We start from the raw sequence: 54,563 nt of genomic DNA, 5'->3' as shown, positions 1-54,563 counted from the left end.
GCTCTCCGACGTCGTCGACCCGACCGACCGCAGCATCTCGTTCCTGCTCGGCGACGGCGCGGGCGCCGTGGTCATCGGGCCGAGCGAGACGCCCGGCATCTCCGCCACCGTCTGGGGGTCGGACGGCTCCAAGTCCGACCTGGTCGGCATGAACCACACGCTCGTCGACTTCCGCGATGGGAATGCCCCCTGGCCGACCTTGCGGCAGGAGGGCCCGCGGGTGTTCCGCTGGGCCGTCTGGGACATGGCGAAGGTCGCGCGCGAAGCGCTCGAGAAGGCCGGCATCGAGGCATCCGATCTCGCCGCCTTCATCCCCCACCAGGCGAACATGCGCATCATCGAGGAGTTCGCCAAGCAGCTGAAGCTGCCCGAGTCCACCGTCATCGCCCGCGACATCGAGACCACCGGCAACACCTCGGCGGCCTCGATCCCCCTGGCCACCCACCGGCTGCTCGAAGAGCACCCCGAGCTCAGCGGTGGTCTGGCGCTGCAGATCGGCTTCGGCGCCGGGCTCGTCTTCGGCGCGCAGGTGGTGGTGCTCCCCTGAGCGGGGGCACCGGTTCCCTAGACTGTTCACCGGTTCGAAACCACTCCGAGAAAGAGGAAACAACATGGCTCTCACCAACGACGAGGTCCTCGCGGGCCTCGCTGAACTGGTCACCGACGAGACCGGCATCGACGCATCCGAGGTCGCGATGGAGAAGTCGTTCACCGACGACCTCGACATCGACTCGATCTCGATGATGACGATCGTCGTCAACGCCGAGGAGAAGTTCGGCGTCACCATCCCCGACGACGAGGTCAAGAATCTCAAGACCGTCGCCGACGCCGTGAACTTCATCGTCGCCGGCCAGGAGTAAGAACCCGCGGATGCCACCCCCGCGGACCGCGGGGCGTGGCATCCTCCTTCCCTGAACCCACTCTCCTCACGAAGGACCATCCATGACCAAGCGCATCGTCGTCACCGGCATCGGCGCCACGTCCGCTCTGGGCGGCACGGCACCGGAGAACTGGACGAACCTGCTCGCCGGCAAGCCGGGGGCGCGCACGCTGACCCACGAGTGGATCTCGAAGTACGAGATCCCGGTGACGTTCGCCGCAGAGGCCACCGTCCGCCCCGAGGAGGTGCTGCCCCGCCACGAGGCGAAGCGGCTCGACCCCTCGACGCAGTTCGCCCTGATCGCCGCACGCGAGGCGTGGGAGGACGCCGGAGCACCCGAGGTCGCCCCGGAGCGCCTCGGTGTCGACTGGGCCACCGGAATCGGCGGCGTGTGGACGCTGCTGGATGCCTGGGACACACTGCGCGAGCGCGGTCCGCGCCGGGTCATGCCGTTGACGGTGCCGATGCTGATGCCGAACGCCGGCGCCGGCAACCTGTCGCTGCACTTCAAGGCCAAGGCGTTCGCCCGCACGGTGGTGAGCGCCTGCGCCTCCAGCACCGAGTCGATCGCCAACGCCTACGAGCACCTGCAGGACGGGCTCGCCGACGTCGTCATCGCCGGTGGCGCCGAGTCGGCGATCCACCCGATCACCATGGCATCCTTCGCCTCGGCGCAGGCCCTCTCGCGACGAAACGACGACCCGGCCGGCGCATCCCGCCCCGGTGCCATCGACCGCGACGGCTTCGTCATGGGCGAGGGCGGTGCCGCGATGGTTCTCGAGACCGAAGAGCACGCCAAGGCACGCGGGGCGAAGATCTACGCGTACCTCGTCGGCGGCGGGGTGACCGCCGACTCGTACCACATCACCGGCAACGACCCCGAGGGCGCCGGCGCAGCACGGGCCGTCGAGCAGGCGCTCGCACAGGCGGGGGCATCGCCCGATGAGGTGTCGCACATCAACGCGCACGCCACCTCCACTCCGGTCGGCGATCCCAACGAGTACGAGGCGCTCAAGCGCGTCTTCGGCGCTCGCATCGACGATATCCCGGTGTCGGCGACAAAGGCGTCGACGGGCCACCTGCTCGGTGGAACGGGCGCGCTCGAGGCGGTTTACACCGTGCTCGCTCTGCGCGACCGCGTCGCGCCGCCGACGATCAACATGACCGAGCCCGATCCCGCTGTGCCGTTCCGCCTGTCGGGAGAGCCTCAGCCCCTGGGCGACGGCGACCTGCTGGCCATCAGCAACTCGTTCGGCTTCGGCGGCCACAACGCCGTGGTGGCGTTCCGCAGCGCCTGAGTGAGAGTCGCGACGGGGGCTTCCGGATCAGATCCGGAGGCCCTCCGTCTCTGTCGATCCACCCGTCGAAGACGCCGTCGCGAGCGCACGCGACGCACGGCGGCGTGCGAAAGCCGCGAGGAACCAGCCGATGAGCGGGCCGACGCCGAACGCGAACAGCACCGTTCCGACGCCGACCGGACCGCCGAGCAGGAACCCGATGACGAGCACGCTTCCCTCGAGGGCTGTGCGCACCAGCCAGACCGGCTTGCCGGTTCGTGCGACGAGTCCCGTCATCAGTCCGTCCCGCGGTCCCGGGCCGAAGTCGGCCGAGATGTAGAGACCGGTGGCGAAGGCCAGCAGGACGAGCCCCGCGAAGAACATCGGAGCGCCGATCCACGGCGTACCGGCTGCGGGAACGAGGGCGAGCGTGACATCGGCGCTGGGGCCGACGATCACCGCGTTGAGCAGGGTTCCGAGGCCCACGCGCTGACGCAGCGGGATCCACAGCAGCAGAACGACGGCGGCGACGAGGCAGGTGACCAGCCCGAAGCCGAGTCCCGTGGTCGCCACCAGTCCGACAGCGAGCACATCCCATGGCGCGACGCCGATCCCGGCGCGCACCATCAGCGCCATGCCGGCACCGAACAGGAACAGTCCGATCAGCAGCTGCACGAAGCGCCCGAGGAAGTCCCTCGGACCCGTCGCGGAGATCGGAAGGAAGACGGATCGAAGTCGCATGCCCCCATCGTGGACGCGTCGTCGGCGGTGAAACGGAGGCCACTTCAGGGAAAGTGGTCTTATGATGTCAGTCCACTCTGCGGCATCCTGGACTCATGGCCTCACGACTCGTCGAGCAGCTCGGTGCGGAGAACGTCTCCGGAGCGAGCGCAATCGCGCTGTCCGAGCAGATCCGCGCCGTGATCCTCGACGGACGGATGACCGTCGGCGAACGGCTGCCGAGCGAGCGCGCGCTGGCGTTCGAGCTGCGCCGCTCCCGATCCACAGTGACCCGGGCCTACGATCTGCTCGAAGCCGACGGATACGTCAGTCGACTTCACGGCGGCGGCACTCGAGTCGCGCTGCCCAACGCATACGTCCCGCCCACGGCATCCGACGACGTCTCCGCGATCGACCTGTCGATCGCCTCGATGGACTCCACTCCCGGCCTGTACGACGCGACAGTGCGCTCACTGCCGCGCCTGGCCGCCCTGCGCGGCACCAGCGGATACTCGCTGCAGGGCCTGCCGGAGCTGAGGGATGCGGTCGCACAGCGCTTCATCCAGCGCAGCCTGCCCACCTCCCCCGACGAGATCATCATCACCTCCGGCGCGCTCAACGCCCTGAATCTGATCCTCACCACCATCGGCAGGCGGGGCGAGCGAGCCCTGGTGGAGCAGCCGACCTTTCCGCACGCGATGGATTCGCTGCACCTGCACGGCTACCGGATCGTGCCCACTCCCGTGGACGTCGACGGCTGGGACGCCGTCCACCTCATGGACGTGCTGCTGAAGGTCCGCCCGCATGTCGCGTATCTGATCCCGGACTTCCACAACCCCACCGGCGCCACCCTGCCCGAGCACGTGCGCGACCGGATCGCCGCGACGGCGCGCAACGCGGGAACGCACCTGATCATCGATGAGACCACCGCCGAGCTCGACATCGATCGCGGCTGGACACCGACGCCCCTGAGCGCCTTCGGCCCGCACGTCATCACGATCGGGTCGATGTCGAAGATCGCGTGGGGCGGAATGAGGCTCGGCTGGATTCGGGCGGAACGAGATCTGATCCGTCGGCTGCTCGCGGTGCGGCCGTCATTCGAACTGGGCACAGCCCTGCTGGAACAGTGCATCGCCGTCGAGCTGCTCGCCGACATGCCTGCGCTGACCTCGCACGTGCGGGCCCGGTTGCACGCCGGGCGGGAAGCCGTCTCAGCCGGGCTTGACGGGCTGCCGGGTCTGCATATGCCGCCGACTCCTGGAGGGCTCTCGGCGTGGGTCGATCTCGGTGCGCCGCTGTCCACCCGACTCGCGCTCGCCGCCAGGGATCACGGACTGATCGTGCCGCCGGGCCCTCGGTTCACGGTGGGCGGTGTCCTCGAGCGCCGGCTGCGGCTTCCGATCACGCTCACCCCCGAGCGCACCGCGGAGGCCATGTCGCGCCTGCGGAGCGCCTGGGACGATCTCAGGACCGGGGCCTCGGTTCCCGACCGTGCGCTGAAGCAGGCTGCGGTGATCTGAGTCGAGACGACTGACGGCCCCTGCTTCCCCGCAGGGGCCGTCGGTCGTTTTGCGGAGGATTCGCTTTCTCGGTCTCCGGGAGATGCTCACCGGCTTCCGTTACTCACGCCTCCCCCGCAAGTCTCATCCGGCCTGACCAACCCAACAGCGCAGCGGCTAACCAACTTTGTGGAGCCACACGACGCGGGCATCGTCGCTCGCGTGCCGGAACGGCTCGAGCTCCTCATCCCAGGCCGAGCCGAGCGCGACGTCGAGCTCGCGCTGCAGTTCGGCCGCGCTACCGGCCGCGATCTCCATGGCGTAGCGGATGCGGTCCTCGCCGATCACGATGTTGCCGGCGGAGTCGGTCTGCGCGTAGTGGATGCCGAGATCCGGCGTGTGCAGCCAGCGGCCGCCCTCGGATCCGGGCGTCGGGTCCTCGGAGACCTCGAAGCGCAGATGCTCCCAGCCGCGGATCGCAGTAGCCAGAGCGGCACCGGTGCCGACCGGGCCGTCCCAGTAGAACTCCGCGCGGCGCGTGCCCTGCTGCACGGGCTGGTCGCTCCAGTCGAAGCTGACGGCACGACCGATAGCGCGTCCTACCGCCCATTCGAGGTGCGGGCAGAGCGCGCGAGGAGCGGAGTGGATGTACACCACTCCGCGTGCGTATCCCGTCGCCATGATCTCTCCGTTTCATCAGGTACGTCTTCCCCTACGACCTGATCCGGAGCTTCGGCGAACTATGTGGTTGTACGGCGATTATCGCCCAGTTCCGCGGGAATCACAAGCGTGTGATTCCCGCGGAACTGGGCGGCTCAGCTGTGCGGTGTCACGACGGCGCGCCCGGAGAGCTTGCCGTCGTGCAGGTCGTGGTACGCCTGCAGCGCCTCGTCCATCGTGTACCGCGACACGCTCGGCGTGATCTGCCCGTTGCGGTACAGCGCCGCGACCTCGTGCAGCTCCTCGATGGTGCCCCAGTACGTGTTGGTCAGCTCGGCCTCGTACGGGTTGGAGAAGAAATCCCATTGGGTGGGACCGCCGGCGACGCCGACGACCGTGATGCGGCCCTGACGACGCACGACCTGCGGCAAATCGCACTGCTCTCATGGCGTCCTCCTCGGTGAACAGCGTCGTCGCGCGTGCACCGCGCTCCGAACGAGGCTGTACTCACTCCGAGCCTAGTGATCGACTGCACCCGGCGGGCCGGAGAATCGGCCGGGAAACAAGACGACGGCCCCGATCCGAGGATCGGGGCCGTCGCAGCGATGGTCGAGTGGGACTCAGGCCTCGCTCATGGCGAGCTTCGCCTGCTGGCCCTTCGCGGCGTAGTAGGCGGCGCGCGCGGCATCCTTGCGGGCCTGCTCGGCGTAGCCGGCCTCGAGCACGTCCTGCGGCACCTCGACCTGCTCGTGCTGGTCGGTGCCGTTGTACTTCTCGATGTAGGCGTCGAGCTCAGGACCCGACTCCCACGAGGTGATCAGGCAGTAGCGCGGCTCGGTGCCGTTGTGCGTGGTGGCGTGCCACAGACGCTGGGTGTCGACGATGAGCTGCGCACCCGCGGGAAGCGCGATGCGGTACTCGATGCTCGGGTCGGTGCGGTTCTCCCGCAGCACGAAGTAGCTGTCCTTGTCGTCGGTGAGGTTGAAGAAGCCGCGCACGACCCACCCGGTGCCGTCGGGGTTGAGGCGGTTGTTGTCATCCTGGTGCAGGTTGTACAGGCACTCGCCGTACGGGGTGGGCTGCAGCTCGATGACCCGGCAGCGACCGACGTTGGCACCCGGCTCCTTGGCGCGCGCGGTGAGCGTCGGGGCGATGGCGGTCTGCGAGTCGATCCAGACGCCGTCCTTGTCGGTGCGCGGCGGCTTGTGGTTCCAGAAGCCGTTGCATTCGATCTCACCCTTCGCCGAGGCGAGCGGCGAGAAGCGGGTGTCACCCGAGGACTTCCAGTCGACGTACTCGATGTCGAGCCATTCCTTGGGGTCCATTTCCCCGCCATAGCTGTCGAGGATGACGAAACCCTTGTCCTCAAGGGCTGCGGACTTGATGTATCCCATGATCCGAGTCATGTCCTTTCGTAGCGGGCCAGCACGTTTTAACAGGCCCTACTTAGGTAAGCCTACCTCCGCGTCCTGAACACTCCCCCGTCACCCACCGGAGAAAATCGGGCCGCGGCTAGACTCGTCCCGGCGGAACCCGTCTTCCCGCCGCACGGAGGAATCACGCAGTGATGGCAATGGCGACCAACGTCGAAGCGACCGCAACCGGCACCATCGAATGGCTCGCCGATCCGATGACGAACATCGTCGTCCCGGTGTATCAGCGTCAGTACCGCTGGGACATCGGCGGCTGCGAGAAGCTGCTCTCCGATGTGCGCGCGGTCGCCGGTGAAGACGCCGCGCATCGCCACTTCATCGGCTCGATCCTCTCCGGACAGGACGCGGATGGCGGCGATCTGATCCTGATTGACGGCCAGCAGCGCATCACGACGATCATGCTGCTCATCGCGGCGCTGCACCACGCCGTGCGCGAGAGCGACCCGGCGATGGCATCCGAGCTCGAGCGCGTGCTGGTGCGCGCCGACGACCCCACCCGCACCAAGCTCCGCCCGCACCACGCGTGGGCGGACCTGTACGAGTCGGTGGTGCTGGATCGTCGCGACGAGGCCGACCGCGAGTCGCGCTTCGACGACAACTACGCGTTCTTCCGCAGCCAGGTGCACGCCGACGAGGCGGCCTCGATCTGGCGCGGTCTGCAGAAGCTCGAGCACGTGTCGATCACCCTGGGCGCCGCGGCGAACGCCCAGCAGATCTTCGAGAGTCTGAACTCCACCGGTCAGCCGCTGCGCGATCACGAGCTGATCCACAACTACATCCTGATGGGGCTCTCGCACGCCGAGCAGCTGAGCGTCGAGGAGCAGTTCTGGCTGCCGATCGAGCGCGCCACCGGTGAGAGCATCGGCGCGTTCTGGCGCCACTACCTGGTCATGACGCTCGGACGCGAGATCGACGTCTCGGGCGAGCACGGCGTGTACGCCGCGTTCCGCGGCTCGTTCCCGCGGCTGGATGCCGACAAGCTGCGCGTCGATGCGGACGTCTGGCGCGAGTACGCCGAGATCTACGGCATCCTCCTCGACCCCGCCGGAGAGTCGGATGCCGGGATTCGGCGTCAGCTGGAGTACGCGAACACCTTCGGCCGCGCGACCTACCCTCTGGTGATGAGCGCCTACGGCGACTACCGGCGAGGCGTCGTCGGCCGAGATGAGCTGATCGAGGTGCTGGAATGGGCGCAGGCGCTGTTCCTACGCCGCGCCGTCGTCGGTCTGCCGACCGACCGCCTGATCGCCCGGCTGTGTCGGGCACGCCAGACGGGTCGCGATGAGCTGATGCGCGCGATCGCCAGGATCACCCCGTCGGACGAGCGCGTCAGTGCTGTGCTCAAGTACGTCGAGCTCCCCCATGCGGCCTACGTGCTCGGCCGCATCGAGCAGGTCGACGACACGTCGGCCTTCGACGTCGAGAACATCGTGCCGATGGTGCCCGCCACGGGCTGGAGCGGCGACGGCGTGCGTCCGTGGAAGGAGTACAGCGAGGATGAGCAGAACAGTCACCGCGCGCTCGCTCCCACCCTCGGAAACCTGACGCTGCTCGAACCCGCGTTGACCGAGCGGGTGTTCGGCGCATCCTTCCCCGTCAAGCGCGACGACGCGTACGCGCGCAGTGCGATCGACGCGACCCGGGCGATCGCCGACGTCGAGGTGTGGAACACGGCGGCGATCTCGGAGCGCGCCGCGCGACTGACGTCGGAGTTCGTCCGCATCTGGGCACGACCGGCGCTGCCGGAGATCGATGACGACGGCCTGACACCCGTACTCGACGCGGTGCGTCGCCGCGGCTGGCCCGCCGGTTGGGAACGCGAGTTCGACTACTGCGAGTACCGCGGCGAGCACTGGGAGATCAAGGACGTCAAGGCGCTGTTCAATCGCATCTTCCGTCGCGCGTGGACCGACGACCGTGCCGCTGCGCTCTCGTACAGCGCGAAGCACGGTGGACCGATCTACGACGAGATGGCCTGGAAGGGTCACTGGGACGCGCTGGATGCGTCGCACTTCCTCTACATGGGCTGGGACTCGAACTACATGATGACCGCACTTCAAGGGGTGCTGGAGGAATCCGGCATAGCCGCCGAGGTGTTCGTGAAGTACTCCTACATCGGGAACGTGATGTGATGACGATGGATCTCAGGACGACGACCCGCCAGCTGCAGGACCTCACCGTGGTCGAGCATCGCCTGACGGTGCCGCTGGTGTGGTCGGATGCCGCCGATGACCGCACGATCGAGGTCTTCGCCACGGTCGTGGCGCGCCCCGGCGGAGAGGATCTGCCCCACCTGGTGTTCCTGCAGGGCGGGCCAGGGCACGAGGCGCCGCGCGCGTTTCATGCGCCCACCTCACCTCTGTGGCTCGACGCCGCTCTCGAGCACTACCGCGTCGTCATGCTCGACCAGCGCGGCACCGGGCACTCGACGCCGGTCGGCGACGACCTGCTGGAGCGGGGAGCTGAAGCTGCGGCCGAGTATCTGACGCACCTGCGCGCCGACTCGATCGTGCGCGACGCCGAGGCGCTGCGGACGGCGCTGGGCATCGAGCGCTGGAGTCTGCTCGGTCAGTCCTTCGGTGGGTTCACGACGCTGGCCTATCTCTCGACCGACGCCGGCTCGCTGGATCGTGTGTTCATCACCGGCGGTCTCAGCACCGTCGATCGGCACCCCGATGAGGTGTACGCGCTCTGCTACGACAAGATGCAGGACGCGTCCGAGCGCTACTACCGGCGCTTCCCCGAGCACCGCGAGCGCATGCGACGTCTGGTCGACCTCGCGGCCGCGGGCGAGATCACCCTGCCCGACGGCGAGGTTGTCTCGGTCTCCCGGCTGCGCTCGATCGGGTCGGCGCTCGGCACGAACGACGGGTGGCAGACCCTGTGGTCGCTGCTCGAGCTCGATCCGGCGTCGAACGCCTTCCGCTACGACCTCGCGGCCGCCATGCCCTACGGCGGCCGCAATCCGCTGTACTTCGTGTTCCATGAATCCAGCTACGCCTCTGGCCACGCGACCCGCTGGTCCGCTGAGCGCATGACGCCGAAGGCGTTCGCCGACGACCCCACGCTGTTCACCGGCGAGCACATCCACAGCTCATGGACCGAGACGGTGCCGGCCTTCCGGCCCTGGCGCGAGGTCGCGATGCTGCTCGCCGAGCACGAGTGGCCGAAGATCTATGACTCCGAGGCGATCACTGCGTCGGGTATCACGGGCGCCGCCGCCGTCTATGTCAACGACGTATACGTGCCGTACGAGTTCTCGATGGAGACAGCGCGGCTGCTGCCCGGCGTGCTGCCCTGGGTCACCAGCGAGCACGAGCACAACGGGCTGCGTGCCGGCCCCGTGCTGGAGCGCCTGATCGACGTCGCCGACGGTCGCGCGGTGCGCTGAACGATCATTCTCCTGGTTCGTCGCGCTCGCCGTCGTCGTCGGGCACCTCGATCGCCTGCTCGGCGACATCCGCCGGGTCTGCCTCGACCCCGTCCGCCATCGGCTCGGTGGTGCTGCGCTCCGGATCCTGAGGTTCCGCGACCAGTTCGCGCTCCTGCTCCAGAGCATCGGCCTCTGGCACCTCCACCGTGCGATCGTGCTGTGGGCTGCTCATCAGTTCCTCCTCGTACGTGGGATCCGGTACCTCGAGACTGCCCGATGACGGCGCCCCGGTGAAAGGGGGTTGCCGATGCGGGCGCGTCCTGTCAGCGACGCGAGCGCCGCACCCGACGCGCCCTGCGCTCGTCGGCCGCATCGTTCGCGGCGGCCCGCTCCATGCGCTCGGTGTCGCGCAGCTCCACCTGCAGGTCGCGCTCCGCCGGGATACCCTTGCGCAGCTCGCGGACCCGCTCGAGCTCGGCGTCGAACAGCGCGCCGATCAGCAGCGCCATGTTGCCGATCCACAGCCACAGCAGAAAGATCATGATCCCGGCGAACGACCCGTAGATGCGGTCGTAGTCCGCGAGATCGCTCACGTAGAAGCCGAAGCCGGCGGATGCTGCGGCGAAGATGCCCACGGCGACGACGGCGCCCACACTGACGAGACGGAAGTGCGGATGTGCGATGTTGGGAGCGAAGTAGTACAGGATGGCGACCACCAGGATCACCAGCAGCACGAGCACCGGCCAGCGGGCGATGCGCCAGATCTGCAGCGTGAGGTCACCGGCTCCGATCGCACGGCCGAGCGACTGCGCGAGTGGCCAGCTGAGGGCCGCCACGATCGACGCGATCGACGCGAGTGCGAAGACGGCCAGCGTGACCAGCAGGTGCACAGGCTTCGCTTTCCACAGCATGCGCCCCTCGGCTACACCGTAGATGCGGTTGATCGCGCGGCCGAGTGCGGTGACGTAACGCGCGACCGACCACAGTGCGACGGCCAGCGAGGCGATCAGCACCCAGCCTGATCCGGCGAGGGATGCGACCTGCTCGATCGGATCGGTGATGCCGTCGAGCACGTCGGGCGCGACCACCTCCTTCGCGACGTCGAGCACAGCGCGCACGCCGTCGCGCTTGTCGCCGATCAGGCCGATCAATGAGAAGGCGGCGATGAGGGTGGGGATGATGCTCAGCACCGCGTAGAAGGTCTGCCCCGCGGCGGCATCCGGCGCTGAGACGCGGAAGAACCCGCGGGCGACCCGACGCACGATCAGCACGGTCGCCTCGCGGCGTCCGGCTCCGCCTGGCGGTCGTGCTGTCTCACCGGCGCTGTTCGTCCCCATGCTCTTAGTGTGACGCGTCGGTGCACGTTCCGGCGCAGCCTTGCCTTCGTCGAGACCGGGATGCTACGGAGGATGTGGTGGGGCGGGCGGGACTTGAACCCGCGATCGTTGGGTTATGAGCCCCTTCCAAAGCCACGTCACGGCGCCCCTCCCCCGGAATTACGCGGCAGGATCGACGCTAATCGGCACGATTGACGGCCCATGACGGTGCAAATGTGGGCAAAATGTGGGCACGCACGCAGCAGGTGACGACGCTAAGTTGAGGTACATGATCCTGATCCTCATCCTCATACTCCTCATCGCCTCACTGGTCGTGAACGTTCTCGGCATCGTCTACACGAGTCGAGACGGCGTGGGAGTAGACCGAGGGGGCAGGCCGTATTTCCAGATCCCTGATAACACGTGGCAACGCATACGTGGAGTGACGTGCCTAGGACTTGGACTAGTGCTGAATACTGCGGCGGGGGTCGTGAGCGTCCTTTCGAGTGTTGCGGCCCCTGGCGCGTAGTCAAAGCGTCGGCGACTCGGCGTACCGTGACGACATGCCATCCCACCCGCTCGACCCGCTCACGATGCTGTCCGTGGAGCTCGCGGCGACGATGAGCCGGCACCGGTATACCCAAGACCCTGGTCCGGTGATCGCCGAGCTGCAGCAGCTTGCAGGCCCGCACACCGACCTGCTCGCGGCCGAGGCGGGAAGGTGGGCAGGGTTCAACGAGACCGACCCGCACACCGCCGGCCTTGTCGCCGCGCTGATGGAGATCGGCGCACCGGATGCTGTCGAGGTCGGCCGGCACCGGTTCCGGGCCCCGTCGCATTCGACGCTGTCAGGCGCACGGTAACCCCTGGCATAAGAGGGTGAGCGCAGCTGACTCGGAAAGCCGTGAAGACCCCCACCTCCGGAGGAGAGTGGGGGTCTTCTGATGGTGTTACTCAGCTAGACGATCAGGTCGAGGTCGAGTGTGCCCGGTCCACCGTCGGTGAAGTGCCACAGCCCGGCCCCGCGCACGGCTGAGTCCGCTTCGGCGTAGACGTCGACGGTTCCGCCCTGGTAGGCGTTGCCGCCGAACACCCAGGATTCGACCCCCTGCCCTGCGGAGATCAGCGACCCGCGTGTCTCGTTCAGGCCGGTCTGGGAGTCGCGGACGGTGATACCCGCGTTGATCGACTGTGTGTCTGTGTGCACGTCGCAGACGACACCGCCCATCGTGTCCTGATAGGTGCCGCCAACTCGGATGATCTTGGCCCCGGTGTGGCCTGTCGAGGCGTTGCAGGACAGGTCGGTGGACTGGCCGAGGCCGTTGTGCCCCATGTCACAGTCCAGCTCGATGACGCGCGGCGACTCCATTTCGACGAACGCGATGTTCGATCGGGCGTAGTTCGCGCCATCCTTGTTCGAAAACTTCACCGCGCACTCCTGAAGGAACACATCACGCGCCCCGGCAGCCACAAGGTTGTCGCTGCGACCACTCGTGGGTCCCGTGGCATGGAACATGCCGACCCGGTGGGCGTAGAAATCCACGGTCCCACCGTCACGTCGATCCAGCGTCATATTTCGGTTGCCGCCGTAAAAGTCCACGCCCTCCACGTATACGGACACCGCTGACGACACCGAAGCGATCGTGAACCCTGACGTGTTGAGCAGCGCCAGCACCGTCTGCTCGTGCCTGCAAGCCGACCTCGGTCATGCACCCAACCGTGCTCCGCTGCGATCCGGTTGAGCACCGCGGGTTCAATACGCAACATCTCGCTCCTTGTCTGGTTCCCGATACATCCGTGCAGGGCTCACCATACATCCAGCGTCTGTTGCGCGCAACATCTTCCGCGTTGCCTTTTCGTTGCGTGCACGCAACACTAGTTCTCATGACCACGAATGACGCTGAGCGCTGGGGGCTGTGGCTCAGCCAGCAACTCAAGCAGCGAGACTGGCGACAAGCAGACCTGGTGCGCGAGTCGCAAGGGTTGATCAAGCGGGACCGGGTCAGCAAGTGGGTCAATGGCATTGAGCGACCGACCTACCGTTTGACGGTGGTCGTCGCGAACTCCTTGTCACTCCCACCTGAAGAGGTCCTCGAAGCGGCCGGCTACTCAACGCCGACCGATGAGACCGACGATGACTCCGACGAATCCGCGCTCTACGCTCGCCATCTCGCCGCTCAAGACACAGCAACCACACTGCCGATCGATGAACTTTCGCTTCGCAACATTCCATCCCAGGCGCTCTTGTCGGAGCTCGCCCGCCGACTGGCTGAGCGCGAGAGCAGCGGACAGGAGCAGTCCGCCTGATGGCTGGCACGATCACGGCGTACGAGACCGCCGCAGGGAAGCGGTACCGGGTCCGGTATCGCAAGCCTGACAAGGCCCAGACCGATAAGCGCGGGTTCAAGACGAAGAAGGAAGCGCAGCTGTTCCTGGCGTCGGTGACCGTCAGCAAGGCGACCGGCGAGTACATCGACCCCGCACTGGGTCGCACGACCGTCCTCGATCTTTCCGCCGGATGGCTCGCCGGCAAGAAGACGTCGCTCAAGCCATCGACGTACAGTGCGATCGACTCGAGCTGGGGCAAGCACGTCAAACCGGTGTGGGGCTTGAGGCCGGTTGCCGAGATCCAGCCGGCCGAGATTCAGGAGTGGGTCACAGGACTCGCAGAGTCCCGATCCGCGACAACGGTGAAGCGTGCGCTCGGCATCCTCTCAGGGATCCTCGACGTCGCCGTCGACAACCGGCGCCTGCCACGCAACCCTGCCGCGAAGACGAAGACACCACGGAAGACACCGAAGCCCCGGGTCTACCTCACCCACGAGCAGCTGCACGCCCTCGCAGCCGCCAGCACCCACCCCGAGCTCGTACTCTTCCTCGGATACACCGGCCTCCGGTGGGGCGAAGCCACCGGCCTGAAGGTAAAGCACGTCGACCTGTTCCGCCGGCGAGCCACCATCGCCGAGAATGCCGTGTTCGTCCGGACCGAGTTCCACATCGGCACGCCGAAGACGCACGAGGCGCGCTCGGTACCGTTCCCGAAGTTTCTGCGGCCGGCGATGCTCGCTGCGACCAAAGGCAAGGGACCGGATCAGATTCTCTTCGGCGACGGCAAGAACTACCTGCGAGCGCCGAAGACCGCGACCGGATGGTTCCGGTCAGCCATCATGAGGATCCGCTCTGCAGAAGCGGATGCGGCGGCTGAGGCGAGAGCCCGAGGTGAGCAGCACCCCGGGGTGACGTTCCCGATGCTGACCCCTCACGATTTGCGCCACACTGCCGCGTCGCTCGCGATCAGCTCGGGCGCGAACGTCAAGGCCGTACAGCGGATGCTCGGGCATGCGTCCGCAGCGATGACGCTCGACACCTACGCCGACCTCTTCGACGATGATCTCGACGACGTCGCGAAGCGCCTGCACAAGCGCGCTGTCGCTGCCGACGTCGCGAAGGTCTGGGCCACCGCCTGACACGACGAAGGAAGTCCCGCACCCCAGCGTGATTTGTGGGGTGCGGGACTTCTCTCGGTCGCTACAGTGGCGCGACGATCCATCAGCTCGCTGAAACGAGCGAGCCTTGCATCTGCTTGTGGTTGCTGGAGCCGTCTGAGGAGAACTGGATCAGGAACCCGCCGATCGTCGGCTGGATCGTGCGGAGGATGTCGATGTCGTCACTGTGGACGTGGAACTCGTCCACGAGACGTTGGAACGGGATCTTGGTTTCGAGTCCGAGGATCTCGATGCCAACAACGACACGCATGTCATCGACGTCGACGATGATCCCTCCGCCCAATTCATGCGAGTGGGCGATGCTGCGATTCGTCATCGAGATGTACGCGGCATCAGCATCGTTATCGATCGTCACCTCGAATGGTGCTTTGCGGTTCGTCATGTCTCATCCCTCCATACGACTGTCGTGATCGCGAGTGGCTCAGTCGGCGGCATCACACCTGACACGTAGATCGCAAGCTTCCGGCTCCCTACATTCCCGAGGATACACACCGAACCTGGCTCCGCGGGATATTGCATGATGATATCCATGAGTGCCGACACTATGTCGTCGTCGGTTATTCCACGTTGCGCCATCCGCTGGCGGGCGTGGAACTTCAGCTTGTACCTCACTGCGCTTCAGCCAGCTCAATCTCGAACGCAAGACGTCGCGCGTGCTCGCCGTTCAGATAGATATCGAAGGTACACAGTCCATTGGTTGCGACCGGCATCTGCAATGTAGCCGCGAACAGTAGCCCGACCTTACCCCGGTAAGGGCGAACGTCAGGAGTCTGCTCGAGCACACTCTCGAAGTTGACTCGGACGGAGTCACCGGGCGAGAGGACCTCTATGCGCACCGAGACCGGATCCTCACCCTCGTCGACGCGGACTCGCCCGACGATCGAGGTCAACCACAGAATCGGGAACGCCGGCACCGTGGCATGGGTGTAGCTCGCTCCAAGCGCTGAGATCTTCCCGCCCTCAATCTGTGCGTAGTCAGCCAGGTATGCGTAGTCCAGTTCGGCCATGACCAGAGCTTATGGCACAGCGATCGGCCCCTCACCCGTCACGAGTGCGGGGTGAGGGGCCTCTCGTCGGATTCAGATGTGGGCAAAACGTGGGCAGGTGGCGGTTATCCAAAGGTCGGGATGGGCCGCGTGGCCAGTGTTTTCTAGGTGGGGCGGGCGGGACTTGAACCCGCGATCGTTGGGTTATGAGCCCACTGCCTTCACCAGCTTGGCCACCGCCCCGAGAACATCCAGCCTAGCGGTGCCGGCGGTCAGTCCTGTGCGATCGCACCCGCGTGGGTCGCGCTGTGCGCCAGATAGATCTCCGCGTTGCGGCGCAGACCGTCGCGCTCCTCCTCGGTCAGCGGGCGGCGCACCTTCGCGGGCACGCCCGCCACCAGCGAGCCGTCCGGCACCTCGGTGCCGCCGAGCACGACGGCTCCCCCGGCGATCAGGCATCCGCTGCCGATCACGGCACCGCTGAGCACCACTGCGCCCATGCCGACCAGCGAGTCGTCACCGATCGTGCAGCCGTGCACGACCGCGTTGTGCCCGACCGACACGTTCTGGCCGATGATGACGGGATGCCCGCTGTCGACGTGCACCGAGACGTTGTCCTGCAGATTGCTGCCCTCGCCCACGATGATGGCGTCCGAGTCGGCCCTCAACACGGCGTTGTACCAGGCACTCGCTTTCGCACCGAGTGTGACGTCGCCGATGATGCGCGCGCCGTCGGCGACGAACGCGTCCGAGGCGATCGTGGGCGTCTTGCCGGGGAGGGAGAGGATGGATGCTGTCGCGGCGATGCTCATGTAGGTGAGACTACCCTCAGAACCGCGGAATTCCGCGGCAGAACGGGCCGGTAAGCGTTGCCTAGGCTTGCTTGCGGAATGCTCCAGGCTGAGTAGCGTTGTCTTCAGTGGACACCGGAAACCCACTCAGGAGGATCACGATGACCGATTCGAAGACCATCCGCGCCACCGCCGTCGACCCCACTGTCGCCGCGGCCGCAGCGCAGTTCCTCTCGCCGATCGTGCACAGCATGCAGGCGCTCGTGGTCAACGGCAAGCAGGCCCACTGGCACGTGCGCGGAGCGAACTTCATCGGCGTGCACGAGTTCCTCGACACCGTCGTGGCTCACGCCATGGACTTCGCCGACACCGCCGCGGAGCGCATCGTCGCCCTGGGCCTGCCGATCGACGCACGCGTGAGCACCGTCGCGGCGAAGTCCGCCACCACGCAGGTGCCGGCCGGTTTCGCGGCATCCGACGACCTCGTCCGCGCCGTCGTCGCCGACATCGACGCCGCACTGATCGAGATCAAGGCCGCTGTGGAGGGCCTCGACGAGGTCGACCTCACCAGCCAGGACGTCGCCATCGAGATCCAGCGCGGCCTCGAGAAGGACCGCTGGTTCCTGATCTCGCACATCGCGGCCTGACAACCGCCGTCTCCGAACGCCCGCCTCGCTCAGGACCCGGAACTCCCGGTTCCTGAGCGAGCGCAACGAGACGAAGGGCCGCGTTCAGGCCACGTGTGTGAGGCGCCCACCGAGCAGGGTCGCCGCCACGGGCATCCGACGCAGCTGCTCGCCCTCCGCGGTCAGCGGATCGGCGCCGCAGAGCACCAGGTCGGCGACGCCGCCGATCTCGAGATCGGTGGATCCATCACGGCTGCTGGCGCGCAGCGCCGCGTCGACCGGCACACGTTCCTCGGGATGCCATGCGGCGCGGTCGTCACCGGTGCGGTGCACGGCCGCCGCGATCGTCTGCCACGGGTCGAGCGGCGCCACCGGGGCATCCGATCCGAACCGCACCGGGATGCCGGCCGCGAGCAGCGACGCCACGGGGTGGCTGATCGCCTGCTGATGCTGCCAGAGCGCGCCGACCAGGTCACGGTCGTCGACGGCGTGCCCTGGCTGCACGCTCGCGACCACCCCCAGCCGCGCGAAGCGCGCCAGATCGGCATGCCGCACCAGCTGGGCGTGCTCGATCGTGCCGCGCGCCTGGGTGTACGTGAAGGCGTCGAGAGCGGATGCCACCGCGCGATCGCCGATCGCATGCACAGCCACCTCGATGCCGGCGCCCGTCGCCGTGGTGAGGAAGTCACGCAGCTCGTCGGGTTCGATGGTGAAGACGCCGAAGTTCGCCGGGTCATCGCCGTACGCGTGCGAGCACGCCGCCGTGCGGGTGCCGAGCGAGCCGTCGGTGATCAGCTTGAGCGCACCGACCTGCACCAGCCCGCCCGTGCCGGACAGCACCTCCCCCGTGCGCAGGCCTTCTTCGACCGCCCGCCCGAGGTTCGCGGCGTAGAACGCGAACTCCACCCGGTGCGCGTCGAATCCGGCATCCGCCCGCCGCTGCCACGCAGCCGCGTTCCACGCCATCTCGAAGTCGACGATGCCGGTGATCCCCCGCGCCGCGGCCCGTTCGCCGGCACGGCGCACGGCGGCATCCGCCATCGCGTCGTCGGCGGTGTTCAACCGCCGCGAGATCTCGAACGCATCCTCCTCGCGCAGCATCCCATCGGGCGTCGGCGCGAAGCCCTCACGACGGAACGCCGCCGAGTTCAGCCAGACGCTGTGCACATCCATGTTGATCAGGTAGGTCGCGCGCCCGCCGCAGGTCTCGTCCAGAAGCCGCAGCGACGCCTCATCGGGCCACAGCGCGTCGCGCATGCCGGCGCCGACGACGCGGCCGTCCGGCATCGGCTCCGACGCCGCCATCAGTCCCACGGCTTCTGCGGCGCTGCGGGCCTCCCCCAGCTGCACACGCTCCGCATCGAGCGCCCACTGCACCGTGTGCACGTGGTGATCCCACAGGCCGCTGACCACCCGGCATCCCCCACCCTCGATCACGACGCCGCGTGCGGGCAGCACGCCGGTGGGGGCGATGTCGACGATGCGGCCACCATCGATCACGAGATCCACGGGGTCGTCGCCGAACGGCACCCCTGCGGCGCCGCTGAGGCGCACGGCGCGGACGAGGTCGACGTGCTCTCCGCGCGCCGTCATGCCTGACGCTCCCGGCGCACCTCGTGCGCGCGGCGCATCTCGGCGGCGAGCTCGGCGCTCGCGTGCGCGCCCGTTCCTTCCAGCTGGGTCAGCACGTTTTCAACCGTCTCGAGGGGCTTGTTCTGGCTGAGCTTGCGCTTGGCGACCACCTTCGTCGGCGTGAGCCGGAAGCCGACGGTTCCCGCCGCCAGTCGACGCACGAACGCCTCATCGTTGGGCAGCGTCCACATGCCCCGCGGATCGGGCATCCGGCTCTCGAACACATCGACCATCCGCTCCAGCACCCGCAGGTTCTCCTCATCCGAGAGGATCTCGGGCACACCGCTCAGGTGCACCGACACGAAGTTCCAGGTCGGCACCGCGGCGACGTCTCCGTACCAGCCGGGAGAGATGTAGCCGTGCGGGCCCTGGAAAGCGATCATCAGCTCGCGCTCCCCCAGCCCGTGGATCAGATCATCCGGTCGGCCGACGTGCCCGACGACGGTGAGATCATCGCGCTCGTCATCGAGCAGCACGACGTAGTGCGAGGCGACCAGTCCGTCGTCGGCGTCGCTGACGAGCGTCGCCCACGGATTGAGCTCGATCACCCGGCGCAGCTCGGTCGGGTCGGTCATCGCGAAACTGGGGTTCTGGCGCACCATCCCAGCCTATGACCGACCCGACCCTGCCGAGTCGCGTCGAACTACTTGCCGACGACCTTGATCGCCTGCGTCTTCCAGTTCTCGTACGCCGGATCGCCCGCCATGAAGGCCTGCACCTCCTCGGTGGTCGCTCGCAGCTTCGGGTCGTTGTCGAGGTACTTCTTCGTCTCGCGCGCAACCAGACCCGACAGCACCAGCAGACCGATGAGGTTCGGCAGCGCCATCAGGCCGTTCATCACGTCGGAGAACGCCCACACCACGCCGAGCTGCACCGTGCATCCGATGAAGACGACGAGCGAGAAGATGATGCGGAAGGGCATCACCGCGCGACGACCGAGCAGGCGCTCGATGCTGCGTTCGCCGTAGTAGGACCAGCCGAGGATCGTCGAGCCCGCGAACAGGACGAGACCGATGGTGACGATGTAGTGACCCCACTCGCCCGGCAGGCCGTGCGAGAACGCCTCACCCGTCATCAGTGCCGCACTGATCTGCTCGCCCGTCTCGGGATCGGTCATCTTCCACGCGCCGGTGGTGATGATCACCAGCCCCGTGCAGGTGACCACGATGATCGTGTCGATGAAGGTCTGCGTCATCGACACCAGTCCCTGGCGCACCGGGTGGCTGGTCTTGGCCGCGGCCGCCGCGATTGCCGCCGAGCCCATGCCGGACTCATTCGAGAAGATGCCGCGAGCCACACCGAACTGCACGGCGATGATGATCGCCGAACCGGCGAAGCCGCCGACAGCGCTCGTGCCGGTGAAGGCGTCGGTGAAGATCTGGGCGAACGCCTCGGGCACGCCGCCGATGTTGGCGACGAGGATGTAGATCGCACCGAGTACGTAGAAGATGATCATCACCGGCACGAGACCCGCCGTCACGCGACCGATCGACTTGATGCCGCCGACCAGCACCAGCAGGGCGAAGACGGTCAGTATGATCCCGGTCACCCAGGTGGGCACGTGGAAGCTGTTCTCGAGGTTCGCTGAGATCGAGTTGCCCTGCGTCATGTTGCCGATGCCGAAGCAGGCGATGACGGCGGCGATCGCGAAGAATATCGCGAGGAACTTGCCGAACCTGTTCGGGATGCCCCGCTCGAGGTAGTACTGAGGCCCGCCGTTCTTCTCGCCGGCCGAGTCGGTGGTGCGGAAGCGCACGCCCAGGAACGCCTCGGAGTACTTCGATGCCATGCCGAGCAGGCCGGTGACCCACATCCAGAACAGTGCACCGGGCCCGCCGATGCCGATGGCCGTCGCCACACCGACGATGTTGCCGGTGCCGACGGTGGCGGCCAGCGCTGTCGTCAGCGCCTGGAACTGTGAGATGTCACCATCGGAGTCCGGGTCGCGGCGGGTGAACAGACCCAGCCGCAGCGCGGAGCCCAGACGGAGGAACTGGATGCCGCCGAGACGGATCGTGAGATACAGGCCGGTGCCGAGCAGCAGCGGGATCAGGACCCAGGGTCCCCAGATGATGCCGCTGAGCCAGCCGAGGAAGCCTTCGATTGCTGACAAGTCCAATGTGCTCTCCTGACGCATCGTTGCGAGTGGACTCCGCCATCCTATTCACAGGATCGTGTCAGCGCTGGCAGGACGGGCACCAGTACAGCTTGCGCGCGCCGATCTCCTCGAGGGCGATCTCGGTACCGCACACGCGGCAGGGCAGCCCGGCCCGGTGGTACACCCAGTGCCGGTCGTCGCGGCTGGCCATCGCCGCGCGGTACGCATCACCGGTGAGACCGTCCATGGTCATCATCTGTCCGGTCTCGACGCCGATCGCCAGCAGCCGCACCCAGTCGCGCCACAGCTCGCGCACGATCTCCTCAGGCACGTCGCGGCCCGGCGTGTGGGGGTTCAGCCGGGCGCGGTAGAGCATCTCGGCGCGATACACGTTGCCGATGCCGCTCACGACCGCCTGGTCCATCAGCAGGAGCGCGATGGGTGTGGGCTTGCGGCGCACGGTCGTGACGAATCGCTCCTCGCCCTCAGCGGGATCGCCGACCAGCGGGTCGGGCCCGAGCTTCGCGATCGTGGCGAGCATCTCGTCGGTGCTCTGCAGCACGCAGGCGGTCGGGCCGCGCAGGTCCGCGCAGGTCGTCTCATTCAGCAGGCGCAGCCGCACCTGCCCCACGACAGGCGGTGGCCACTCGTCGCCCTCATCGGCGAGGCCCTTGGTCTGCTCGGACATCCGCACGTGCACGCGTGCCCTGCGCGGTGCACCGATCGACGTCAGCGAGTTCTCGCCGGCATCGTCGAAGATCGCCTCGCCGTCGCCGGGAAGGTCGGTGCCGCGCTGATTGGTCTGCCCCATGCGGCCGTTCGCCGAGGCGATCGTCGGGTCGGCGATGATCTCGCCGGCGAAGTCCCACGCACCGTAGAGTCCCAGGTGCACGCGCAGCCAGACGGCGTCCTCGAACTCGAGGAACATCTGCTTGCCGACGGCGACCGACTGCATCAGCTCACGGCCATTCAGGACCGACGCACCCTCGGCGAACCGCCCCTGCGGACTGGACGCCTGCACGGGACGGCCGGTGAAGTTGCGTGCGAACTGCCGCGCGATGCGGTGGACGGAATGCCCTTCGGGCATGTCAGGCCCGGGGCCCGTCGGCGGAGCCGACCTCTCCTCGACGGGGATCGGGCAGCAGCGACCCGTCGTTCTCGAAGTCGGCGATCTGCCCGATGCGCCGCACGTGGCGCTCGTCGCCGCTGAACGGCGTGGCGATGAAGAGGTCGATGAACTCGGTCACCTCTTCGAACGAGTGCTGACGTGCGCCGATCGAGATGACGTTCGCATCGTTGTGCTCGCGGGCGAGCTCGGCGGTCGAGCGGTTCCACACCAGCGCCGCGCGGATGCCGGCCACCTTGTTCGCGGCGATCTGCTCTCCGTTGCCCGAGCCGCCGAAGACGACGCCCAGGGCCTCGACCCCCGCGCGCCGGTCGGCGATCACGGCCTGCGCCGCGCGGATGCAGAAAGCCGGGTAGTCGTCGAGCGCGTCGTACTCGACCGGGCCGTGGTCGGTGACGTCGTGCCCGGCAGCGCTCAGGTGCTGCTGCAGGCGGGTCGAGAAGTCCAGGCCGGCGTGATCGGTGGCGATGTGGATGCGCATGCCACCCATCCTACGGTCGGGCTGTGACACGCCCCGGTCAGGGCGCGACACCGGCCGCGGCGGGCTTGAAGCCCGCGCGGACGTTCTCACAGCAGCCGGGACGGCAGACGTCGAAGGCCGGCCCCAGCATCGTCACGTGAGCGCGATCGGATGCCGGGCGCCCTTCGAGCCGCTCCTGGACGAGGTCCACGATTCCGGCGACGAACGCCGGCGACACACCGGGGGTCGGGGTGCGGGCGAAGAGCAGACCCGCCTCGTCGGCGGCCTCCTTCGCCTCGGTGTCGAGGTCCCACAGGACCTCCATGTGGTCGCTCATGAAGCCCAACGGGACGACGATCACCGCCCGGCGTCCCCGCGCGGGCAGGTCGCCGATCACATCACACACATCGGGCTCGAGCCACGGCTGCGAGGGCGGGCCGGAGCGCGACTGGTAGACCAGCTCCCACTGCACATCGGCGGCTGCGGGGGTGAGCTGGGCGACGCGGTCCATCACCCAGGCCGCGACCGCCTCGTGCTGCGCGGCGTAGGCGCCGCCCTCGCCCCAGTCGACATCGCGCGGTCCCGAGCGCTTCGCGTCGTCGATCGGGATGCTGTGGGTGGAGAACAGCACCTGCACGTCCTCCGCCGGCACGCCCTCGTCCAGTCGAGCGCGCACCGCGTCGTCGACGCCTTCGACGAACGCCTGCACGAAGCCAGGGTGGTCGAAGAACGGGCGGATCTTGTCGATCGTCACGACACCGTCATAGGCGGACCCGTCGAGCACGCGGGAGAAGTCCTCGCGGTACTGCCTACAGCTCGAGAACGAGCTGTAGGCACTCGTCGCGAACGCCAGCAGCATGGTGTGCTCGTTGCCGGCGGCCTCGGCGACCGCGTCCTCGAGGTACGGCGCCCAGTTGCGGTTGCCCCAGTACACCGGCAGATCGATCTCGCGTGCGGTGAGCTCCGCCTCCAGCGCGGCCTTCAGCGCGCGGTTCTGCCCGTTGATGGGGCTGATGCCGCCGAAGGCGCGGTAGTGGTGCGCGACCTCTTCGAGGCGCTCATCGGGGATGCCCCGGCCGCGCGTCACGTTGCGCAGGAAGGGGATGACGTCGTCCTGCCCCTCCGGGCCGCCGAATCCGGCGAGCAGGATCGCGTCGTACGCGACGGGTGTCTCGACGTGCGGTGCGCCCGCGGCCGCGGCCGGGGACGCGTGAGGAACAGCATCCGATTCTGTGAGGGTCACGGCGTCATGATCGCACCCGTGTCTATGAACCAGCGCGGAGCCGCTCGCGGATCGCCATGCCTGGCGTAGGCTGTCATGGTTGCCGTCGGCGCCAGCCGCGTCGATGCACGACGACATCCCCTCCACCAACGGGAGAAATCAGCAGTGCCTGGAGAAAACCTCACTCGTATCGAGGCGCAGGAGCGCCGTTCCGTCATCGACACGCAGTCCTATGAGGTCTCACTCGACCTCACCAAGGGCGCGGAGGTGTTCGGCTCCCGCAGCGTTGTGCGCTTCACCGCGACGCCGGGAAGCTTCACCTTCATCGACCTGATCGCGAAGGACGTGCGCGAGATCACGCTGAACGGCGAGCAGATCGACCCCGGCGAGGCGTTCGCCGACTCGCGCATCGCGCTCGGCGACCTGCAGGCCGAGAACGTGCTGATCGTGGACGCCGACTGTCTGTACACGAACACGGGCGAGGGTCTGCACCGCTTCGTCGACCCGGTCGACGGTGAGGTGTACCTGTACTCGCAGTTCGAGGTGCCCGACTCGCGACGGGTGTTCGCCGTGTTCGAGCAGCCCGACCTGAAGGCGACGTTCCAGTTCACCGTGACCGCACCCGCGGTCTGGAAGGTCGTGTCGAACTCGCCGACGCCCGAGCCGATCGTGCACGACGCGTCGACCGATTCCGGGGCGCAGCAGGTGGCCACCTGGGGCTTCGAGCCGACGCCGCGCATCTCGTCGTACATCACCGCGCTGATCGCCGGCCCGTATGAGGCGACGTTCTCCGAGCTGACCAGCTCGTCGGGCAAGGTCATCCCGCTCGGCGTGTACGGCCGGAAGAGCCTGTGGGAGCACCTCGACGCCGAGTACATCTTCGACAAGACCCGCCAGGGCTTCGCCTACTTCGAGGAGAAGTTCGGCGTCGCCTACCCGTTCGAGAAGTACGACCAGCTGTTCGTACCCGAGTTCAACGCGGGCGCCATGGAGAACGCCGGCGCCGTCACCTTCACCGAGACGTACGTCTTCCGCAGCAAGGTGACCGACGCCGTCAAGGAGCGTCGCGTCGTGACGATCCTGCACGAGCTCGCCCACATGTGGTTCGGCGACCTTGTCACCATGAAGTGGTGGAACGACCTGTGGCTGAACGAGTCGTTCGCCGAGTGGGCCTCCACCATCGCGACAGCCGAGGCCACCGAGTGGACCGAGGCGTGGACGACCTTCAACGCCATGGAGAAGACCTGGGCGTACCGCCAGGACCAGTTGCCATCGACGCACCCGATCGTCGCCGAGATCAACGATCTGCAGGACGTGCAGGTCAACTTCGACGGCATCACCTACGCCAAGGGCGGCTCGGTGCTCAAGCAGCTCGCCGCATGGGTCGGCATCGAGGCGTTCTTCGCTGGCGTGTCGCAGTACTTCCAGAAGCACTCCTGGGGAAACACCGAGCTCGGCGACCTGCTCGCCGAGCTCGAGGCCACCAGCGGGCGCGAACTGACGAGCTGGGCCAAGAAGTGGCTCGAGACGGCCGGGGTGAACACCCTCAGCCCGGTGATCGTCGACGATGCTTCCGGCACCATCACGCGCTTCGCGGTCACGCAGACCGCGCCGGCCGACTACCCGACGATCCGTCCGCACCGCCTCGGCATCGGCTTCTACGACCTCGAGGACGGTGCGCTCGTGCGCACCCACTACGTCGAGGTGGATGTCGACGGCGACCGCACCGAGATCCCCGAGCTGCAGGGTCTGAAGCGCCCGGCCATGGTCCTGCTGAACGACAACGACCTCGCCTACGCGAAGATCCGCCTCGACGAGCAGTCCCTGGCCACGGCGATCGAGCACCTCGCCGACATCAGCGATCCGCTCGCACGCTCGCTCGTCTGGGGCGCAGCCTGGGACCAGACGCGCGATGCCGAGAGCGCGGCGCGCGACTACATCGACCTCGTGCTCGGCAACATCGGTCGCGAGACCGAGTCGACCACGGTGCGCACCACTCTGGCCCAGCTCCAGCTGGCCGCCGGCTCGTATGTCGACCCCGCCACCCGCGCCGCCGCGCGGGAGAAGGTCGCGGACGGCCTGTGGGCGCTCGCGCAGCAGGCCGAGCCCGGCAGCGACAGCCAGCTGCAGCTGGTGATGGCGTTCGCAGGCTCGATCGCCGGCGCGGAGCACGCCGGCATCGTCGGCCGCCTGCGCTCGGGCGAGGACACGCTGCCCGGTCTCGAGATCGACGCGGACCTGTCGTGGCAGCTGCTCATCGGCCTGGCCGCCGCCGGAGCCACCGATGCGGCCACCATCGACGCCGCGCTCGCCGCCGACAACACCTCGAAGGGCGCTGAGCTCGCCGCGCAGGCGCGTGCCGCGCTGCCGACGGTCGAGGCGAAGAAGGCCGCCTGGGCCTCGCTGATCGACAACAGCGACCAGCCCAACACGATCGTGCGATCCACGGCGCTCGGCTTCGTGCACCCGTCCGGTGTCGATGTGCTCGGCGAGTTCATCCAGCCGTACTTCGACATGCTGCTGCCGATCTGGGAGGGACGCACCTACCAGATCGCCGATTACCTGATCGTCGGCCTGTACCCTCGATCGCTCGCGAACGTCGAACTGCGCGACGCGACCCGTGCGTGGCTCGCGCAGCACCAGGATGCCGCGCCCGCGCTGCGCCGCCTGGTGCACGAGAACCTCGCCGACGTCGAGCGCGCGCTCGCGGCGCAGTCGCGCGACGCCGACGTCTGACGCTTCGACAGGCTCAGCGACCCATGGTCGCTGAGCCTGTCGAAGTGCCCCGCGCCCAGCGTGCGGAGAGACCTTCTCAGTAGAATCGACGGGATGATGATCCCGTTCCAGACCGATCCCGAGGCGCCCGCCGACCCTGGCCTGTGGCCGACGCTGTGGGCGAGCACCCTCGACGTGCTCGGCAAGGTTGGCGGCAAGCTGCTGCAGATCGCGATCATCATCGCCGTATGCCTGGTGCTGGCCTTCCTGCTGCGCCTGGTGATCCGCCGCGTCGTGCAGCGCATCGTCAACAATGCCAAGAGCAAGGCCGAGGTCGCAGACACCGTCGCGCTGGAACGCTCGCCGCTGGCCGACATGCGCCTCGTGCAGCGCACCCGCACGCTCGGAACGATTCTGCAGAACATCGTCAACGTGACACTCGTCATCGTGGCGCTGATCCTAATCGTCACGGCCATCGATCCCGGCATCCTCGGCTCCCTCACCCTCATCACCGCCGCCGTCGGCGCCGGACTCGGCTTCGGCGCGCAGAACATCGTGAAGGACGTGCTGAACGGCATGTTCATCGTCGCCGAAGACCAGATCGGCATCGGCGACGTGGTCGATCTGGGTCTGGCATCCGGCGTCGTCGAGTACGTCAGCGTGCGCATCACCCAAGTGCGCGACGTCAACGGCACGCTCTGGTACGTGCGCAACGGCGAGGTCACCCGCATCGGCAACATGTCGCAGGGCTGGGCGCGCGCCATCGTCGACCTCGGTGTCGCCCCCGACGCCGACCTCGACCGTGTCGAGGAGATCATGCTCGACACGGCACGCGATCTCGCGAAGGACGCGAAGTGGCGCACCCGCATCATCCAGCTGCCCGAGGTCTGGGGGCTGGAGTCGATCGACGGCGACGCGCTCGTGGTGCGCGTGGTCATGAAGACCAGGGCGAACGCCAGGGATGACGTCTCGCAGGAGCTGCGGCGCCGCCTGAGGGCGGCACTGCTCGAGCAGGACGTGCTGATCCCGAGCATGCACGCCGTCACCGTCACCGGCATGGACGGCGCCCGCCGCGTGCGCGGAGCCAATCCCCCGGTGACACGCCCCAACGCGGTCGCACCGGCGCCACCGGTGGTCGAGCGCGGCATCTGGCGGCGGAAGAAGTCCAGCGACGAGGAAGGCGACCAGCAGTGACGTTCTACGACGAGGTCGGCGGGTACGACACGTTCCAGCGCATCGTCGACGTGTTCTACCGCGAGGTGGCAGTCGACCCGGTGCTGAAGCCGATGTACCCGGAAGAGGACCTCGGTCCCGCCGCCGAGCGGCTGACGATGTTCCTGGTGCAGTACTGGGGCGGACCGACCACGTACGGCGAGAGGCGCGGGCACCCGCGGCTGCGCATGCGGCACGTGCCGTTCCACATCGATCCTGACGCGCGAGATCGCTGGCTCGCACATATGCGCACGGCCCTGGACGAGGTGAAGTTGTCGCCTCTCCACGAAGCCACGCTCTGGGACTACCTTGAGCGCGCCGCTTATGCCATGGTGAACACGTTCGAGCCTTCGGGCATCGGCCGCGTCCCGAGCAGCCGTCCGACGCTCGAGCACCGCATACCCACGGAGTCGACGGAGACCGAATGATGACCATGCCCACCTCCCGTGCCACAGATGTTCTTGTGATCGGATGGGGGTTGGCAGGTCTCGTCGCGGCCGCCGAGGCGCTGTCCGCGGGACGGCGCGTGACGATCATCGACCAGGAGCCGCGCTGCAACCTCGGCGGGCAGGCGTGGTGGTCGTTCGGCGGGCTCTTCCTGATCGACTCGCCCGAGCAGCGCAGGATGGGCATCCGCGATTCGCTCGAACTCGCCACCCAGGACTGGCTGGGCAACGCCGGCTTCGACCGTGACGAAGACGAATGGCCGCGGCGATGGGCCGAGGCGTACCTGCAGTTCGCCGCCGGCGAGAAGCGCAGCTGGCTGCGCGAGCGGGGCGTGGGCTTCTTCCCGGTCGTCGGCTGGGCCGAACGCGGCGGCAGCGGCGCGATCGGCCCCGGGAATTCCGTGCCGCGGTTCCACATCACCTGGGGCACCGGTCCCGGCATCGTGGCCCCGTTCGCCGCGGCAGTCGAGGCGGGCGAGGCCGAGGGCCGGGTCACGATCCTCGCACGCCACCGGGTCGAGGAGCTCCTCACCGCCGACGGCGCCGTCGTCGGCGCCCGCGGCGTCGTGCTGGCCGACAGCGACGCCCCGCGCGGAGTGCCGTCGTCGCGTGAGCAGGTGGGCGAGTTCGCGATCGAAGCGGATGCCACGATCGTGGCATCCGGTGGCATCGGCGGGAACCACGACCTCGTCCGCCGCGCCTGGCCGGAGAGGCTCGGCACTCCCCCGACGCACATGCTCACCGGTGTGCCGGCGTACGTCGACGGCTCGATGCACGCGGTCTCGGCCGCCGCCGGAGCCCGGCTGATCAACAGCGACCGGATGTGGCACTACGTGGAGGGCATCGAGAACTGGGATCCGGTCTGGCCGGACCATGGCATCCGCATTCTGCCCGGACCGTCGTCGCTGTGGCTGGATGCGACCGGCTCGCGCCTGCCCGTGCCGCTCTACCCGGGCTTCGACACGCTCGGCACCCTGGCCCATCTGCGCACCACCGGCCACGACCACTCCTGGTTCATCACCTCGCTGAAGATCGTCGAGAAGGAGTTCGCGCTCTCGGGCAGCGAGCAGAATCCCGACCTCACCGGCAAGGACATCGGTCTGCTGGTGAAGTCGCGTCTCGCCAAGGGACCCACGGGCCCTGTGCAGGCCTTCCTCGACGAAGGGGCCGACTTCGTCGTCGAGGACGACCTCGAGAGCCTGCTGGCCCGGATGCAGGCCATCCCCGGAGGCGAGCTGCTCGACATCGACCGGGTGCGACAGGAGGTCGTGGCGCGTGACCGGGAGATGGACAACGAGTTCACCAAGGACCCCCAGATCGCGATGCTGCGCTCGATGCGCAGTTACCGCGGCGACCGCCTGATCCGCACGGCGGCACCGCACCGTCTGCAGGATCCGGCCGCCGGGCCGATGATCGCAGTCAAGCTGCACGTGCTTACCCGGAAGTCGCTCGGGGGCATCCAGACCGATCTGGAGGGACGGGCACTGGACGGCGCGGGGCAGCCCATCCCCGGGCTGTTCGCGGTCGGCGAGGCCAGCGGATTCGGCGGCGGTGGCGTGCACGGCTACCGTGCCCTGGAGGGCACCTTCCTCGGCGGATGCCTGTTCTCGGGTCGCCAAGCGGGCCGCGCCGCGGCCCGCTGATTCACTCCGAGGCGCCGCCGGTGCCGCGCACCGCGGTGAGCCCCTGCACCGCCGGCCCGCGGCTGAGGACGTGACCACGGCCGAACGCGACCCGCGTCCAGCGACCGGACTGCGTGACGCGAACGCGCTCGGCGCCGGATATGAAGCCGAAGGCGTGCGCGGCGAACGCCACGCCGCGCGGCAGGCCGAGCAGCGCGTCCTCCGGCTCGCCCCAGATGCGCGCGCGCAGCGCGCGCACAGCATCCTCTCCCGCTCCATCCGGGCTGCCGTGAGCGACCGCCGAGATCCCCCACTGCGCGCGCTCGGCGATGGTCTGCGCCGCCAGCTCGCCGACGAGCTGCCAGCCGTCGCGCGGTGGGGACACGCCGGCCCACGCCGGGGCGCGCCCGGTGTCGGGCAGCGTCAGCTCGGTGGGCGCGGCTCCCGGCGTGAGTTCGTCCACCACGATGTCGCAGCGCAGCTCAGGATCGGCACGGGCGATGCGCATCGCGAGCACCGTGGGCGTCTGGTCGAACAGCCCCTGCGGGGCGAGCGCCGCCGCCGTCAGCACGAGCACGCCGTCGGCCCCCTGCAGGCGCACGCCGTCGGAGGATGCCTTCGCCGCCCGACCTGCGAAGGTGAGCACATCGCGTGCGGTCTGGGCGTCGGCGAGAACGAGAGGTCTGGTCACTCCTTCTAAACTAGTCGGATGACCGCCGACGAGACCGCCCGCCGCTCAGTGGACACCCTGCTCTCGGTTCTCGATCTCGCCTCATCGGAGGCGCGTACGACCGAGGACATCTTCACCGGCACCTCGCAGCCGATGCCGACCGGGCGCGTCTACGGGGGCCAGGTGCTCGCCCAGTCGCTGGTCGCCGCCGAGCGGACGATGCCCGAGGACCGTGTGCTGCATTCCATGCACGGTTACTTCCTGCGCCCGGGTGACGCGGCTCAGGGCATCACGTTCGCCGTCGACCGCATCCACGACGGCAGGTCCTTCTCGACGCGGCGCGCACAGGCCTTCCAGGACGGCGTGCCCATCTTCTCGATGATCGCCTCGTTCCAAGACCACGGGCCTGGCATCGATCACGCCGAGGAGGCGCCCGCCGGCATCCCCTCTCCCGAAGATCTGAGCGTCGACGAAGACATCCCCGGCGCGGGGATGCTGCTGTCGGAACGCCCCGTCGACATCCGGCACGTCGAGGAGCCGCTCTACCTGGGCCCGGCCGACGCGCGGGCCGCGCACCAGGCCGTGTGGATGCGGATGCGCGCGCCCCTACCCGACGACCCGCGCGTGCACCGGGCCGCACTCGCCTACCTCAGTGACATGACCATCCAGGAGTCGATCCTGCGTCGTCACGGTCTCAGCTGGCGCACCCCGGGACTCAAGGTGGCGAGCCTCGACCATGCGATGTGGTGGCACCGCTTCGGCAGGGTCGACGAGTGGGTGCTGTATGTGCAGGAGTCACCCAACGCTCGCGGCGGCCGGGGCCTCGCCCAGGGACGCGTGTTCACGCGCGACGGTGTGCTGGTGGCCACGGTCGCGCAGGAGATCATGGTGCGGGTGCCCGAGGGCGACTGACGACGGCGCGGCCAACGACGAGGCGTCGAATCCGCGGCCTCAGCGGTGCTGGTAGCTGATCGGATCCCCGACCAGCGGCTCCCACGCCGTTCGCATCTGCGGGGTCAGTCGCACGGGTCGCCCCGTGATGGCATCCACGAGCACGATGACCGCGGTCGAGCGCGCGTACAGCTGTCGTTCGACGCTCTCGGGGTGGTTGAACACCTCGTAGCAGACCTCGACGCTCGACCCGCCGAGCCTTCCGAACCACATCTCGACGTCGAGTGGTCGCCGCTGGTACGGAACCGGCGCGAGGTACTCGATCCCCTGCCGGGCGATCAGCGTCAGCACACCCTGGTCGACGCCGGTGGAGAGCACCGCGGTCTGCGGTGCCTCCTCTCCGGGCTCCGGCTTCCAGAAGGCGCGCACGCGCGCCTCTTCGAGCAGCTTCAGCATCGAGGTGTTGTTGACGTGGTTGAACGCGTCGAGATCACCCCATCGCAGGTGGATCGGGATGTGCAGGCGCATGATGCTCGGTGGGCGAGGAATCAGTCGCGCGTCAGCTTGCGGTGCGTGGTGCGGTGCGGACGGGCGGCCTCCGGGCCCATGCGCTCGATCTTGTTCGCCTCGTACGCCTCGAAGTTGCCCTCGAACCAGTGCCACTGGGCGGGGTTCTCGTCGGTGCCCTCGTAGGCGAGGATGTGCGTGGCGATGCGGTCGAGGAACCACCGGTCGTGCGTGATCACCACGGCGCAGCCGGGGAACTCGAGCAGCGCGTTCTCGAGCGAGCTCAGGGTCTCGACGTCGAGGTCGTTGGTCGGCTCGTCGAGCAGCAGCAGGTTGCCGCCCTCCTTGAGTGTGAGTGCCAGGTTCAGGCGGTTGCGCTCACCACCCGAGAGCACTCCGGCCTTCTTCTGCTGGTCGGGTCCCTTGAAGCCGAACTTCGACACGTAGGCGCGCGAGGGGATCTCGGTCTTGCCGACGGTGATGAAGTCGAGTCCGTCGGAGACGACCTCCCACAGTGTCTTGTTCGGGTCGATGTTGGCGCGAGACTGATCCACGTAGCTGATCTTCACGGTCTCGCCGACCTTGAGATCGCCGCCGTCGAGCGGTTCGAGGCCGACGATGGTCTTGAACAGCGTGGTCTTTCCGACGCCGTTCGGGCCGATGACGCCGACGATGCCGTTCGGCGGCAGGCTGAAGCTGAGGCCGTCGATGAGCTGGCGATCGCCGAAGCCCTTCTGCAGGTTCTTCGCCTCGATCACGACGTTGCCCAGACGGGGCCCTGCGGGGATCTGGATCTCCTCGAAGTCGAGCTTGCGGGTGCGCTCGGCCTCGGCAGCCATCTCCTCGTAGCGGGCCAGACGGGCCTTCGACTTGGTCTGGCGGCCCTTGGCGCTCGAGCGGACCCACTCGAGCTCGTCCTTGAGGCGCTTGGCGAGCTTCGCGTCCTTCTTGCCCTGGATGTCGAGGCGCTCGGCCTTCTTCTCGAGGTACGTGGAGTAGTTGCCCTCGTAGCCGATCAGGCGTCCGCGGTCGACCTCGGCGATCCATTCCGCGACGTTGTCGAGGAAGTACCGGTCGTGGGTGATCGCGATGACGGCGCCCTTGTAGTCCTTCAGGTGCTGCTCGAGCCAGAGCACGCTCTCGGCGTCGAGGTGGTTGGTGGGCTCGTCGAGCAGCAGCAGGTCGGGCTTCTGCAGCAGCAGCTTGGCCAGCGCGACGCGGCGCTTCTCACCACCCGAGAGGGGGGCGATCGGCGCAACGGCCGGTGGGGTGCGCAGTGCGTCCATCGCCTGCTCGAGCTGCGAGTCGAGGTCCCAGCCGTCCGCCGCGTCGATCTCCTCCTGCAGCACGCCCATCTCGGCGAGCAGCGTGTCGAAGTCGGCGTCGGGATCGGCCATCTGGGCCGAGATCTCGTTGAAGCGGTCGACCTTGGCCTTGATCGCGACGCCGTCCTGGATGTTCTCCAGCACGGTCTTCGACTCGTCGAGCTCGGGCTCCTGCATCAGGATGCCCACACTGAAGCCCGGCGTCAGCTTCGCCTCGCCGTTCGACGGCGTGTCGAGACCCGCCATGATCTTCAGGATCGTCGACTTTCCGGCGCCGTTGGGGCCGACCATGCCGATCTTCGCTCCGGGCAGGAACGCCATGGTGACGTCATCCAGGATGAGCTTGTCGCCCACCGCCTTGCGGGCTCGCACCATGGAATAGATGTACTCGGCCACGAAGCAGCTCTCCTTCTGTCAGCAGGCACGCGGAACGGATCCCCGGGGGAATCGACTCTCCAGCCTACCCGGCTTCGGGTGTGCTCGCGGCCGTCGCGGACGTCGGTGCGCTCACCCACCGACCGGCGTCGTCACCAGTCGATGGGCCTGGTCTGGCCGATCAGGCAGCGCCCCTCGGCCAGCTGGGGCATCACGGTTGTGACGGGCTCTCCCGTGGAGGGCCCGACCTGGCCGATCAGGCACTCCTCGTCACCCCAGGCGATCGAGAACTGCAGGCTCTCGGCGGGGTTGCCGACCGTGGTGAGGTCGGCGGTCACCTGCATCCGCTCACGGTCGAACCCGGCGGCGACCAGCGCGTCCACGTACGCCCGCCCCTCGGCGCGACGGTCGCTCCCCCAGACCTGGGCGGTGACCCGCGCGAACAGTGGAAGGTTGTCGGCCGCGGTGCCCTCGGGCACCAGCTGCGGCGCGCTCGCGTCGGATGCTGTCGGGCTGGGTGTCGCGACGGGTGCCGACGCCGGGGCCGATGGCGGATCGGCCGGTGCGGTGCAGGCACTGGTCGCCGCACCGATCAGCACGAGCCCCGCGACGAGCGCGAGGGTCGACCGACGAGAGCGGACGGCGGAAGCGGGCATCCCTCGGGGCACGCCGTCCAGTCTAGACGCGCCCCGAGCGTTCGCCCCGCATCGGCCGTCGGTCCCGTCCGGCGATCAGGCGAAGACGGCATCCTCCTCATCCACGGTGCTGCCCTGCGCGGCGTCGTCCACCGTCATGCCGTTGGCGCGCCACTCATCGACGTGCTCCTCGGGTGCCGGCTCCCCGGGGAATTCGGCGGCTTCCGTCTCCGCGGTCGCGGGCGGGGCGCCCTGCGCCTGGACCTGGGGCCGCTCCGCACCGGCGTTGGCGTGCGGGCGTCGCACGAAGGCGCTGGTGCCCTGCCCCAGATCGTGTCCGATGGCGTCGGCCACGATGTCGGCGCTGATCCCCTTGCGGCCGTCGTTCTCCCACTCCTTCACCTTCAGCGCACCGGTGACGATCACCGGGTCGCCGCGACGCAGAGACGCCTTGGCGTGCTCGGCGAGATTGCGGAAGGCCGAGACCGAGTACCAGCTGGTGCCCTCGTCGACCCACGCGCCGGTGCTGCGATTCCAATAGCCGCTGGACGAGCCCACGCGGAAGTTCACGACAGCATCGCCGGTTCTCGTGGTGTTGTACGTCGGGTCGTTGCCGATGTTTCCGGTGATGGTCACGGTGGCATTCTTGGTCGCCATGTTCTGCTCCTCTGTCATCCGGGACGGTGCCCGGCTGATCACAGCGTGCACCGTGGCATCCGACGCCGAGACGACGATTCCCAGGGCCGGTGGATAACTCGCCGAACGCGTCGATTGTGCAGGAGCACTCGGCAACGACGCCGACGGGGTCAGTGCACGAACAGCAGCAGGCCGGCCACCACGATGAACAGCAGTCCGAAGATCATGTTCAGCACCCGCTGGCCCCGGGGCTCGCGGGTGTATCGCCGGAACGGCTTCGCAGCCGCTGCGAAGAAGAACCACATCACCAGCACGTCGACGATCATCACCGTGCCGATGAGGATCAGATACTGCGGAAGCGGATCCTGATCGAGTCGGATGAACTGCGGCACGAAGGCGAGGAAGAACACGATCGCCTTGGGGTTGAGCAGGTTGACCCAGAATCCGCGTCGGAAGATCGACCACGCGTGCTCGCGCGGTCGAGCCTGGTCAGGGTCGTCAAGAACCTCCGGCCGCGCGAGCATGAGACGGATGCCGAGATAGACGAGGTAGGCGACACCGGCGTACCGGATGATCTCGAACAGGATCGGTGATCGGGCCACCACCAGGCCGACGCCCGCCGCGACGATCGCGACGTGCACGATGAGTGCGGCCTGCTGCCCGAGCACGCCCCAGAACGAGCGGCGCCAGCCCTGATTGAGGGCGTTGCTCATCGTGTTGATCGCCCCAGCGCCCGGAGTCAGGCTGATCACCACGCACGCCGCCAGCAGCGAGAGCCATACGGTCCACGTCACCAGCACAGTGTAGGGATCGAGAGACCTCGGCGTGGAATCGCGGCTCTGTCGGTGCCCCGCTCTAGCGTGAGGTCATGACCACCGGGATGCCGCTGCCGACCTGGCTCACGCGTGTGGGCGTGTTCGATCTCGAGACGACCGGCGTCGACGTCACCGAGGATCGCATCGTGACGGCCCACGTCGGCGTGCTCGATCGGCACGGGCGCGAGATCGCCGCCCGCGACTGGCTGGCCGATCCGGGCATCCCGATCCCCGACGGCGCGGCCGCCGTGCACGGGGTCACCACAGCGCACGCCAGGCAGCACGGACGCCCGGCGCGCGAAGTGGTCGCCGAGGTCAGCGAAGCGCTGGCGATGCTGTTCGCCCAGGGGCTCCCGATCGTGGCGTACAACGCGTCATACGACTTCTCGCTGCTCGCGCATGAGGCCCGCAGGCACGGACTGCCTGAACTCCCCGATCCGCAGCCGGTCATCGACCCGCTCGTGATCGACAAGGCGCACGATCGCTACCGGCGCGGCAAGCGCACGCTGTCGGTGGTCGCCGAGCACTACGCTGTGCCGCTGGATGCCGCACACGAGGCATCGGCGGACGCCGTCGCGGCCGGACGGGTCGCCCTGGCGCTCGCCAGGGAGTTCCGGCTGCCCGAGACCGCGGTCGAGCTGCACGCGCAGCAGATCGGCTGGGCACGCGCTCAGGCCGCGAGCCTGACCGAGTACTTCATCAAGGTCGGACGGCTCGACCCAGACGACAGTCTCGACGGCAGCTGGCCATTGCGCAGCTGAGCACAACGCAGCGCAGCAGCTGAGCACATCGCAGCGCAGCCCAGATCACAGCCACACTGTGCGCTCCGCCGCCTACGCTGGTCTCATGGAGGCCGCAGACATCATCGACGCGCTGCTCGGCTGGGGCGTCATCGCCCTGCTCGTGGCCGTTCCGGTGGTGCTCGGCGTGATGGGCCTGATCACGCTGTACGCCGACAAGCCCCTCGACAAGAAGTACGTCGTCGGTGGCGGCGGGATGGCAGGCGGATTCTCGAGCGGGTTGGATGCGGTGTTCTCACCCACCGCCCACGAGGCGGGCCTCGAGCGCGATCGCCAGACCGCACGCACGGCACCTGCTCCGAGCCCGGGCGATCCGCCGTGGACGATCGACGAGCGCCGCATCCGCATCGACGTCTGACCGCGCCCCGGGTACGACGAAGGCCCCGCCGAAGCGGGGCCCAGGTCGGTGCGGCTTACTTGGAGCCGCCGAAGCCCTTGAAGCGCTGGTTGAACTTCTCGACGCGGCCGGCCGAGTCCATGATGCGCTGCTTGCCCGTGTAGAACGGGTGCGATGCCGACGAGATCTCGACGTCGATGACGGGGTACTCCACGCCGTCCAGTTCGATCGTCTTGTCGCTGCTGACGGTCGAGCGGGTGAGGAAGGTCTCTCCCGAGCCGAGGTCGCGGAACACGACGGCCTGGTACTCGGGGTGGATGTCAGTCTTCATGGGATTCCTTACGTGGTGCCCTGGATTCTGCCAGGAGCGAGGGAAGTCTGCGGTGCGATTGCACCAAGGGTCTACTTTAGCAGATCGAGCGCTTTCGCCCGATCAGGCGGCGCGAGCCGAGTAGCGCCCGGCGTCGACGCTCAGCACGATCGGCATCCCGAACGCCTCGGTCAGGGCCTCGGCGGTCAGCGTCTCAGCGATCGGCCCCTGCGCGACGGCGCCGCCGTCGCGCAGCAGCAGGACGTGTGTGAACCCGATCGGGATCTCCTCGACGTGGTGGGTGACCATGACCATGGCTGGCGTGGTGGGCGACGCGGCGTACCCGCTCAGCAGCTGCAGCAGCTCTTCCCGCGACCCGAGGTCGAGGCTCGCCGTCGGCTCGTCGAGCAGCAGCAGCTCGGGGTCGGTCATCACGGCCCTGGCGATCTGCACGCGCTTCTGCTCACCGTCGCTGAGGGTTCCGAACAGCCGCTCTGCCAAGTGCTCCAGTCGCCAATCGGCGAGCACGCGACGAGCGCGGCGCTCGTCGATGCTCTCGTACGCCTCGTTCCATCGCCCCATCACCGAGTAGGCGGCGGTCATGACCGTGTTCAGCACCGTCTCATCGCGCGGGATGCGACGAGCCATGGCCGAGGAGGCGAAGCCGATGCGCGGACGCAGCTCGAACACATCGGTGCGACCGAGCGTCTCGTCGAGCACCGATACGGTGCCCGAGGTCGGGTGCAGCAGGGTGTCGGCCAGCTGGAGCAGCGTGGTCTTTCCGGCGCCGTTCGGACCGAGCACGACCCACCGCTGATCGTCCGAGACCTCCCAGGTCACGTGATCGACGATGTTGCGCCCTTCACGGCGCACGACGACATCGGTGAATTGCAGAGCGCTCGACATGTCGTCCAGCCTATCGGCTCATGCGCGCAGCTCTTCATACAGCGCGCGGGTGGTGTCGGCGATCGCCGCCCAGCTGAACGCCGTGCGCGCCCGCTCGCGTCCGGCGGAGCCGTACTCGGCCGCTCGCCGCACGTCGCCGGTGACCTCGGTCAGCGCGGCGGCCAGATCGGAGACGTAGCGCTCCGGGTCGACCGGCGTGCCGGTGCCGTCCTGCAGCTGCTCGATGGGCACCAGCCTGCCGGTGACGCCGTCGTCGACCACCTCGGGGATGCCCCCGGTCGCCGTCCCCACGACGGCGGCACCGCAGGCCATCGCCTCGAGGTTGACGATGCCGAGCGGCTCGTAGATCGACGGGCACACGAACGTCGTCGCCGCGGTCAGGATCGCCGACAGCTCGTCGCGCGGCAGCATCCGCTCGATCCAGATCACCCCGTCACGGCTCTGCTGCAGCATCCGCACCCCCTCTTGCACCTCCGCCATGATCTCGGGCGTGTCCGGTGCTCCGGCGCACAGCACCAGCTGCACCTCCGGGGGGAGCTGCTGCGCCGCGCGCAGCAGGTACGGCAATCCCTTCTGCCGCGTGATCCTGCCGACGAAGACGACCGAGGGCCGCGCCGCGTCTATGCCGATGCTCGCGAGGAAGGCCGGATCGTCCACCGGACGCCAGCGCTCGACGTCGATGCCGTTGTGGATCACCCGCACGCGGGCCGGATCGACCTGCGGGTAGCTGCGCAGGATGTCCTGCCGCATTCCCGCGCTCACGGCGACGATCGCGGCGGCGTTCTCGTACGCGAGCCGCTCGATGCCGCTGGAGACCGCGTACCCGCCGCCGAGCTGCTCGGCCTTCCACGGGCGCAGCGGCTCGAGGCTGTGCGCGGTCAGCACGTGCGGGATGCCGTGCAGCTGCGAGGCGATGTGACCGGCGAAGTTCGCGTACCAGGTGTGACTGTGCACCACATCGGCCCCCGCCACGTCGCCGACCATCGCGAGGTCGGTTCCGAGCGTCTGCACGGCCGGGTTCGCGGTCGTCAGCTCAGTGGGCGTGCGGTACGAATGCGTGCCCGGTTCCCCCCGCTCGGCACCGAAGGCGCGCACGCGCACATCGATGCTGCGCCGCAGGGCCGAGACGAGCTCGGCGACATGCACACCGGCGCCTCCGTAGATCTCCGGCGGGTACTCCTTCGTGATGACATCGACGCGCATGACTGCACGCTAGTACAACCCGTCCGCGCGCTCTATGGTGGAGCCATGTCGGCACCAAAGAAGGTTTTCGGGATCATCCTCGCCGGCGGCGAGGGCAAGCGGCTGATGCCCCTCACGGCAGACCGGGCGAAACCGGCAGTGCCCTTCGGCGGGCAGTACCGGCTGATCGACTTCGCGATATCGAACCTCATCAACTCAGGGCTCCGACAGCTCGTCGTGCTGACCCAGTACAAGTCGCACAGCCTCGACCGGCACATCTCGCAGAACTGGCGGATGTCGGCGCTGCTCGACTCGTACGTGGCCTCGGCTCCCGCGCAGCAGCGGCTCGGCAAGCGCTGGTTCTCGGGTTCGGCCGACGCCATCCTGCAGAGCCTGAACCTCATCCAGGACGAGAAGCCCGACATCGTCGTGGTCATCGGCGCCGATCACGTCTACCGCATGGACTTCATGCAGATGATCGACGCGCACGTGGCATCCGGCGCGGCGGCGACCGTCGCGGGCATCCGGCAGCCTCTCGCCCTCGCCTCGCAGTTCGGCGTGATCGATGCCGACGAGCAGACCGGTCGCATCCGCGATTTCCTCGAGAAGCCGAGCGATCCTGTGGGGCTGTCCGACTCCCCCAACGAGGTGCTCGTGTCGATGGGCAACTACGTCTTCGACACCGACGCGCTGATCGCGGCGGTCGAGGCCGACGGCGAGTCGGCCACCTCCGGTCATGACATGGGCGGCGACATCATCCCCTATTTCGTCGAGAGGGGCGAGGCGGGGTACTACGACATGAAGCAGAACGACGTGCCGGGCTCATCGCCCCGCGACCGGTCGTACTGGCGCGATGTCGGGACGATCGACTCGTACTTCGACGCGCACATGGATCTGATCTCGACGCTGCCGATCTTCAACCTGTACAACACGGCGTGGCCGATCCGCACGCAGAGCGTGAACACGCCACCGGCGAAGTTCGTGCGCGATGCGGTCGGTCGCATCGGCAACGCGATCGACTCGATCGTCGCGGCCGGTTCGGTGCTCTCGGGCACGCACCTCGAGCGGAGCGTGGTCGGGGTCGGTGGGGTCGCCGCGGGCGGCTCGACCATCACCGACTCGGTGCTGCTCGATCAGGTGCAGATCGGTCCTGGTGCTCGCGTGCACCGCGCTGTCCTCGACAAGAACGTCGTACTCGATGAGGGGGCGACGGTCGGCGTGGACCGCGAACGCGATCTGGAGCGCGGATTCACGGTGACCGAGTCGGGCCTCACAGTGGTGGGCAAGGGCATTCACATCGCGCGGTGACCGGTACGCTCGACGGGTGACCGTCGCGCGCTTCCTCGTCGTCCTCGATGCCGATTCCACGCTCATCCGCAATGAGGTGATCGAACTGCTCGCCGACGAGGCGGGTCGCCGTGCCGAGGTGCAGGCGGCGACCGAGGCGGCCATGCGCGGCGAGGTCGACTTCGCGACCAGTCTGCGTTCGCGCGTCGAGGCTCTCACGGGCGTGCCGGTCGACGCGTTCCCCCGTGTTCGGGCCCGCATCGAGCCGACTCCGGGCGTGCGCGAATTGACGGATGCCGTGCACCGGCGCGGCGGCGTCGTGGGCGTCGTGTCCGGGGGCTTCCACGAGATCCTCGACGAGGTTGCTCCCGTCCTCGGGGTCGACCGCTGGCGGGCGAACCGGCTCTCCGTGGCCGATGGCGCGCTGTCGGGCACGGTGGACGGCGAGATCGTGGATGCTGCGGCAAAGGCCGCCTCGCTGACCGAATGGGCCCGCGAGCTCGGCGTCGCCCCCCGTGCGACGATCGCGATCGGCGACGGGGCGAACGATCTGCAGATGATGTCGGCGGCCGGTCTCGGACTCGCGTTCAACGCCAAGCCCGCAGTGCGCGCCGCCGCTGCACTCGTGGTGGGTCCGCAGGATCTGTCGGCGGTCATCCCGCTGCTGCCCTGACGGACGCGGGACCCGTGGCGGACGTCGGTGGCTCCGGTTATCGTCGGCCCATGGACATCATCCTCGTACCAGGACTCTGGCTCGACGCCTCCTCATGGGACCCCATCGTGCATGCGCTGCGTGCGGCCGGTCATCGACCGCTCGCACTGACCCTGCCCGGTGTTGGTGCACCCGCATCCGAGTCGGCCGACATCGGCATGGCCGACTGGGTCGGTGCCGTCGTCGAGCAGATCGATGCTGCTGGTGAACCCGTCGTGCTGGTCGGCCACTCCGGCGGCGGCAACGTCGTGTGGGGCGCGGCGGACGCCCGACCGGAGCAGGTGCGGCGCGTGGTGTTCGTCGACACGGCGCCCCCTGCGCCGGACTACTCGATCAGCGAGTTCCCCGTCGTCGACGGCGTGGTGCCCTTCCCCGGCTGGGATTTCTTCGACGATGAGGACGTCTTCGATATGGATGCCGAGACGCGCGCCCGCACTGCGCCGATGACGAAGAGCGTCCCGGCGCGGGTGCCGACCGATCCGGTCTCGCTGACACGCGAGAGTCGGCACGGCGTGCCCGTGACGCTGCTGATGGGATCGCTCGACACTCAGGGCTTCGAGACCGTGATGGCCGAGTGGCCGGAGTCGGACGCCGAGTACCAGGCCATCGCCGACACCGAGGTCCTGAAGATCGGCTCGGGTCACTGGCCTCAGTTCACCGTGCCGGACCGGCTCGCCGAGCTGATCCTCGCGGTCGTCGAGTAGCGCGTCAGCGGGTCAGTGCCCCATGCCCAGACCGCCGTCCACGGGGATCACGGCCCCCGAGATGTAGGCCGCGTCGTCGCCGGCCAGCCACACGACGGTGCCTGCGACCTCGTCGGGTGTGGCGAAGCGCCCCGCGGGAATGCTCGCCTTGTACTGCTTCTGAGTCTCCTCGGGCAGTTCGGCGGTCATGTCGGTCTCGATGAAGCCGGGAGCGACGACGTTGGCGGTGATGCCGCGTCCGCCCAGCTCGCGGGTCAGCGAGCGGGCGAAGCCCACCAGTGCGCTCTTGGATGCCGAGTAGTTCACCTGGCCGGCCGAGCCGTACAGCCCGACGACGCTGGAGATGAGGATCACCCGGCCGAAACGCGCTCGCAGCATCCCCTTCGATGCCCGCTTGACCACACGGAAGGCGCCGCCGAGGTTGGTGGCCACGACGCTGTCGAAGTCGTCCTCGCTCATGCGCATGAGCAGCGTGTCCTTGGTGATCCCGGCGTTGGCGACCACGATCTCCACCGGACCGAGCTTCTGCTCCACCTCGGTGAAGGCGGCATCCACGGCCGCGGCGTCGGTCACGTCGGCGCGGACCGTCAGAGTGCCCTCCGGGCCCTCGCCGCTGCGCGCTGTCACCGCGACGCGGTAGCCGTCGCGGACGAAGCGTTCGGCAATCGCACGGCCGATGCCGCGGTTACCGCCGGTGACGAGGACGACGCGCTCAGCGCTCATGTTCGGGCTCCTGACTGGGGAAACGGACGCAGGCCATCCTACCGACGGTGACCCATTTGACAGCCTCGGCGGCGACTGGGAGCCTTCAGGGGAGCGCAGAGGGAGACACCGTGAGCAATCAGAACGACGACGGACGGTACGCAGCCGGATATGAAGCGCCGGTACCGCCCGCTCCCCCGCAGTACCTGCCGCCGCAGCCACCGGCCGCGTCGCCGTACGCCCCATCGATGCCCGAGCAGCCCACGCAGTCCCCGTACCCGACAGCGCAGTACCCGACAGCGCAGTACCCGGTCGCACCGTACGCGCAGCCGCAGCATCCCTACGCGCAGCCCGCGGCTCCTTACGCGCCCGTTTACACGCCGGTGCGCCCGACCAACGGGTCGGCGGTCGCCGCGCTGATCTGCGGCATCGTCGGGCTGTTCATCAGTCCGTTCATCGTGGTGTTCTTCATCCCCCTCGCCGTTCCGGTCGCCGCGGTCATCCTCGGCCACATCGCCCGATCGCAGATCAAGCGCGCACCGCACACCGGCGGATCGGGCATGGCGCTGACCGGTCTCATCCTGGGCTATATCCCGATCGCTCTGAGCGCCCTGGGCCTCGTGCTCGTGATCATCGGCTTCGCGCTGTTCGGCACCATGATGACCATGCCGGGAATGATGAGCTGAGCGCCGACCGACGGCATCCGACCACGCCCCACCCGGCGTAGGCTGGAGGCACTGTGAAACGTGCCCACGCCGCCCCCTCCGTCACCTCCCTGCCGCAGTCGCCGCAGGACGAGGCGACGCACCGCGTGCGTCGCTACGCGGTGACGATGGGCATCCGCACCGTGTGCTTCCTGCTGATGGCGCTGGTGCAGCCGGTCGGCTGGTGGACGTGGGTGTTCGGGGCTGCGGCGATCTTCCTGCCGTACATCGCCGTCGTGTACGCGAACGCCGGTGAGGACAGCACGCCGTCCAGCGTCGAGTCGCCGGTGCAGCAGATCGAGGCGTCCGCTGCCGCCGCACCGCCGCAGACCGACGACGCCGCAGCGGTGTTCACGATCCGTGAGCACGACGCCGGCGATGACCCGATCGATGAAGACCCGAAGGACGACGCGCGATGACGGAGGAGTTCGAGTGCGCACGCGCCGAGTGCCGGGCCGCGGCGACGCACCACATCGTGTGGCGCAATCCGCGCATCCACGACGCCGACCGACGCAAGATCTGGCTGGCGTGCGATGAGCACGTCGGCTTCCTCAGTGAATACCTGAGAGCCCGGGATTTCCCCGTCGAGGTGCATGAGGGGCTGCCCACGTGAACAAGACTCTTCTGCGATGGGGCTCATACGTGCTCGTCGCCATCGCCTTCGCCATCGGCTGCGTCTTCCTGTCGCAGTGGCAGTTCGACCGCAACGAATCGCGGGCGTCGCAGATCGCTCTCGTCGAGGAGAACTACGACGCCGACCCGGTGCCGCTCGCCGATCTGATCGCTGCGGACGGTGCGCTGGATCCTGCCGATGAGTGGCGGCCAGTCGTCCTGAGTGGTGAGTACCTGGCCGACGAGCAGCTGCTCGTGCGCAACCGTCCGCACGGCGGCACCAGCGCGTTCGAGGTGCTCGTGCCGTTCCAGGACGAATCGGGGCTGGTATTCCTGGTGGACCGCGGGTGGATCTCATCCGGAGAGAACCCCGCGCCCGAGGTCGTGCCCGCTCCCCCGGCGGGCGAGAGCACGGTCATCGTGCGGCTCCGCCCCGGTGAGCCCCTGCCGTCATCCGGTCGCAGCGCTCCCGAGGGACAGGTGCCGACCATCCATCTGCCCACAGTCGCCGAGGATGTGGACGCCGATCTGAGCACAGCGGCCTACGGCCAGCTGGTCTCCGAGCAGCCGGCGCCTGAGACCACGCTCGGCGGATTCGACAAGCCGACCGAAGATCCGGGGCCGCACCTCTCGTATGCGATCCAGTGGATCCTGTTCGCGATCATGGGCTTCGGATTCATCGTCTACGTGATCCGCATCGAGATCGTCAAGGCGAAGGAGGACGCGGGCGAGATCCCGAAGCAGCAGCCGCGCCGCCGACGCGACCGCGACGCCGACGACGAGGACGCCCTGCTGGACTCGGTCCCAGGCTGATCGACCCCGACCTGTCTGCTTCGCCGCGGCGGCTCCTCGGAGATCTGCACAACTGCGGACACAGCTGGGTTGAGCTCTCCGAAGTTGCGCAGATCTCCGGACCTGTGCGTCCCGGCGTTAGGTTGAAGACGTGCACTTGACCGAACCAACCGCAGCGCACGTGCGCTGTCTCGCGGCGCGCCGTGCTCTCGCGAACGCTTTCGAGGGTGCCGGGCTCGGACTGCGTCGCGGGGTGGTCGACGTGGCACCGGCATCGGATGCCTGGGCGCGCGCCTTCCGCGATGTGCATGCCATCCTGGCATCCGACGCTCCCGACTCGGTCGCCGCGATCGAGCACATCGGCTCGACCTCCGTGCCGGGTCTCGCAGCCAAGCCGATCCTGGACATCGCGATCGGCGTGCGGCCGGGCACGCTGCTCGCATCGCTCGACGAGTGGCTGACCGGGCTGGGGATGCTGCTGCGCGGCGATGCGAACGATGTGCGCCCCGACCGGATGTACGGCTATGAGCTGGAGCCGATGATCCGCCTCGTGAACGTGCACGTCTTGGAGTATGACTCGCAGGGCTGGCGCGACTATCTGACCTTCCGCGACCACCTGCGCACCCACCTGGACGCTCGCGATGCGTACGGCGCGCTCAAACGGGACCTCGCTCGTCAGCATCCCGACGACCGCCTCGCCTACATCGACGGCAAGGAGTCGTTCATCCTCGCCCGTCGCTGACCGGCACTCAGACTCACGACGAAGCGCCGCGCGACGGCACTCACCCGCGCATCCCTCAGGCCAGCTCGATGAGCTCCTGGTAGTCCTTGCTCCAGATGTCCTCCACGCCGTCGGGCAGGATCAGCACACGCTCGGGGTTCAGCGACTCCACGGCACCCGGGTCGTGCGAGACGAGCACCACCGCACCCTCGTAGTGCGCGAGTGCGCCGAGGATCTCCTCACGCGACGCGGGGTCGAGGTTGTTCGTGGGCTCATCGAGCAGCAGCATGTTGGCCGACGACACCACCAGGGTCGCGAGCGACAGGCGGGTCTTCTCCCCTCCCGAGAGCACGCCGGCGGGCTTGAGCACATCATCACCGGTGAACAGGAACGATCCGAGCACCTTGCGCGCCTCGGTCTCGGTGATGTCAGGAGCGGCCGACATCATGTTCTGCAGCACCGAGCGGTCGACGTCGAGGTTCTCATGCTCCTGGGCGTAATAGCCGACCTTGAGTCCATGCCCCGGTTCGAGCATGCCGGTGTCGGGATCGTCGACGCCGGCGAGGATGCGCAGCAGCGTCGTCTTTCCCGCACCGTTCAGCCCCAGCACGACGACCTTCGACCCTCGGTCGATCGCCAGGTCGACGTTGGTGAAGATCTCGAGCGAGCCGTACGACTTCGACAGGCCGGATGCCATCAGCGGAGTCTTGCCGCAGGGAGCCGGCTTCGGGAAGCGCAGCTTCGCGACCCGATCGACCTGACGCACCTCCTCGAGCCCCGAGAGCAGCTTCTCAGCACGGGCTACCATCTGGTGCGCGGCTGCGGCCTTCGAGGCCTTCGCACCGAACCGTGCGGCCTGCTGCTGCAGTTGGGTGGCCTTCTTCTCGGCGTTCGCGCGCTCCTTCTTGCGGCGCTCCTCATCGGCCACTCGCTGGCGCTGGTAGTGCTTCCAGCCCATGTTGTAGATGTCGATCATCTGACGATTCGCATCGAGGTAGAACACCCTGTTGACGGTCTCGCCGACGAGCTCGACATCGTGACTGATCACGATCAGTCCGCCCTTGTAGCCCTTCAGGAACTCGCGAAGCCACACGACGCTGTCGGCGTCGAGGTGGTTGGTCGGCTCGTCGAGGATCATCGTCTCAGCATCCGAGAACAGGATGCGCGCGAGCTCGATGCGCCGTCGCTGGCCGCCGGACAGGGTCTTGAGCGGCTGGTCGAGGATGCGGTCCGGCAGCGAGAGGTTGTGCGCGATCGACGCCGCCTCGGCTTCGGCGGCGTAGCCGCCGAGCGCCTCGAACCGCTCGGTCGCGTTGGCGAACTTGCGCATGGCACGATCGGCGATCTTCGGATCGTCGGATGCCATGTCGTGCGAGGCCTGCGCCATGGTCAGCTGGATCGAGCCGAGACCGCGGGCGTCGAGGATGCGCGTGCGGGCGAGCATCTCGGGGTCGCCCGTGCGGGGGTCCTGCGGCAGGTAGCCGAGTTCACCGGAACGGGTGACCTTGCCGTCCGATGCGAGCACGTCACCGGCGAGCACCTTCGTCAGCGTGGTCTTGCCGGCTCCGTTGCGGCCGACGAGGCCGATCTTGTCGCCCGCGGCGACACGGAACGACACGTCGGACATGAGCACGCGGGCTCCGACGCGGATCTCGAGTTCGTGCACGGCAAGCACAGCGGAGGTTTCCGTTCGTTGAGGGTGATGGGCGGCCGAGGGGCCAGCCTCTCAGTATATCCGCCGTCGCTCCGTTGGTTTCCCGCGCAGGGAATCACCCTGTGGAGTGATGCGGATGATACCCACGACCGATGTGCCGCCCGCCACCGCGCGCATAGCGTGCCGGAGTGGACATCATCAACGAGCTCATCCTGCAGGCGGTGACCTCGCCGTGGCTCTATCTCGTGCTCTTCGCGGTGACGGTGATCGACGGCTTCTTCCCACCAGTACCCAGCGAGACGGTGCTTGTGGCCGCGGCCGCCGTGCTGTCGGCGACGGGCGCGCCCGCACTCCTGCTGCTCGGTCTCGTCGCGGCGCTCGCCGCGGCCGTCGGCGACAACGCTGCTTATCTGATCGGTCGCCGGGCCGGCGTCATGTCATGGATGCGCCGACCACGCCCCGCCGCGGTGTTCGCGCGCGCTCGCAGCGCGCTCGACCGCTCCGGAGCCGCACTCATCCTGGGAGCGCGCTACATTCCCGTCGGACGTGTCGCCGTCAACATGTCAGCCGGTGCGCTCCGATACCCGTGGCGCCGATTCGCGCCGCTCTCGGTGCTGAGCGGTGTGTGCTGGAGCGCATTCAGCATCGCGATCGGGCTGGTCGCAGGGAGCTGGGCGCGGGATCAGCCGCTGCTGGCGGCCGCGCTCGGCGTCGGGATCGCGCTCGTGATCGGGCTCGTCGTCGATCGCGTGGCTGCGGCGCGTTCGCGTGCATCCCGGCGTCGCGCCGATGCCCGCGATGATGCCGGATTCACCGCGGACGACGGCGCGCAGCAGGATGCCCGCGACGTCGCGGTCGCACGCCGTGACGTCTCACGCCTGGCAGGATGACCCTATGCCCGTCCGCAGCCATCGGCCCTCCGCCCGCCAGGTCGGAATCCTGGCGCTCGCGCTGGCGAGCCTGACGCTGTTCAGCGTGCTGGTGCCGCTGCAGACCTCCGCCTATGGAACCGCGCTGCCGCTGTCTTTCCTGCTTAGTGCTGCGCTGTGCGGGGCGCCGCCGCTGATGCTCACCCACCCGCGTCTGGGCGCCCTGGCGGTGGTGGCCTCGACTCTGGCGCTCGGGCTGCTCGTCGACCCCGGTCTCGTCCGGTACGCCCCCTGGCCGTGGTCCGTGCCCGCGCTGCTGGCATTCCTACTGGCGGTCGGCGTCGCGACGTCGGTGCACGGGGCGCGCGTCGGCGCAGTACCGCTCGTGCTCGGCCTGTCCGGGTCGCTGATCACCGTGCTGCTCCGCCCGGCTGTCATCGATGCCGCAGACGTCGCCGCCTCGGTGACGGCGAATCTCATCGTCGCCGCTTCGGTCGCGGCCACCGTGTACGTCATCACCCTGCTGCTGGCCGGCCGGCTGCGGGTGGGCGCTGAGCTCGACCGTGAGCGCGAATTGTCGGCCGCCGAGCATGAGCGTCGTCTGCTCGTCGAGGAGCGCACCCGCATCGCGCGCGACCTGCACGACGTCGTGGCGCACAGCATGTCACTGATCCAGGTGCAGGCGTCGACCGCCCGCTACCGGGTGAGCGATCTGCCGGACGCCGCCGCGCAGGAGTTCGACGGCATCGCCGCGACGGCGCGCACTTCATTGACCGAGATGCGCCGACTGCTGGGTGTGCTGCGCACTGAGGACACCGCCGAGCGCGCGCCGCAACGGGGTCTGGCCGATGTGCCGGCGCTGGTCGATGGCATCCGCCGATCCGGCACGTCGGTGTCGCTGGAGCAGCGCACCGACGCCGAGGGGATTCCCGCTGGCGTCGACCTGGCCGCGTTCCGCATCGTGCAGGAGGCGCTGAGCAACGCTCTGCGCCACGCGGACGGTGCGCCGATCGCGGTGTCGCTGGATCTGGGCGATGGCGCGCTGCGCGTGCGCGTGCGCAATGCCCGTGGCGCCGAGGCGACATCCGGCGATGCTGCGCCGTCACCGACGACCGGACACGGTCTGCGCGGCATGCGCGAGCGCGCCGTCATGCTGGGCGGAACGGTGCAGGCATCCGCCACCCCCGACGGCGGCTGGCTCGTCGACGCACGCCTTCCCCTCGACACCCCCGACACACAGGAGGCCCTGTGACCATCCGCGTTCTCGTCGCCGACGATCAGGGCATGGTGCGCGCGGGCTTCGCCGCGCTGCTGGCCGCGCAGGACGGCATCGAGGTGGTCGGCCAGGCGGCCGACGGCGCCCAGGCCGTCGCGATGACCGCCCGGCTCGACCCCGACGTGGTGCTGATGGACGTGCGGATGCCCGAACTCGACGGCATCGCGGCGACGCGGCGCATCCTCGGGCCATCGTTCCCCGCGGCACGCGTGCCTCGTATCCTGATGCTGACCACGTTCGACATCGACGACTACGTGTACGACGCGCTCGAGGCGGGCGCCAGTGGCTTTCTGCTCAAGGACGCCCTCCCCGAGGAGCTCGTGCACGCCGTGCGGGTGATCGCCTCCGGTGACGCGCTGCTCGCTCCCAGCGTGACGCGGCGCATGATCGAGCACTTCGGCGCGCGCAGACCCCGCCCCGCGGTCTCGCGCCCGGCGCTGGCCGGCCTCACCGACCGCGAGCGCGAGGTGCTGACCCTCATCGGCCGCGGTCGATCGAACGCCGAGATCGCCGCCGAGCTGTTCATCGCCGAGCAGACGGTGAAGACCCACGTCGGCAAGGTGTTCCAGAAGCTCACGCTGCGCGACCGCGTGCACGCCGTGATCTTCGCGTACGACGCCGGACTCGTCGAGCCCGGCGGCTGACTGGCTCCCCGGTACGGGGTCTGACGACACCGCGGGGTGATGTGCGGCCGACGACCGCGTCCATAACCTCCTGACACATCGATCAGGAGGCCTCATGCCCATCATCGCCACCGGCCGCGACCACGCGGTCGATCTCGTCCGCTCACTGTGCGTGCTGGGGGTTATCGTGCTGCACGCCCTGATGGTGGGGGTCACCGTCACGGCCGGTGGTCCGGTGTTCGAGAACGCCGGCGAGAGCGGCGGCTGGCTGACGCCCACCAGTTGGCTGCTGCAGGTGATGCCGCTGTTCTTCGTGATCGGCGGCTTCGCGGGCATCACCGCCCTGCGCCGCGGCGGCATCGATCCTGCGCGGTTCGCCGCCGCCCGGCTGCATCGCCTGCTGCGGCCCGCGATCGTCGTGGTCGCCGCGGTCGGGGTGCTGCTGCTGGCACTGGCTCAGGCGGGGGTTCCCGCGGAGATCGTCGGGATCGCGGGCTACCGCTTCGGGCAGCCGCTGTGGTTCCTCGGCGTGTTCCTGCTGTGCCAGGCGCTGCTGCCCCTGCTCGCGCGCCTGCACGAGCACCGCCCGCTGCTGACCGTGTTCGCTCTCGCAGCTCTCGCAGCGGCCGTCGACGTAGCACGTGCGGTCACCGGTCTGGATGCCGTCGGGTTCCTGAACCTGGCGTTCGTGTGGCTCGCACTGCAGCAGCTGGGGTTCTTCCTCGCCGATGGGCGGATCGATGCGCTGTGCCGTCGCACCCGGGCGCTCGCCGCGGTCGCGTCGGTCGGACTGCTGGCGGCGTCGTTCATCAGCGGAGTGCACTCCCCCGACCTGATCGCGAACCTCAACCCACCCACGACCGCGCTGCTGCTGGTGGGCGTCGCGCACACGGCACTGTTCTCGCTGCTGCGGCCCCGGATCGCCGCGTTCGCGGCCCGTCCCGGACCGGCCGCGTTCACGGCCTTCGTGTCGGCACGCACGATGACCGTCTATCTGTGGCACATGCCGGTGCTGCTGGGTCTCGCCGGGGTGCTGGCGCTCGCAGCCATGGGCAGCGGAACGACGCTGCCGGAACCTGCCAGTGCGCAGTGGTGGCTGACCCGGCCGATGTGGCTCGCGGCGGCCCTCGGCCTCACGGCACTGCTCAGCCTGTCGCTCGCCCGCATCGAGGCGCACCGGCCCCGCACCGGGACTGTCGCGGGAGGCACAGTCGTGGCGGCCTCACTGCTCGCTCTGGTCGGCGTGATGCTGCTGCTCGGCGCCGGCACCTCACCCGTGACAGCCGCGATCGCGGTGCTTGCATGGCTCATCGCACTGCGCATGGTGCGCGGGACTCGGGTCGAGATCCGTGTGGCTGCGCCGGCGCGGAGACCCGTGATCGCGGCGGCCTGAGATCCCTCAGCGCGCCAGCCCGCGAGCCGCGAGTGCGTCGCCGACATCGTCGGCGTGCTTCATGGTCAGCACGAGCAGCGGCAGTCCGACCCGTGGCCCCATGCGCACTCCTCGGGCCCGCTGCGCGTCGCGCACCTGCTGCACGAAGCCGGCGAGCACCGGGACCATCGCGATCGTCAGCGAGATCGCCAGCGCCGCGGTCGCCGGATCGACACCCAGCAGCCGCAGCGGCTGCAGCACGCTCTGCAGCACGTCGAGCAGATCTCCCATCCGGGTGGTGCGCGTGACGAGCTCGGCGAGCAGGATCAGCGCGATCACCCGGCCGGTGTTCTGCACCGCGGTGTCGGGGCCGACGAACAGCCACAGGGCAGCGCCGAGCACCAGGATGAGCCCGCGCAACCGCCACCAGGCGCCACCCAGCAGCCGCCAGCCGAGACCGCTCAGCGGGTACAGCAGCGACACGGCCGACAGCAGCACGGCCGTGCCGATCACGCCCAGCGGGAGCAGCGACACGACCAGCGCCGCCGCTGCGAGACCCAGCAGCTTCGCCCCCGCGGGAAGACGATGCAGCAGCCCCTCGCCGGGCCGGTAGAGCGAGATCATGCGGGCATCCGGCGGTAGCGGTCGATGACCTCGGCCGGCTCGCCGATGGCATCCACCGTGCCGTCGACGAACAGCACCGCCTCATCGCAGCGCGCGGCCAGCTCGAGATCGTGCGTCACGAGAACCAGTGGAGCCTCCAGGCCCAACAGCAGATCGCCGATGCGGCGCGCGTTGTGCAGGTCGAGCAGCGTGGTCGGCTCGTCGGCGACGACGAGGGCGGGATCGGTGGCGAGCACGGCGGCGATCGCGAGCAGCTGTCGCTGTCCGCCGGAGAGCGCGGATGCCGGCTGGTCGCCCCGTCCGACGAGCCCGTACTGAGCGAGCAGTTGCTCCACCTTCGCGGGTCGTTCCTTCTTGGGGAGTGCTGTCAGCGACAGTGCGAGGTCCTCGGCGGGTGTCGGCATGAGGATCTGCGCCTCGGGGTTGGTGAAGACGAATCCGACCCGCGAGCGCAGCCGCGCCGCTTCGGCCACCGGATCCAGTCCCAGCACCTGCAGCGACCCGGCCGTCGGCGTGCGCAGTCCGTTCAGCATGCGCGCGAAGGTCGACTTTCCCGAGCCGTTCGCGCCGATGATGGCCGTGCGCCGTGCCGACAGGCTCAGCGTCACGTCGTGCAGGATGCGTGTGCCGTCAACGGAGTACTCCACGTCGCGGGCCGCGACGGCGGCACCGCTCGTCACGCCACCGACGGCGCGACCGGCGCAGTCGCTGCGGCCGCGGTTCCGCGACGCGTGAGCGCCTCGGGGAAGGCACGGGGGTAGGCGCGGTACAGGGCGACGGCGAGCACGGTGGCGATGGCAGCCTTGATCAGGTCGCCGGGCAGGAACGCGAGGCTCGACAGTGCCGTGAGGTCCAGCGGCACGCCGGTCACCCAGGCCTGCACGGGGATGCCGAAGAGATAGATCACCACGATCCCGCCGACGACGGATGCCAGCCCGGCACGCCACCAGGTGAACCGCCCGCTGTGCGCGATGAGTCCGATGACGACCACGCCGGCGATCCAGCCGATCATGTACCCGACGGTCGGTCCGACGAAGACCCCCAGCCCGCCGCGTCCGCCGGCGAGCACGGGCAGGCCGATCGCGGCCAGAGCCAGCACGATCAGGATCGACAGCGGGGCGCGACGCGCCCCCAGGACGAGCCCCGCCAGCATGACGCCCAGCGTCTGCCCCGTGATGGGCACTCCCCCCGGCAGCGGCACCAGCACCGTGCCGAGCACGACGATGAGCGCGGCGAACAGCGCGATGCGGGCGAGGTCGGCGCTGAGGGGGCGTCGGGATGCGGTCATGGGGTTCCTTCCGGTCCTGAACAGTGTTCACCTGAACGGTGTTCACTATACTGGGTGCATGGCACCTGCCCGACACGATCGCCACAGCGTCATCGACTGCGCACTGCGACTGCTCGACGAGGTGGGACTGCCCGATCTGTCGATGCGTCGCATCGCCACCGAGCTGGAGGTGCAGCCCAGCGCGCTGTACTGGCACTTCCCGCACAAGCAGGCGCTGCTCGCCGGTGTCGCCGACCGCATCCTGACCGCGGTGCCCGAGCCCGACCCCACCGCCGATCCATCGCAGGTCGCTGACGCGGTGCTCGACGCGCTCCTGACCTATCGCGACGGCGCCGAGGTCGTCATGAGCAGCTATGCACTGCGCCTGGGAACACCACGGGCGCAGCGAGCGCTCGCCGCCGCGCTGGGCGGGGCTCCCGACGTCGGGCCACTCGCGGACGCCGTGTTCGAATTCATCGTCGGGCACGCGATGCTGCTGCAGCAGAGGATGCATGCGCAGAGCATCGGCGCCGTCGAGCCCGACGCCGCCGACCCCACCGCGCAGTCGGATGCTGTCTTCGAGGCCGGCATCCGCGCGCTGGCCGGCCTCAGCGCCGTCCGTCGCCCATCCGCAGACCCGGCACGAGCGTGAGCATCAGCAGCACCACGGCGACCGCGTAGACCGTCACATACCCTGAGCCCAGCAACGGCAGCGCGACGAAGCCGAGACCGGCGATCGCCACCGCGACAGCCGAGCCGGTGGCATCCGAGATCGACAGCGCCGAGGAGTTGAAGCCCTCGTTGCGCGGCGTCGAGTAGGCCAGCGTCAGCACCGTCAGCCACGGGTACAGCAGACCCATGCCCGCCCCGGCGAAGCCCCAGCCCACGACGATCAGCCATGGCTGCGGCCACGCCACGATCACGAGCAGCACGGCGACCAGTGCGACGAGCATCAGCGCGAACGTGGTCACCATGATGCGGGTGCTCCCGATCCGCTCACCGTACCGTCCCTGCACGACCGAGGCACCCGACCAGCCCAGCGCCGCGAGAGTGAGGGCGAGGCCTGCGACCGACGGGGTGAATCCGTGTTCGTCCATCAGCAATTTCGGCACGTACGCCTCAGCGGCGAAGAATGCGCCGGCGATCAGTCCACGGGTGAGGACGACACTCGGCAGTCCCGGCGCTGCGCGCAGCGTGCCCCGCGGTACGAGAGGCAGCAGTGCGAACCCGATCACTGCGACGCCCAGCAGTGCGAGCGGCCCGCCGAACACGGGCGGCATGTCCGCCGCGAAGCCCACTGCCACCGCGCACAGTGCCACGACGACCGCCAGCATCATCCGCGTCGCGAAGCGTCCTACGACGTGCGCCGGGTCGTCGACCACCTCCGGCGTCGCCGGCGTGCCGTCGGCGTCGGTCGTCAGCGACACGCCCGCCAGACGCTGCATGACCAGCAGGAAGGCCGCCGCGACCAGCGCGGCGACGCCGAGGAATGTCCAGCGCCAGTGCAGGAACTCCGTGACGATGCCCGCCAGAAAGGGACCGATCATGGATGGGACCACCCAGGCGGCCGCGTACGCGGCGAAGATGCGGCCGTGCAGGTGCGCGGGATACACCCTGGCCACCACGACGTAGAGCGCCACGGTCTGTCCGCCCGC

The 54,563-nt window shown here is 68.5% G+C and carries 62 protein-coding genes and 1 tRNA gene (2 of these 63 running past the window's edge); 30 read left to right on the top strand and 33 right to left on the bottom strand.

All coding sequences use genetic code 11. The features are described 5' to 3' along the window. The 3 genes from WDU99_RS01665 to WDU99_RS01655 all read left to right on the top strand — a co-directional run. Positions 1 to 547 carry the 3' portion of a beta-ketoacyl-ACP synthase III gene (locus WDU99_RS01665; RefSeq protein ID WP_337330693.1) on the top strand. The gene continues 452 nt to the left of window position 1, outside the view, so the window shows 547 of its 999 coding nt (coding positions 453-999); its start codon lies beyond the left edge, outside the window; the stop codon is at positions 545 to 547. 64 nt (positions 548 to 611) lie between these two features. Then, the gene (locus WDU99_RS01660; RefSeq protein WP_087130211.1) at positions 612 to 860 is read left to right on the top strand and encodes an acyl carrier protein; all 249 of its coding nucleotides are present in this window, start codon (positions 612 to 614) and stop codon (positions 858 to 860) included. Positions 861 to 942: 82 nt separating this feature from the next. Next, positions 943 to 2,178: a beta-ketoacyl-[acyl-carrier-protein] synthase family protein gene (locus WDU99_RS01655; RefSeq protein ID WP_337330692.1), complete on the top strand. Its 1,236-nt coding sequence runs from the start codon at positions 943 to 945 to the stop codon at positions 2,176 to 2,178. A gap of 27 nt (positions 2,179 to 2,205) precedes the next feature. Here WDU99_RS01655 and yczE read toward each other — a convergent pair whose 3' ends face one another. Further along, positions 2,206 to 2,898 (bottom strand): membrane protein YczE, encoded by a 693-nt coding sequence (gene yczE, locus WDU99_RS01650; RefSeq protein WP_337330691.1) that lies wholly within the window; start codon positions 2,896 to 2,898, stop codon positions 2,206 to 2,208. Positions 2,899 to 2,993: 95 nt separating this feature from the next. On the opposite strand from yczE, the gene yczR reads away from it, so the two are divergent. Then, a complete protein-coding gene (yczR, locus tag WDU99_RS01645) occupies positions 2,994 to 4,397 on the top strand; it encodes a MocR-like transcription factor YczR (RefSeq protein WP_337330690.1) in 1,404 nt (467 codons plus the stop codon). A gap of 156 nt (positions 4,398 to 4,553) precedes the next feature. Here yczR and WDU99_RS01640 read toward each other — a convergent pair whose 3' ends face one another. The 3 genes from WDU99_RS01640 to WDU99_RS01630 all read right to left on the bottom strand — a co-directional run bounded on the left by WDU99_RS01640 (position 4,554) and on the right by WDU99_RS01630 (position 6,430). Beyond that, positions 4,554 to 5,057 (bottom strand): DUF3145 domain-containing protein, encoded by a 504-nt coding sequence (locus WDU99_RS01640; RefSeq protein WP_337330689.1) that lies wholly within the window; start codon positions 5,055 to 5,057, stop codon positions 4,554 to 4,556. 134 nt (positions 5,058 to 5,191) lie between these two features. Beyond that, positions 5,192 to 5,467, bottom strand: a complete 276-nt coding sequence (locus tag WDU99_RS01635) for a zinc-binding dehydrogenase (protein ID WP_337330688.1) — start codon at positions 5,465 to 5,467, stop codon at positions 5,192 to 5,194. Between the two features lie 189 nt (positions 5,468 to 5,656). Beyond that, complete coding sequence (locus WDU99_RS01630) at positions 5,657 to 6,430, bottom strand: hypothetical protein (RefSeq protein ID WP_337330762.1); 774 nt, start codon at positions 6,428 to 6,430, stop codon at positions 5,657 to 5,659. A 173-nt stretch (positions 6,431 to 6,603) separates the two neighbouring features. Here WDU99_RS01630 and WDU99_RS01625 point away from each other — a divergent pair, with 173 nt between their 5' ends. Both WDU99_RS01625 and WDU99_RS01620 read left to right on the top strand, forming a co-directional pair. Continuing rightward, complete coding sequence (locus WDU99_RS01625; protein ID WP_337330687.1) at positions 6,604 to 8,601, top strand: DUF262 domain-containing protein; 1,998 nt, start codon at positions 6,604 to 6,606, stop codon at positions 8,599 to 8,601. Further along, complete coding sequence (locus WDU99_RS01620) at positions 8,601 to 9,860, top strand: alpha/beta fold hydrolase (RefSeq protein ID WP_337330686.1); 1,260 nt, start codon at positions 8,601 to 8,603, stop codon at positions 9,858 to 9,860. Before WDU99_RS01625 ends, WDU99_RS01620 begins: the two co-directional genes overlap by 1 nt. 4 nt (positions 9,861 to 9,864) lie before the next feature. Here the strand turns inward: WDU99_RS01620 and WDU99_RS01615 are convergent, their stop codons facing one another. Beyond that, entirely contained in the window at positions 9,865 to 10,074 is a 210-nt protein-coding gene (locus WDU99_RS01615; RefSeq protein ID WP_337330685.1) for a hypothetical protein, read from the bottom strand. Positions 10,075 to 10,165: 91 nt separating this feature from the next. Beyond that, positions 10,166 to 11,179 carry a YihY/virulence factor BrkB family protein gene (locus WDU99_RS01610; protein WP_337330684.1) on the bottom strand — a complete coding sequence of 338 codons (1,014 nt, stop codon included), beginning with the start codon at positions 11,177 to 11,179 and terminating at the stop codon, positions 10,166 to 10,168. A gap of 542 nt (positions 11,180 to 11,721) precedes the next feature. On the opposite strand from WDU99_RS01610, the gene WDU99_RS01605 reads away from it, so the two are divergent. After that, a complete protein-coding gene (locus WDU99_RS01605) occupies positions 11,722 to 12,021 on the top strand; it encodes a hypothetical protein (RefSeq protein WP_337330683.1) in 300 nt (99 codons plus the stop codon). 95 nt (positions 12,022 to 12,116) lie between these two features. On the opposite strand, the gene WDU99_RS01600 is transcribed toward WDU99_RS01605, so the two are convergent. Next, positions 12,117 to 12,833 carry a hypothetical protein gene (locus WDU99_RS01600; protein ID WP_337330682.1) on the bottom strand — a complete coding sequence of 239 codons (717 nt, stop codon included), beginning with the start codon at positions 12,831 to 12,833 and terminating at the stop codon, positions 12,117 to 12,119. A gap of 209 nt (positions 12,834 to 13,042) precedes the next feature. Between WDU99_RS01600 and WDU99_RS01595 the strand changes: the two genes are divergently transcribed. Further along, the gene (locus tag WDU99_RS01595) at positions 13,043 to 13,465 is read left to right on the top strand and encodes a hypothetical protein (protein ID WP_337330681.1); all 423 of its coding nucleotides are present in this window, start codon (positions 13,043 to 13,045) and stop codon (positions 13,463 to 13,465) included. Beyond that, positions 13,465 to 14,625 carry a tyrosine-type recombinase/integrase gene (locus tag WDU99_RS01590; protein ID WP_337330680.1) on the top strand — a complete coding sequence of 387 codons (1,161 nt, stop codon included), beginning with the start codon at positions 13,465 to 13,467 and terminating at the stop codon, positions 14,623 to 14,625. The genes WDU99_RS01595 and WDU99_RS01590 overlap by 1 nt, the downstream gene beginning before the upstream one ends. An 82-nt stretch (positions 14,626 to 14,707) precedes the next feature. On the opposite strand, the gene WDU99_RS01585 is transcribed toward WDU99_RS01590, so the two are convergent. From WDU99_RS01585 to WDU99_RS01570, 5 genes are all read right to left on the bottom strand, one after another. Continuing rightward, positions 14,708 to 15,046, bottom strand: coding sequence for a DUF2283 domain-containing protein (locus WDU99_RS01585; RefSeq protein ID WP_337330679.1), 339 nt, complete (start codon positions 15,044 to 15,046; stop codon positions 14,708 to 14,710). Beyond that, complete coding sequence (locus tag WDU99_RS17250; RefSeq protein ID WP_420063966.1) at positions 15,043 to 15,276, bottom strand: DUF4258 domain-containing protein; 234 nt, start codon at positions 15,274 to 15,276, stop codon at positions 15,043 to 15,045. Before WDU99_RS17250 ends, WDU99_RS01585 begins: the two co-directional genes overlap by 4 nt. Then, positions 15,273 to 15,671, bottom strand: a complete 399-nt coding sequence (locus tag WDU99_RS01580; RefSeq protein WP_337330678.1) for a DUF6941 family protein — start codon at positions 15,669 to 15,671, stop codon at positions 15,273 to 15,275. The genes WDU99_RS17250 and WDU99_RS01580 overlap by 4 nt, the downstream gene beginning before the upstream one ends. 148 nt (positions 15,672 to 15,819) lie before the next feature. Next, positions 15,820 to 15,893, bottom strand: a tRNA-Ile gene (locus WDU99_RS01575). A gap of 29 nt (positions 15,894 to 15,922) precedes the next feature. Continuing rightward, entirely contained in the window at positions 15,923 to 16,462 is a 540-nt protein-coding gene (locus tag WDU99_RS01570) for a gamma carbonic anhydrase family protein (RefSeq protein WP_337330677.1), read from the bottom strand. Between the two features lie 140 nt (positions 16,463 to 16,602). Between WDU99_RS01570 and WDU99_RS01565 the strand changes: the two genes are divergently transcribed. After that, on the top strand, positions 16,603 to 17,088 hold the full coding sequence (locus WDU99_RS01565) for a Dps family protein (RefSeq protein ID WP_337330676.1): 486 nt from the start codon (positions 16,603 to 16,605) through the stop codon (positions 17,086 to 17,088). Positions 17,089 to 17,172: 84 nt separating this feature from the next. Here WDU99_RS01565 and WDU99_RS01560 read toward each other — a convergent pair whose 3' ends face one another. From WDU99_RS01560 to WDU99_RS01535, 6 genes are all read right to left on the bottom strand, one after another. Further along, positions 17,173 to 18,660, bottom strand: coding sequence for an amidohydrolase (locus WDU99_RS01560; RefSeq protein ID WP_337330675.1), 1,488 nt, complete (start codon positions 18,658 to 18,660; stop codon positions 17,173 to 17,175). Continuing rightward, complete coding sequence (locus WDU99_RS01555) at positions 18,657 to 19,298, bottom strand: FMN-binding negative transcriptional regulator (protein ID WP_337330674.1); 642 nt, start codon at positions 19,296 to 19,298, stop codon at positions 18,657 to 18,659. Before WDU99_RS01555 ends, WDU99_RS01560 begins: the two co-directional genes overlap by 4 nt. A 44-nt stretch (positions 19,299 to 19,342) precedes the next feature. Further along, positions 19,343 to 20,812 (bottom strand): alanine/glycine:cation symporter family protein, encoded by a 1,470-nt coding sequence (locus WDU99_RS01550; RefSeq protein ID WP_420063970.1) that lies wholly within the window; start codon positions 20,810 to 20,812, stop codon positions 19,343 to 19,345. Between the two features lie 64 nt (positions 20,813 to 20,876). After that, positions 20,877 to 21,884: an Fpg/Nei family DNA glycosylase gene (locus WDU99_RS01545; protein WP_337330672.1), complete on the bottom strand. Its 1,008-nt coding sequence runs from the start codon at positions 21,882 to 21,884 to the stop codon at positions 20,877 to 20,879. Between the two features lies 1 nt (position 21,885). Next, positions 21,886 to 22,404, bottom strand: a complete 519-nt coding sequence (locus WDU99_RS01540; RefSeq protein WP_337330671.1) for a ribose-5-phosphate isomerase — start codon at positions 22,402 to 22,404, stop codon at positions 21,886 to 21,888. Between the two features lie 37 nt (positions 22,405 to 22,441). Continuing rightward, positions 22,442 to 23,626: a ferrochelatase gene (locus WDU99_RS01535; protein WP_337330670.1), complete on the bottom strand. Its 1,185-nt coding sequence runs from the start codon at positions 23,624 to 23,626 to the stop codon at positions 22,442 to 22,444. A gap of 144 nt (positions 23,627 to 23,770) precedes the next feature. Here WDU99_RS01535 and pepN point away from each other — a divergent pair, with 144 nt between their 5' ends. The 4 genes from pepN to WDU99_RS01515 all read left to right on the top strand — a co-directional run bounded on the left by pepN (position 23,771) and on the right by WDU99_RS01515 (position 29,621). Further along, complete coding sequence (gene pepN / locus WDU99_RS01530) at positions 23,771 to 26,341, top strand: aminopeptidase N (protein ID WP_337330669.1); 2,571 nt, start codon at positions 23,771 to 23,773, stop codon at positions 26,339 to 26,341. Positions 26,342 to 26,434: 93 nt separating this feature from the next. Further along, complete coding sequence (locus WDU99_RS01525; protein ID WP_337330668.1) at positions 26,435 to 27,514, top strand: mechanosensitive ion channel family protein; 1,080 nt, start codon at positions 26,435 to 26,437, stop codon at positions 27,512 to 27,514. Further along, entirely contained in the window at positions 27,511 to 27,960 is a 450-nt protein-coding gene (locus tag WDU99_RS01520; protein ID WP_420063965.1) for a globin, read from the top strand. The genes WDU99_RS01525 and WDU99_RS01520 overlap by 4 nt, the downstream gene beginning before the upstream one ends. Next, positions 27,957 to 29,621 carry an FAD-binding dehydrogenase gene (locus tag WDU99_RS01515; protein ID WP_420063964.1) on the top strand — a complete coding sequence of 555 codons (1,665 nt, stop codon included), beginning with the start codon at positions 27,957 to 27,959 and terminating at the stop codon, positions 29,619 to 29,621. The genes WDU99_RS01520 and WDU99_RS01515 overlap by 4 nt, the downstream gene beginning before the upstream one ends. A 1-nt stretch (position 29,622) precedes the next feature. Here WDU99_RS01515 and WDU99_RS01510 read toward each other — a convergent pair whose 3' ends face one another. Next, the gene (locus tag WDU99_RS01510; protein WP_337330666.1) at positions 29,623 to 30,291 is read right to left on the bottom strand and encodes a DUF8185 domain-containing protein; all 669 of its coding nucleotides are present in this window, start codon (positions 30,289 to 30,291) and stop codon (positions 29,623 to 29,625) included. A gap of 18 nt (positions 30,292 to 30,309) precedes the next feature. On the opposite strand from WDU99_RS01510, the gene WDU99_RS01505 reads away from it, so the two are divergent. Next, positions 30,310 to 31,182 (top strand): acyl-CoA thioesterase, encoded by an 873-nt coding sequence (locus WDU99_RS01505; protein ID WP_337330665.1) that lies wholly within the window; start codon positions 30,310 to 30,312, stop codon positions 31,180 to 31,182. A gap of 39 nt (positions 31,183 to 31,221) precedes the next feature. On the opposite strand, the gene WDU99_RS01500 is transcribed toward WDU99_RS01505, so the two are convergent. The 5 genes from WDU99_RS01500 to WDU99_RS01480 all read right to left on the bottom strand — a co-directional run bounded on the left by WDU99_RS01500 (position 31,222) and on the right by WDU99_RS01480 (position 35,433). Beyond that, on the bottom strand, positions 31,222 to 31,689 hold the full coding sequence (locus WDU99_RS01500) for an acyl-CoA thioesterase (protein WP_337330664.1): 468 nt from the start codon (positions 31,687 to 31,689) through the stop codon (positions 31,222 to 31,224). Positions 31,690 to 31,709: 20 nt separating this feature from the next. After that, positions 31,710 to 33,389, bottom strand: a complete 1,680-nt coding sequence (gene ettA / locus WDU99_RS01495; protein WP_337330663.1) for an energy-dependent translational throttle protein EttA — start codon at positions 33,387 to 33,389, stop codon at positions 31,710 to 31,712. Positions 33,390 to 33,520: 131 nt separating this feature from the next. Beyond that, positions 33,521 to 34,036 (bottom strand): DUF6993 domain-containing protein, encoded by a 516-nt coding sequence (locus WDU99_RS01490; protein ID WP_337330662.1) that lies wholly within the window; start codon positions 34,034 to 34,036, stop codon positions 33,521 to 33,523. 63 nt (positions 34,037 to 34,099) lie between these two features. Then, positions 34,100 to 34,660, bottom strand: a complete 561-nt coding sequence (locus WDU99_RS01485; RefSeq protein ID WP_337330661.1) for a single-stranded DNA-binding protein — start codon at positions 34,658 to 34,660, stop codon at positions 34,100 to 34,102. A 149-nt stretch (positions 34,661 to 34,809) separates the two neighbouring features. Continuing rightward, positions 34,810 to 35,433 (bottom strand): LysE family translocator, encoded by a 624-nt coding sequence (locus WDU99_RS01480; RefSeq protein ID WP_337330660.1) that lies wholly within the window; start codon positions 35,431 to 35,433, stop codon positions 34,810 to 34,812. A 74-nt stretch (positions 35,434 to 35,507) separates the two neighbouring features. Between WDU99_RS01480 and WDU99_RS01475 the strand changes: the two genes are divergently transcribed. Both WDU99_RS01475 and WDU99_RS01470 read left to right on the top strand, forming a co-directional pair. Next, positions 35,508 to 36,215: an exonuclease domain-containing protein gene (locus WDU99_RS01475; RefSeq protein ID WP_337330659.1), complete on the top strand. Its 708-nt coding sequence runs from the start codon at positions 35,508 to 35,510 to the stop codon at positions 36,213 to 36,215. Positions 36,216 to 36,300: 85 nt separating this feature from the next. Next, entirely contained in the window at positions 36,301 to 36,612 is a 312-nt protein-coding gene (locus WDU99_RS01470; protein ID WP_337330658.1) for a hypothetical protein, read from the top strand. A 55-nt stretch (positions 36,613 to 36,667) separates the two neighbouring features. Here WDU99_RS01470 and WDU99_RS01465 read toward each other — a convergent pair whose 3' ends face one another. The 3 genes from WDU99_RS01465 to glgA form a co-directional block, all read right to left on the bottom strand. Then, positions 36,668 to 36,922 (bottom strand): type B 50S ribosomal protein L31, encoded by a 255-nt coding sequence (locus WDU99_RS01465; protein ID WP_337330657.1) that lies wholly within the window; start codon positions 36,920 to 36,922, stop codon positions 36,668 to 36,670. Positions 36,923 to 37,024: 102 nt separating this feature from the next. Next, positions 37,025 to 37,807, bottom strand: a complete 783-nt coding sequence (locus WDU99_RS01460; RefSeq protein WP_337330656.1) for an ABC transporter ATP-binding protein — start codon at positions 37,805 to 37,807, stop codon at positions 37,025 to 37,027. A gap of 18 nt (positions 37,808 to 37,825) precedes the next feature. Then, a complete protein-coding gene (gene glgA / locus WDU99_RS01455) occupies positions 37,826 to 39,010 on the bottom strand; it encodes a glycogen synthase (protein WP_337330655.1) in 1,185 nt (394 codons plus the stop codon). 45 nt (positions 39,011 to 39,055) lie between these two features. Between glgA and WDU99_RS01450 the strand changes: the two genes are divergently transcribed. From WDU99_RS01450 to WDU99_RS01440, 3 genes are read left to right on the top strand one after another with little or no spacing between them, the layout of a single operon-like run. After that, positions 39,056 to 40,297: a glucose-1-phosphate adenylyltransferase gene (locus WDU99_RS01450; RefSeq protein ID WP_337330654.1), complete on the top strand. Its 1,242-nt coding sequence runs from the start codon at positions 39,056 to 39,058 to the stop codon at positions 40,295 to 40,297. Between the two features lie 16 nt (positions 40,298 to 40,313). Next, complete coding sequence (gene serB / locus WDU99_RS01445) at positions 40,314 to 40,949, top strand: phosphoserine phosphatase SerB (protein WP_337330653.1); 636 nt, start codon at positions 40,314 to 40,316, stop codon at positions 40,947 to 40,949. A 50-nt stretch (positions 40,950 to 40,999) separates the two neighbouring features. Beyond that, entirely contained in the window at positions 41,000 to 41,692 is a 693-nt protein-coding gene (locus WDU99_RS01440; protein WP_337330652.1) for an alpha/beta fold hydrolase, read from the top strand. 12 nt (positions 41,693 to 41,704) lie between these two features. Here the strand turns inward: WDU99_RS01440 and fabG are convergent, their stop codons facing one another. After that, positions 41,705 to 42,415, bottom strand: coding sequence for a 3-oxoacyl-ACP reductase FabG (gene fabG, locus WDU99_RS01435; RefSeq protein WP_337330651.1), 711 nt, complete (start codon positions 42,413 to 42,415; stop codon positions 41,705 to 41,707). Between the two features lie 110 nt (positions 42,416 to 42,525). Here fabG and WDU99_RS01430 point away from each other — a divergent pair, with 110 nt between their 5' ends. The 5 genes from WDU99_RS01430 (at position 42,526) to WDU99_RS01410 (ending at position 45,244) form a co-directional block, all read left to right on the top strand. Beyond that, positions 42,526 to 43,080, top strand: a complete 555-nt coding sequence (locus WDU99_RS01430) for a DUF4190 domain-containing protein (RefSeq protein WP_337330650.1) — start codon at positions 42,526 to 42,528, stop codon at positions 43,078 to 43,080. 53 nt (positions 43,081 to 43,133) lie between these two features. Beyond that, on the top strand, positions 43,134 to 43,517 hold the full coding sequence (locus tag WDU99_RS01425) for a DUF3099 domain-containing protein (RefSeq protein WP_337330649.1): 384 nt from the start codon (positions 43,134 to 43,136) through the stop codon (positions 43,515 to 43,517). Then, positions 43,514 to 43,711 carry a hypothetical protein gene (locus WDU99_RS01420; protein ID WP_337330648.1) on the top strand — a complete coding sequence of 66 codons (198 nt, stop codon included), beginning with the start codon at positions 43,514 to 43,516 and terminating at the stop codon, positions 43,709 to 43,711. The genes WDU99_RS01425 and WDU99_RS01420 overlap by 4 nt, the downstream gene beginning before the upstream one ends. Next, positions 43,708 to 44,523 (top strand): SURF1 family cytochrome oxidase biogenesis protein, encoded by an 816-nt coding sequence (locus tag WDU99_RS01415; RefSeq protein ID WP_337330647.1) that lies wholly within the window; start codon positions 43,708 to 43,710, stop codon positions 44,521 to 44,523. Before WDU99_RS01420 ends, WDU99_RS01415 begins: the two co-directional genes overlap by 4 nt. 136 nt (positions 44,524 to 44,659) lie before the next feature. Continuing rightward, positions 44,660 to 45,244 (top strand): GrpB family protein, encoded by a 585-nt coding sequence (locus tag WDU99_RS01410; RefSeq protein ID WP_337330646.1) that lies wholly within the window; start codon positions 44,660 to 44,662, stop codon positions 45,242 to 45,244. Between the two features lie 55 nt (positions 45,245 to 45,299). On the opposite strand, the gene WDU99_RS01405 is transcribed toward WDU99_RS01410, so the two are convergent. Next, positions 45,300 to 46,898 (bottom strand): ABC-F family ATP-binding cassette domain-containing protein, encoded by a 1,599-nt coding sequence (locus WDU99_RS01405; protein WP_337330645.1) that lies wholly within the window; start codon positions 46,896 to 46,898, stop codon positions 45,300 to 45,302. Between the two features lie 167 nt (positions 46,899 to 47,065). On the opposite strand from WDU99_RS01405, the gene WDU99_RS01400 reads away from it, so the two are divergent. From WDU99_RS01400 to WDU99_RS01385, 4 genes are all read left to right on the top strand, one after another. Continuing rightward, positions 47,066 to 47,767 carry a DedA family protein gene (locus WDU99_RS01400; RefSeq protein ID WP_337330644.1) on the top strand — a complete coding sequence of 234 codons (702 nt, stop codon included), beginning with the start codon at positions 47,066 to 47,068 and terminating at the stop codon, positions 47,765 to 47,767. A gap of 4 nt (positions 47,768 to 47,771) precedes the next feature. Next, a complete protein-coding gene (locus WDU99_RS01395; RefSeq protein ID WP_337330643.1) occupies positions 47,772 to 48,998 on the top strand; it encodes a sensor histidine kinase in 1,227 nt (408 codons plus the stop codon). After that, entirely contained in the window at positions 48,995 to 49,666 is a 672-nt protein-coding gene (locus WDU99_RS01390; RefSeq protein WP_337330642.1) for a response regulator transcription factor, read from the top strand. Before WDU99_RS01395 ends, WDU99_RS01390 begins: the two co-directional genes overlap by 4 nt. 94 nt (positions 49,667 to 49,760) lie before the next feature. Beyond that, complete coding sequence (locus WDU99_RS01385) at positions 49,761 to 51,038, top strand: acyltransferase family protein (protein ID WP_337330641.1); 1,278 nt, start codon at positions 49,761 to 49,763, stop codon at positions 51,036 to 51,038. Positions 51,039 to 51,044: 6 nt separating this feature from the next. Here WDU99_RS01385 and WDU99_RS01380 read toward each other — a convergent pair whose 3' ends face one another. From WDU99_RS01380 to WDU99_RS01370, 3 genes are read right to left on the bottom strand one after another with little or no spacing between them, the layout of a single operon-like run. Further along, positions 51,045 to 51,641, bottom strand: a complete 597-nt coding sequence (locus tag WDU99_RS01380; protein WP_337330640.1) for an energy-coupling factor transporter transmembrane component T family protein — start codon at positions 51,639 to 51,641, stop codon at positions 51,045 to 51,047. Continuing rightward, the gene (locus WDU99_RS01375) at positions 51,638 to 52,321 is read right to left on the bottom strand and encodes an energy-coupling factor ABC transporter ATP-binding protein (RefSeq protein WP_337330639.1); all 684 of its coding nucleotides are present in this window, start codon (positions 52,319 to 52,321) and stop codon (positions 51,638 to 51,640) included. The genes WDU99_RS01380 and WDU99_RS01375 overlap by 4 nt, the downstream gene beginning before the upstream one ends. Then, entirely contained in the window at positions 52,318 to 52,929 is a 612-nt protein-coding gene (locus WDU99_RS01370) for a biotin transporter BioY (protein ID WP_337330638.1), read from the bottom strand. The genes WDU99_RS01375 and WDU99_RS01370 overlap by 4 nt, the downstream gene beginning before the upstream one ends. A 58-nt stretch (positions 52,930 to 52,987) precedes the next feature. On the opposite strand from WDU99_RS01370, the gene WDU99_RS01365 reads away from it, so the two are divergent. After that, positions 52,988 to 53,560 (top strand): TetR family transcriptional regulator, encoded by a 573-nt coding sequence (locus tag WDU99_RS01365; protein WP_337330637.1) that lies wholly within the window; start codon positions 52,988 to 52,990, stop codon positions 53,558 to 53,560. On the opposite strand, the gene WDU99_RS01360 is transcribed toward WDU99_RS01365, so the two are convergent. Beyond that, positions 53,517 to 54,563, bottom strand: partial view of an MFS transporter gene (locus WDU99_RS01360; RefSeq protein ID WP_337330636.1) — the 3' portion only. The gene runs 348 nt beyond the window's last position; only the last 1,047 of its 1,395 coding nucleotides appear in the window; its start codon lies beyond the right edge, outside the window — the gene reads right to left on this strand; the stop codon is at positions 53,517 to 53,519. The two genes, WDU99_RS01365 and WDU99_RS01360, sit on opposite strands and share 44 nt — an antisense overlap.

It is taken from the genome of Microbacterium bandirmense (assembly GCF_037204185.1).
GTDB lineage: Bacteria > Actinomycetota > Actinomycetes > Actinomycetales > Microbacteriaceae > Microbacterium > Microbacterium bandirmense.
This window is presented reverse-complemented; position numbering and strand designations above follow the sequence as displayed.

Bases quoted from the DNA above. Each gene is read 5' to 3' on its own strand.
- WDU99_RS01660 (WP_087130211.1), top strand. From the start codon at position 612: ATGGCTCTCACCAACGACGAGGTCCTCGCGGGCCTCGCTGAACTGGTC.
- WDU99_RS01655 (WP_337330692.1), top strand. From the start codon at position 943: ATGACCAAGCGCATCGTCGTCACCGGCATCGGCGCCACGTCCGCTCTG.
- yczE (WP_337330691.1), bottom strand. From the start codon at position 2,898: ATGCGACTTCGATCCGTCTTCCTTCCGATCTCCGCGACGGGTCCGAGG.
- yczR (WP_337330690.1), top strand. From the start codon at position 2,994: ATGGCCTCACGACTCGTCGAGCAGCTCGGTGCGGAGAACGTCTCCGGA.
- WDU99_RS01640 (WP_337330689.1), bottom strand. From the start codon at position 5,057: ATGGCGACGGGATACGCACGCGGAGTGGTGTACATCCACTCCGCTCCT.
- WDU99_RS01630 (WP_337330762.1), bottom strand. From the start codon at position 6,430: ATGGGATACATCAAGTCCGCAGCCCTTGAGGACAAGGGTTTCGTCATC.
- WDU99_RS01625 (WP_337330687.1), top strand. From the start codon at position 6,604: ATGGCAATGGCGACCAACGTCGAAGCGACCGCAACCGGCACCATCGAA.
- WDU99_RS01620 (WP_337330686.1), top strand. From the start codon at position 8,601: ATGACGATGGATCTCAGGACGACGACCCGCCAGCTGCAGGACCTCACC.
- WDU99_RS01615 (WP_337330685.1), bottom strand. From the start codon at position 10,074: ATGAGCAGCCCACAGCACGATCGCACGGTGGAGGTGCCAGAGGCCGAT.
- WDU99_RS01610 (WP_337330684.1), bottom strand. From the start codon at position 11,179: ATGGGGACGAACAGCGCCGGTGAGACAGCACGACCGCCAGGCGGAGCC.
- WDU99_RS01605 (WP_337330683.1), top strand. From the start codon at position 11,722: ATGCCATCCCACCCGCTCGACCCGCTCACGATGCTGTCCGTGGAGCTC.
- WDU99_RS01595 (WP_337330681.1), top strand. From the start codon at position 13,043: ATGACCACGAATGACGCTGAGCGCTGGGGGCTGTGGCTCAGCCAGCAA.
- WDU99_RS01590 (WP_337330680.1), top strand. From the start codon at position 13,465: ATGGCTGGCACGATCACGGCGTACGAGACCGCCGCAGGGAAGCGGTAC.
- WDU99_RS01585 (WP_337330679.1), bottom strand. From the start codon at position 15,046: ATGACGAACCGCAAAGCACCATTCGAGGTGACGATCGATAACGATGCT.
- WDU99_RS01580 (WP_337330678.1), bottom strand. From the start codon at position 15,671: ATGGCCGAACTGGACTACGCATACCTGGCTGACTACGCACAGATTGAG.
- WDU99_RS01570 (WP_337330677.1), bottom strand. From the start codon at position 16,462: ATGAGCATCGCCGCGACAGCATCCATCCTCTCCCTCCCCGGCAAGACG.
- WDU99_RS01565 (WP_337330676.1), top strand. From the start codon at position 16,603: ATGACCGATTCGAAGACCATCCGCGCCACCGCCGTCGACCCCACTGTC.
- WDU99_RS01560 (WP_337330675.1), bottom strand. From the start codon at position 18,660: ATGACGGCGCGCGGAGAGCACGTCGACCTCGTCCGCGCCGTGCGCCTC.
- WDU99_RS01545 (WP_337330672.1), bottom strand. From the start codon at position 21,884: ATGCCCGAAGGGCATTCCGTCCACCGCATCGCGCGGCAGTTCGCACGC.
- WDU99_RS01540 (WP_337330671.1), bottom strand. From the start codon at position 22,404: ATGCGCATCCACATCGCCACCGATCACGCCGGCCTGGACTTCTCGACC.
- WDU99_RS01525 (WP_337330668.1), top strand. From the start codon at position 26,435: ATGATGATCCCGTTCCAGACCGATCCCGAGGCGCCCGCCGACCCTGGC.
- WDU99_RS01515 (WP_420063964.1), top strand. From the start codon at position 27,957: ATGATGACCATGCCCACCTCCCGTGCCACAGATGTTCTTGTGATCGGA.
- WDU99_RS01505 (WP_337330665.1), top strand. From the start codon at position 30,310: ATGACCGCCGACGAGACCGCCCGCCGCTCAGTGGACACCCTGCTCTCG.
- WDU99_RS01500 (WP_337330664.1), bottom strand. From the start codon at position 31,689: ATGCGCCTGCACATCCCGATCCACCTGCGATGGGGTGATCTCGACGCG.
- WDU99_RS01485 (WP_337330661.1), bottom strand. From the start codon at position 34,660: ATGGCGACCAAGAATGCCACCGTGACCATCACCGGAAACATCGGCAAC.
- WDU99_RS01475 (WP_337330659.1), top strand. From the start codon at position 35,508: ATGACCACCGGGATGCCGCTGCCGACCTGGCTCACGCGTGTGGGCGTG.
- WDU99_RS01470 (WP_337330658.1), top strand. From the start codon at position 36,301: ATGGAGGCCGCAGACATCATCGACGCGCTGCTCGGCTGGGGCGTCATC.
- WDU99_RS01465 (WP_337330657.1), bottom strand. From the start codon at position 36,922: ATGAAGACTGACATCCACCCCGAGTACCAGGCCGTCGTGTTCCGCGAC.
- WDU99_RS01460 (WP_337330656.1), bottom strand. From the start codon at position 37,807: ATGTCGAGCGCTCTGCAATTCACCGATGTCGTCGTGCGCCGTGAAGGG.
- glgA (WP_337330655.1), bottom strand. From the start codon at position 39,010: ATGCGCGTCGATGTCATCACGAAGGAGTACCCGCCGGAGATCTACGGA.
- WDU99_RS01450 (WP_337330654.1), top strand. From the start codon at position 39,056: ATGTCGGCACCAAAGAAGGTTTTCGGGATCATCCTCGCCGGCGGCGAG.
- WDU99_RS01440 (WP_337330652.1), top strand. From the start codon at position 41,000: ATGGACATCATCCTCGTACCAGGACTCTGGCTCGACGCCTCCTCATGG.
- fabG (WP_337330651.1), bottom strand. From the start codon at position 42,415: ATGAGCGCTGAGCGCGTCGTCCTCGTCACCGGCGGTAACCGCGGCATC.
- WDU99_RS01420 (WP_337330648.1), top strand. From the start codon at position 43,514: ATGACGGAGGAGTTCGAGTGCGCACGCGCCGAGTGCCGGGCCGCGGCG.
- WDU99_RS01395 (WP_337330643.1), top strand. From the start codon at position 47,772: ATGCCCGTCCGCAGCCATCGGCCCTCCGCCCGCCAGGTCGGAATCCTG.
- WDU99_RS01385 (WP_337330641.1), top strand. From the start codon at position 49,761: ATGCCCATCATCGCCACCGGCCGCGACCACGCGGTCGATCTCGTCCGC.
- WDU99_RS01380 (WP_337330640.1), bottom strand. From the start codon at position 51,641: ATGATCTCGCTCTACCGGCCCGGCGAGGGGCTGCTGCATCGTCTTCCC.
- WDU99_RS01370 (WP_337330638.1), bottom strand. From the start codon at position 52,929: ATGACCGCATCCCGACGCCCCCTCAGCGCCGACCTCGCCCGCATCGCG.
- WDU99_RS01365 (WP_337330637.1), top strand. From the start codon at position 52,988: ATGGCACCTGCCCGACACGATCGCCACAGCGTCATCGACTGCGCACTG.